General features: G+C 43.0%; 61 protein-coding genes, 1 tRNA gene and 1 other RNA gene (2 of these 63 only partly in view). 28 read left to right on the top strand and 35 right to left on the bottom strand.

Features of this window, described 5'->3' with window-relative positions; all coding sequences use genetic code 11:
• The 7 genes from EMP01_RS07230 to EMP01_RS07260 all read right to left on the bottom strand — a co-directional run.
• Window positions 1-1091 carry the 5' portion of an aspartate kinase gene (locus EMP01_RS07230; RefSeq protein WP_129020840.1) on the bottom strand. Its footprint begins 178 nt before the window's first position, so the window shows 1091 of its 1269 coding nt (coding positions 1-1091); its start codon is at window positions 1089-1091; its stop codon lies beyond the left edge, outside the window.
• Between the two features lie 38 nt (window positions 1092-1129).
• Window positions 1130-2665, bottom strand: coding sequence for a PSP1 domain-containing protein (locus tag EMP01_RS07235; protein WP_129020841.1), 1536 nt, complete (start codon window positions 2663-2665; stop codon window positions 1130-1132).
• A gap of 186 nt (window positions 2666-2851) precedes the next feature.
• Window positions 2852-3922 (bottom strand): NADPH dehydrogenase NamA, encoded by a 1071-nt coding sequence (namA, locus tag EMP01_RS07240; protein WP_129020842.1) that lies wholly within the window; start codon window positions 3920-3922, stop codon window positions 2852-2854.
• Window positions 3923-3985: 63 nt separating this feature from the next.
• Window positions 3986-5341, bottom strand: a complete 1356-nt coding sequence (locus tag EMP01_RS07245; protein ID WP_129020843.1) for a hemolysin family protein — start codon at window positions 5339-5341, stop codon at window positions 3986-3988.
• A 93-nt stretch (window positions 5342-5434) separates the two neighbouring features.
• Window positions 5435-6220, bottom strand: a complete 786-nt coding sequence (locus tag EMP01_RS07250) for a segregation and condensation protein A (protein ID WP_129020844.1) — start codon at window positions 6218-6220, stop codon at window positions 5435-5437.
• 20 nt (window positions 6221-6240) lie between these two features.
• Window positions 6241-6741, bottom strand: a complete 501-nt coding sequence (locus tag EMP01_RS07255; RefSeq protein WP_129020845.1) for a hypothetical protein — start codon at window positions 6739-6741, stop codon at window positions 6241-6243.
• A gap of 3 nt (window positions 6742-6744) precedes the next feature.
• On the bottom strand, window positions 6745-7389 hold the full coding sequence (locus EMP01_RS07260) for a rhodanese-like domain-containing protein (RefSeq protein ID WP_161971250.1): 645 nt from the start codon (window positions 7387-7389) through the stop codon (window positions 6745-6747).
• Between the two features lie 137 nt (window positions 7390-7526).
• On the opposite strand from EMP01_RS07260, the gene EMP01_RS07265 reads away from it, so the two are divergent.
• The gene (locus EMP01_RS07265; protein WP_129020847.1) at window positions 7527-8174 is read left to right on the top strand and encodes a DedA family protein; all 648 of its coding nucleotides are present in this window, start codon (window positions 7527-7529) and stop codon (window positions 8172-8174) included.
• 102 nt (window positions 8175-8276) lie between these two features.
• Complete coding sequence (locus EMP01_RS07270) at window positions 8277-8603, top strand: hypothetical protein (RefSeq protein ID WP_129020848.1); 327 nt, start codon at window positions 8277-8279, stop codon at window positions 8601-8603.
• An 82-nt stretch (window positions 8604-8685) separates the two neighbouring features.
• On the opposite strand, the gene EMP01_RS07275 is transcribed toward EMP01_RS07270, so the two are convergent.
• Window positions 8686-9264 carry a hypothetical protein gene (locus tag EMP01_RS07275; protein WP_129020849.1) on the bottom strand — a complete coding sequence of 193 codons (579 nt, stop codon included), beginning with the start codon at window positions 9262-9264 and terminating at the stop codon, window positions 8686-8688.
• 28 nt (window positions 9265-9292) lie between these two features.
• Window positions 9293-9391, bottom strand: an RNA gene (ffs, locus tag EMP01_RS07280) — signal recognition particle sRNA small type.
• Between the two features lie 184 nt (window positions 9392-9575).
• Between ffs and EMP01_RS07285 the strand changes: the two genes are divergently transcribed.
• The 6 genes from EMP01_RS07285 (at window position 9576) to EMP01_RS07310 (ending at window position 16426) form a co-directional block, all read left to right on the top strand.
• Window positions 9576-11189, top strand: coding sequence for a CTP synthase (locus tag EMP01_RS07285; protein WP_129020850.1), 1614 nt, complete (start codon window positions 9576-9578; stop codon window positions 11187-11189).
• A gap of 81 nt (window positions 11190-11270) precedes the next feature.
• Window positions 11271-12143 carry a succinate--CoA ligase subunit alpha gene (gene sucD / locus EMP01_RS07290; RefSeq protein ID WP_129020851.1) on the top strand — a complete coding sequence of 291 codons (873 nt, stop codon included), beginning with the start codon at window positions 11271-11273 and terminating at the stop codon, window positions 12141-12143.
• A gap of 99 nt (window positions 12144-12242) precedes the next feature.
• Window positions 12243-13352 carry a DNA-processing protein DprA gene (gene dprA, locus EMP01_RS07295; RefSeq protein WP_129020852.1) on the top strand — a complete coding sequence of 370 codons (1110 nt, stop codon included), beginning with the start codon at window positions 12243-12245 and terminating at the stop codon, window positions 13350-13352.
• A gap of 5 nt (window positions 13353-13357) precedes the next feature.
• Entirely contained in the window at window positions 13358-14062 is a 705-nt protein-coding gene (gene radC, locus EMP01_RS07300; RefSeq protein WP_129020853.1) for a RadC family protein, read from the top strand.
• An 85-nt stretch (window positions 14063-14147) separates the two neighbouring features.
• Window positions 14148-14990: a Gfo/Idh/MocA family oxidoreductase gene (locus EMP01_RS07305; RefSeq protein WP_129020854.1), complete on the top strand. Its 843-nt coding sequence runs from the start codon at window positions 14148-14150 to the stop codon at window positions 14988-14990.
• 44 nt (window positions 14991-15034) lie between these two features.
• Window positions 15035-16426: a sugar transferase gene (locus tag EMP01_RS07310; protein WP_237559509.1), complete on the top strand. Its 1392-nt coding sequence runs from the start codon at window positions 15035-15037 to the stop codon at window positions 16424-16426.
• A gap of 120 nt (window positions 16427-16546) precedes the next feature.
• Here the strand turns inward: EMP01_RS07310 and EMP01_RS07315 are convergent, their stop codons facing one another.
• From EMP01_RS07315 to EMP01_RS07325, 3 genes are read right to left on the bottom strand one after another with little or no spacing between them, the layout of a single operon-like run.
• Complete coding sequence (locus EMP01_RS07315) at window positions 16547-16924, bottom strand: hotdog family protein (protein WP_129020856.1); 378 nt, start codon at window positions 16922-16924, stop codon at window positions 16547-16549.
• Window positions 16908-17600: a hypothetical protein gene (locus tag EMP01_RS07320; RefSeq protein ID WP_129020857.1), complete on the bottom strand. Its 693-nt coding sequence runs from the start codon at window positions 17598-17600 to the stop codon at window positions 16908-16910. Before EMP01_RS07320 ends, EMP01_RS07315 begins: the two co-directional genes overlap by 17 nt.
• Window positions 17578-18210: a LolA family protein gene (locus EMP01_RS07325; RefSeq protein ID WP_129020858.1), complete on the bottom strand. Its 633-nt coding sequence runs from the start codon at window positions 18208-18210 to the stop codon at window positions 17578-17580. Before EMP01_RS07325 ends, EMP01_RS07320 begins: the two co-directional genes overlap by 23 nt.
• Window positions 18211-18419: 209 nt before the next feature.
• Between EMP01_RS07325 and EMP01_RS07330 the strand changes: the two genes are divergently transcribed.
• On the top strand, window positions 18420-18626 hold the full coding sequence (locus EMP01_RS07330; protein ID WP_129020859.1) for a hypothetical protein: 207 nt from the start codon (window positions 18420-18422) through the stop codon (window positions 18624-18626).
• Window positions 18627-18706: 80 nt separating this feature from the next.
• A complete protein-coding gene (locus EMP01_RS07335) occupies window positions 18707-19642 on the top strand; it encodes a glycosyltransferase family 2 protein (protein ID WP_129020860.1) in 936 nt (311 codons plus the stop codon).
• Window positions 19643-19918: 276 nt separating this feature from the next.
• On the opposite strand, the gene EMP01_RS07340 is transcribed toward EMP01_RS07335, so the two are convergent.
• Window positions 19919-19992, bottom strand: a tRNA-Arg gene (locus EMP01_RS07340).
• Window positions 19993-20074: 82 nt separating this feature from the next.
• Complete coding sequence (locus EMP01_RS07345; protein WP_129020861.1) at window positions 20075-21172, bottom strand: 2Fe-2S iron-sulfur cluster-binding protein; 1098 nt, start codon at window positions 21170-21172, stop codon at window positions 20075-20077.
• A gap of 203 nt (window positions 21173-21375) precedes the next feature.
• On the opposite strand from EMP01_RS07345, the gene EMP01_RS07350 reads away from it, so the two are divergent.
• Window positions 21376-22911, top strand: coding sequence for a YifB family Mg chelatase-like AAA ATPase (locus EMP01_RS07350; protein WP_129020862.1), 1536 nt, complete (start codon window positions 21376-21378; stop codon window positions 22909-22911).
• 71 nt (window positions 22912-22982) lie between these two features.
• Here EMP01_RS07350 and EMP01_RS07355 read toward each other — a convergent pair whose 3' ends face one another.
• Window positions 22983-23279, bottom strand: coding sequence for a hypothetical protein (locus EMP01_RS07355; RefSeq protein WP_129020863.1), 297 nt, complete (start codon window positions 23277-23279; stop codon window positions 22983-22985).
• Window positions 23280-23443: 164 nt separating this feature from the next.
• Here EMP01_RS07355 and rfbC point away from each other — a divergent pair, with 164 nt between their 5' ends.
• The 7 genes from rfbC to EMP01_RS07390 all read left to right on the top strand — a co-directional run bounded on the left by rfbC (window position 23444) and on the right by EMP01_RS07390 (window position 27466).
• Complete coding sequence (gene rfbC / locus EMP01_RS07360) at window positions 23444-23980, top strand: dTDP-4-dehydrorhamnose 3,5-epimerase (RefSeq protein ID WP_129020864.1); 537 nt, start codon at window positions 23444-23446, stop codon at window positions 23978-23980.
• 19 nt (window positions 23981-23999) lie between these two features.
• Window positions 24000-24461 (top strand): pantetheine-phosphate adenylyltransferase, encoded by a 462-nt coding sequence (coaD, locus tag EMP01_RS07365; RefSeq protein ID WP_129020865.1) that lies wholly within the window; start codon window positions 24000-24002, stop codon window positions 24459-24461.
• 66 nt (window positions 24462-24527) lie between these two features.
• Entirely contained in the window at window positions 24528-24872 is a 345-nt protein-coding gene (yajC, locus tag EMP01_RS07370; RefSeq protein WP_129020866.1) for a preprotein translocase subunit YajC, read from the top strand.
• Between the two features lie 81 nt (window positions 24873-24953).
• Window positions 24954-25541: a dephospho-CoA kinase gene (gene coaE, locus EMP01_RS07375; protein ID WP_129020867.1), complete on the top strand. Its 588-nt coding sequence runs from the start codon at window positions 24954-24956 to the stop codon at window positions 25539-25541.
• 12 nt (window positions 25542-25553) lie between these two features.
• Window positions 25554-26057, top strand: a complete 504-nt coding sequence (ribH, locus tag EMP01_RS07380; protein ID WP_129020868.1) for a 6,7-dimethyl-8-ribityllumazine synthase — start codon at window positions 25554-25556, stop codon at window positions 26055-26057.
• Between the two features lie 134 nt (window positions 26058-26191).
• A complete protein-coding gene (locus EMP01_RS07385) occupies window positions 26192-27061 on the top strand; it encodes a DUF4349 domain-containing protein (protein ID WP_129020869.1) in 870 nt (289 codons plus the stop codon).
• A gap of 12 nt (window positions 27062-27073) precedes the next feature.
• On the top strand, window positions 27074-27466 hold the full coding sequence (locus EMP01_RS07390) for a hypothetical protein (protein ID WP_129020870.1): 393 nt from the start codon (window positions 27074-27076) through the stop codon (window positions 27464-27466).
• Between the two features lie 53 nt (window positions 27467-27519).
• Here the strand turns inward: EMP01_RS07390 and EMP01_RS07395 are convergent, their stop codons facing one another.
• Together EMP01_RS07395 and EMP01_RS07400 are read right to left on the bottom strand one after the other, a co-directional pair.
• Window positions 27520-28749: an NADP-dependent isocitrate dehydrogenase gene (locus EMP01_RS07395; protein ID WP_129020871.1), complete on the bottom strand. Its 1230-nt coding sequence runs from the start codon at window positions 28747-28749 to the stop codon at window positions 27520-27522.
• Between the two features lie 109 nt (window positions 28750-28858).
• Window positions 28859-29746 (bottom strand): TIGR01777 family oxidoreductase, encoded by an 888-nt coding sequence (locus tag EMP01_RS07400; protein ID WP_129020872.1) that lies wholly within the window; start codon window positions 29744-29746, stop codon window positions 28859-28861.
• A 119-nt stretch (window positions 29747-29865) separates the two neighbouring features.
• On the opposite strand from EMP01_RS07400, the gene EMP01_RS07405 reads away from it, so the two are divergent.
• Together EMP01_RS07405 and EMP01_RS07410 are read left to right on the top strand one after the other, a co-directional pair.
• Window positions 29866-31062, top strand: a complete 1197-nt coding sequence (locus EMP01_RS07405; protein ID WP_129020873.1) for a C1 family peptidase — start codon at window positions 29866-29868, stop codon at window positions 31060-31062.
• A gap of 94 nt (window positions 31063-31156) precedes the next feature.
• Window positions 31157-32668, top strand: a complete 1512-nt coding sequence (locus tag EMP01_RS07410) for an NAD(P)H-hydrate dehydratase (protein ID WP_129020874.1) — start codon at window positions 31157-31159, stop codon at window positions 32666-32668.
• Between the two features lie 68 nt (window positions 32669-32736).
• On the opposite strand, the gene trxA is transcribed toward EMP01_RS07410, so the two are convergent.
• The 5 genes from trxA to EMP01_RS07435 form a co-directional block, all read right to left on the bottom strand.
• Window positions 32737-33036 (bottom strand): thioredoxin, encoded by a 300-nt coding sequence (gene trxA / locus EMP01_RS07415; RefSeq protein ID WP_202616022.1) that lies wholly within the window; start codon window positions 33034-33036, stop codon window positions 32737-32739.
• Complete coding sequence (locus tag EMP01_RS07420; RefSeq protein WP_129020875.1) at window positions 33026-33235, bottom strand: hypothetical protein; 210 nt, start codon at window positions 33233-33235, stop codon at window positions 33026-33028. The genes trxA and EMP01_RS07420 overlap by 11 nt, the downstream gene beginning before the upstream one ends.
• A complete protein-coding gene (locus EMP01_RS07425) occupies window positions 33228-33836 on the bottom strand; it encodes a methyltransferase domain-containing protein (RefSeq protein WP_129020876.1) in 609 nt (202 codons plus the stop codon). The genes EMP01_RS07420 and EMP01_RS07425 overlap by 8 nt, the downstream gene beginning before the upstream one ends.
• 2 nt (window positions 33837-33838) lie before the next feature.
• A complete protein-coding gene (locus EMP01_RS07430) occupies window positions 33839-35248 on the bottom strand; it encodes an MBL fold metallo-hydrolase (RefSeq protein WP_129020877.1) in 1410 nt (469 codons plus the stop codon).
• A 219-nt stretch (window positions 35249-35467) separates the two neighbouring features.
• Window positions 35468-36061: a DUF3109 family protein gene (locus tag EMP01_RS07435; protein ID WP_129020878.1), complete on the bottom strand. Its 594-nt coding sequence runs from the start codon at window positions 36059-36061 to the stop codon at window positions 35468-35470.
• 136 nt (window positions 36062-36197) lie between these two features.
• Here EMP01_RS07435 and lepA point away from each other — a divergent pair, with 136 nt between their 5' ends.
• Complete coding sequence (lepA, locus tag EMP01_RS07440) at window positions 36198-37994, top strand: translation elongation factor 4 (protein ID WP_129020879.1); 1797 nt, start codon at window positions 36198-36200, stop codon at window positions 37992-37994.
• A 75-nt stretch (window positions 37995-38069) separates the two neighbouring features.
• On the opposite strand, the gene EMP01_RS07445 is transcribed toward lepA, so the two are convergent.
• The 5 genes from EMP01_RS07445 to EMP01_RS07465 all read right to left on the bottom strand — a co-directional run bounded on the left by EMP01_RS07445 (window position 38070) and on the right by EMP01_RS07465 (window position 43263).
• Window positions 38070-38690, bottom strand: a complete 621-nt coding sequence (locus tag EMP01_RS07445) for an ABC transporter ATP-binding protein (protein ID WP_237559495.1) — start codon at window positions 38688-38690, stop codon at window positions 38070-38072.
• Entirely contained in the window at window positions 38677-39477 is an 801-nt protein-coding gene (gene lpxA / locus EMP01_RS07450) for an acyl-ACP--UDP-N-acetylglucosamine O-acyltransferase (protein WP_129020880.1), read from the bottom strand. The genes EMP01_RS07445 and lpxA overlap by 14 nt, the downstream gene beginning before the upstream one ends.
• A 14-nt stretch (window positions 39478-39491) precedes the next feature.
• Window positions 39492-40901, bottom strand: coding sequence for a bifunctional UDP-3-O-[3-hydroxymyristoyl] N-acetylglucosamine deacetylase/3-hydroxyacyl-ACP dehydratase (locus EMP01_RS07455; protein WP_129020881.1), 1410 nt, complete (start codon window positions 40899-40901; stop codon window positions 39492-39494).
• A 62-nt stretch (window positions 40902-40963) separates the two neighbouring features.
• Window positions 40964-42013: a UDP-3-O-(3-hydroxymyristoyl)glucosamine N-acyltransferase gene (lpxD, locus tag EMP01_RS07460; protein WP_129020882.1), complete on the bottom strand. Its 1050-nt coding sequence runs from the start codon at window positions 42011-42013 to the stop codon at window positions 40964-40966.
• Between the two features lie 23 nt (window positions 42014-42036).
• Complete coding sequence (locus EMP01_RS07465; protein WP_237559496.1) at window positions 42037-43263, bottom strand: HD domain-containing protein; 1227 nt, start codon at window positions 43261-43263, stop codon at window positions 42037-42039.
• A 140-nt stretch (window positions 43264-43403) separates the two neighbouring features.
• On the opposite strand from EMP01_RS07465, the gene EMP01_RS07470 reads away from it, so the two are divergent.
• A complete protein-coding gene (locus tag EMP01_RS07470; RefSeq protein ID WP_129020883.1) occupies window positions 43404-43664 on the top strand; it encodes a hypothetical protein in 261 nt (86 codons plus the stop codon).
• A 546-nt stretch (window positions 43665-44210) separates the two neighbouring features.
• On the opposite strand, the gene EMP01_RS07475 is transcribed toward EMP01_RS07470, so the two are convergent.
• Together EMP01_RS07475 and EMP01_RS07480 are read right to left on the bottom strand one after the other, a co-directional pair.
• On the bottom strand, window positions 44211-44987 hold the full coding sequence (locus tag EMP01_RS07475; RefSeq protein WP_129020884.1) for a tetratricopeptide repeat protein: 777 nt from the start codon (window positions 44985-44987) through the stop codon (window positions 44211-44213).
• Between the two features lie 2 nt (window positions 44988-44989).
• Complete coding sequence (locus tag EMP01_RS07480; protein ID WP_237559497.1) at window positions 44990-46024, bottom strand: vWA domain-containing protein; 1035 nt, start codon at window positions 46022-46024, stop codon at window positions 44990-44992.
• Between the two features lie 201 nt (window positions 46025-46225).
• Between EMP01_RS07480 and gcvT the strand changes: the two genes are divergently transcribed.
• From gcvT to EMP01_RS07500, 4 genes are all read left to right on the top strand, one after another.
• Window positions 46226-47314: a glycine cleavage system aminomethyltransferase GcvT gene (gene gcvT / locus EMP01_RS07485; RefSeq protein ID WP_129020886.1), complete on the top strand. Its 1089-nt coding sequence runs from the start codon at window positions 46226-46228 to the stop codon at window positions 47312-47314.
• Between the two features lie 100 nt (window positions 47315-47414).
• The gene (locus tag EMP01_RS07490) at window positions 47415-47621 is read left to right on the top strand and encodes a cold-shock protein (protein ID WP_129020887.1); all 207 of its coding nucleotides are present in this window, start codon (window positions 47415-47417) and stop codon (window positions 47619-47621) included.
• 126 nt (window positions 47622-47747) lie between these two features.
• Window positions 47748-48407 (top strand): protein-L-isoaspartate(D-aspartate) O-methyltransferase, encoded by a 660-nt coding sequence (locus EMP01_RS07495; RefSeq protein ID WP_129020888.1) that lies wholly within the window; start codon window positions 47748-47750, stop codon window positions 48405-48407.
• A 6-nt stretch (window positions 48408-48413) separates the two neighbouring features.
• A complete protein-coding gene (locus EMP01_RS07500; RefSeq protein ID WP_129020889.1) occupies window positions 48414-49532 on the top strand; it encodes a hypothetical protein in 1119 nt (372 codons plus the stop codon).
• Window positions 49533-49612: 80 nt separating this feature from the next.
• Here EMP01_RS07500 and EMP01_RS07505 read toward each other — a convergent pair whose 3' ends face one another.
• The 3 genes from EMP01_RS07505 to EMP01_RS07515 are packed head-to-tail and all read right to left on the bottom strand — an operon-like array spanning window position 49613 to window position 51174.
• Window positions 49613-50311 (bottom strand): CoA transferase subunit A, encoded by a 699-nt coding sequence (locus EMP01_RS07505; RefSeq protein WP_129020890.1) that lies wholly within the window; start codon window positions 50309-50311, stop codon window positions 49613-49615.
• A gap of 56 nt (window positions 50312-50367) precedes the next feature.
• Entirely contained in the window at window positions 50368-50781 is a 414-nt protein-coding gene (locus EMP01_RS07510; protein ID WP_129020891.1) for a DUF4258 domain-containing protein, read from the bottom strand.
• Window positions 50782-50793: 12 nt separating this feature from the next.
• Window positions 50794-51174: a DUF4359 domain-containing protein gene (locus EMP01_RS07515; RefSeq protein WP_129020892.1), complete on the bottom strand. Its 381-nt coding sequence runs from the start codon at window positions 51172-51174 to the stop codon at window positions 50794-50796.
• A 111-nt stretch (window positions 51175-51285) separates the two neighbouring features.
• Here EMP01_RS07515 and EMP01_RS07520 point away from each other — a divergent pair, with 111 nt between their 5' ends.
• Both EMP01_RS07520 and EMP01_RS07525 read left to right on the top strand, forming a co-directional pair.
• Window positions 51286-52410, top strand: a complete 1125-nt coding sequence (locus tag EMP01_RS07520; RefSeq protein WP_129020893.1) for a DUF4421 family protein — start codon at window positions 51286-51288, stop codon at window positions 52408-52410.
• Window positions 52411-53013: a ribonuclease HII gene (locus EMP01_RS07525; protein ID WP_129020894.1), complete on the top strand. Its 603-nt coding sequence runs from the start codon at window positions 52411-52413 to the stop codon at window positions 53011-53013.
• A 30-nt stretch (window positions 53014-53043) separates the two neighbouring features.
• On the opposite strand, the gene EMP01_RS07530 is transcribed toward EMP01_RS07525, so the two are convergent.
• From EMP01_RS07530 to EMP01_RS07540, 3 genes are all read right to left on the bottom strand, one after another.
• Window positions 53044-53736, bottom strand: coding sequence for an SIR2 family NAD-dependent protein deacylase (locus EMP01_RS07530; protein ID WP_129020895.1), 693 nt, complete (start codon window positions 53734-53736; stop codon window positions 53044-53046).
• 4 nt (window positions 53737-53740) lie between these two features.
• On the bottom strand, window positions 53741-56887 hold the full coding sequence (locus tag EMP01_RS07535) for an efflux RND transporter permease subunit (protein WP_129020896.1): 3147 nt from the start codon (window positions 56885-56887) through the stop codon (window positions 53741-53743).
• 66 nt (window positions 56888-56953) lie between these two features.
• Window positions 56954-57671 carry the 3' portion of an efflux RND transporter periplasmic adaptor subunit gene (locus EMP01_RS07540; protein WP_129020897.1) on the bottom strand. Its footprint extends 344 nt past the window's final position, so 718 of the gene's 1062 nt are visible here — the last part of the coding sequence; its start codon lies off the right edge, out of view; it ends in the stop codon at window positions 56954-56956.

Consider the following 57671-nt stretch of genomic DNA (forward strand, 5'->3'; position numbering starts at 1 on the left):
ATCTTAGCCGGATTGTTATCTACGCAGGCAATCAGACTGATCGCAGCATTCTGTAAAAGGTTGATCTTTACTTTATGCTGGTGGAATATTGTATATAATTCACTCAGCTTATCTTCTGTAACGAAGGAGTAGTCTTTACTGGTTACTTTCAGTAAGATCTGGTTTTTCTTCAAAACAATGATCGGTGGATAAGCCGTTTCTACTTCATTTTTGATCACAGTGCCTTGCAGACTTCTGTCCAGGAAACATTTTACATATAATGGTATACCATTATTATGCAGTGGCTTAATGGTTTTAGGGTGAATAACCTGTGCACCATAATAGGCCATTTCAATCACTTCATAGAAGCTGATCTGCTGGATCTTCTCTGTATTGGCAAATAATTTAGGATCGGCATTTAATAAACCTTCTACATCTTTCCAGATGGTCACGCTGTTGGCCGGTAACATGCTGGCAAATAATGCCGCTGAATAGTCAGAACCTTCACGACCCAGGGTAGTAGAGTAGTTCTCATCTGTACAACCGATAAAGCCCTGTGTAACGACTACCTGGTATTGCTGAAACAGGGGCAGTACTTTCTCCTTTACCTGTTTTGTAGTATACGCTTCATCAACCTGTGCATCACGGTACGTATTGTCTGTGCGTACAATATCACGGGCATCTACCCAGGCACTTGGCACCTGACGGCTATTAAGGAAGCTGTTGAAGATAGTGGTAGACAATAACTCTCCCAGGCATACGATCTGGTCATATACATAATCGAATGCGTACTGAGTTGCCGTATCGGCCGCCCATTGCATTTCGGTAAAGATCAGGTGCAGTTCTGCCTTTACTGTGTCCAGAGCTTCGCCTTGCAGTAAGGCTGCACAGTACTCATCATGTTGATCCTCTAACTGCTTTATCAACTCGCTGGTCTTTCGTTTATCTCCCTTGAATGCGGCCTTGACAACGTCTTCTAAAGCGTTAGTGGTCTTACCTAAGGCAGACACAACTACTAAAAGTGGTTTGTTGGCTTCCGCGATAATAGGAAGCAATTCGGTCATTCTCTCGGGAGTGGCAATGGATGCGCCACCAAATTTGTAAACTAGCAAGTTTTTAATGTTTGTTTAAAGGTTATAAAAATTAATGATTAAGATGATTTATTACTGTTATCCTGGTTAGGATTAGGGTTTGATCCAGGGTTAGGATTCGGTTTAGGCCTATTGGGCTTATGTTGCTTTTTAGGTTGTCCGCCTTCTCTTTTCTGCTGGGCATCGGCATTCCTGTTTTTCTGTCCCTCCGGATTCTGATTAGGCTTCTGCTGCTGTGGGGCAGTTTGCTGTTTTGGAGGAGCAGGTTTTGGGCTGCCTTGCTCGGTATTATTAGTATTATTATTGCCCTGGGCCTGTTTCTGATTAGGTTTGTTGCCTTTGGGTTTATTATTATTCCTATTCGGATTCTGGTTCTGATTTGGTCCGGCTTTCGCTTCTCCTTTCGGATTATTGCGGTTATTTTGCTCGCCGGCTTTGTTTTTCTGCTCAGATCCTTGTCCGCCTTTCTTGCGTTTTTTATTGTTGCTATTGCCTTTTAATGAAGACAGTTTGATCTGTCCTACATCATTAACAAAGCCCATATCTACACTCTTCTCCGGATCTTTGCTCTTCACCTGTATTTCTACCGCTTCCAGCTCTTCTGGCTTTTCGCCTTTGGCATTCAGGGTCAAAATTTCCTGTACACGCTCAATCGTCAGCGGATATTGTTTATTGCTGCCGGAGAAGCTGTACCACATCAGGTTTTTGAAAATGTCTTTCTTCTGCAGGAATGCTCTGCCTTGCTGTAATTCAATGCTTTCTGCATTTGGAGGGAAGCCTTTCAGGGCATCCATATAGGTATCCAGCTCGTAGTTGAGGCAACACTTCAGGCGGCCACACTGTCCGGATAATTTGGTCTGATTGATAGAAAGATTCTGATAACGGGCAGCAGTCGTATTGACCGTTTTGAAATCTGATAGCCATGAACTACAACATAATTCGCGTCCACAGGAACCGATACCACCAACTTTGGCGCTTTCCTGACGGGCACCGATCTGGCGCATTTCAATTTTGGCTTTGAATTCACTCGCGTATACCTTGATGAGCTCACGGAAATCGACACGGGCATCGGCAGTGTAGAAAAAAGTTACTTTTTTTCCGTCTGCCTGCCACTCTGCTTCAGCGATTTTCATCTCCAGGTTTACCTGTTTGGCAATAGCGCGGGAGCGGATCAGTGTTTCTTTTTCTGCTGCTTTCTGATGATGATGAGCATCCAGATCAGAAGGAGTTGCAGCTCTGAGGACTTTCTTTTCGACAGCCTCTTCTGTTACGGAGTATTTTTTTAATTGCAGCTTGACCAATTCTCCTGTCAGACTGATTTCGCCAACATCATAACCACCAACCCCTTCTACAGTGACCATTTCCCCTTTATGGAAAATAGTATTGGTGTTATTTTTGAAATAGTCTTTACGGCTTCCCTGGTTAAAGCTGACTTCTATTATGTTATATGGCTTTCCGAAATCGCTTAATGGAATTTCTGCCAGCCAATTAAATACATTTAAACGGTTACATCCACCCGAACTGCATCCGCCATTACTTTGGCAGCCAGAGGGTTTTCCGTTGTCGGTGGATACACCACAACTTCCACATCCCATATATGATATTTATAGAGACACCTTATTTTCTTAAAATAAGATGGTGAATTAATAATAATGAATAACCTACAAAAATAGCCAATTTGTGCCAGATTATAGCTATGCCGCTACATATTTAGCCATAAATAGAGTATTGTTGCTGCTATTCAGATGTTTATAATTGAAATACTTGATATTTCAGGCTACTTAAACAGGTCTGGCCCGTTCATATTGCTTCTGCCATTCTACAGAGGCGCCAAGTTCCGTAGCAGCGCGCAATGGGAAATAGGGATCTCTCAGTAGTACCCTGGCCAGGAAAATGAGATCGGCCTTACCAGCCTGGAGAATCTCTTCTGCCTGGGAGGCTTCTGTGATCAGCCCCACCGCTCCGGTCATAATGCCCGCCTGGTTACGTATAGCATCAGCAAATGGAACCTGGTAGTTAGGACCCACAGGGATCTCTGCATGGCGTACATTGGCGGCAGTAGAGCAATCGATCAGGTCGACGCCTTTTTCTTTCAGGATTTTGCCTAATGCTATAGAATCAGGAGTATCCCAGCCTTCGGTGCCCATCCAGTCCGTTGCTGATATGCGAACGAACAGTGGCAGATCAGCAGGCCAGACTTCCTGAACCCCGGCAATGATTTCCAAGAGAAAACGGATGCGGTTCTCAAAGCTACCACCATACTCATCCGTACGCTGATTAGATAAGGGAGAGTAGAATTCATGGATCAGGTAGCCATGGGCAGCATGAATCTCAACGACTTCATAACCTGCCTCTAGGGCTCTTTGTGCAGCAGCTTTAAAATCCTGAACCAGTGCCTTGATTTCTGTTATAGTCAATTCATGAGGAATAATATCTCTCTCATGAAAAGGAATAGGAGAGGGGGCTACAGTTTGCCAGCTATCTGGGCCTTCCTGTATCTGCCATCCTTTATTCCAGGATACTTCGCAACTGGCTTTTCTGCCGGCATGTGCCAGCTGGATACCCGGTACACATCCGTATTTTTTTATTGCAGAAACGATTGGTTTATATTGCTCTGTATGTGCATCGCTCCATATACCCAGGTCTGCATAGCTAATGCGCCCTTCGGGGGTCACAGCAGTAGCCTCCTGGATGATGAGGCCGGCACCACCAATAGCGCGGCTCGTATAATGGACATAGTGCCAGTCGTTGGGCAGACCGTCTATGGCACTATACATACACATAGGCGACATCACCAGCCTGTTTTTAAGGGTAATGGATTTTATAGTAAGAGGGGTGAATAATAAGGACATAATTATATATTATAATGTATCAGTAATAAAAAAGGATGGTTACGATACCATCCTTTTAGTTTTTTAGTTTTCGTCATCGTTTAGCAGGCGTAATTCTACTGTTTCTGCAGAGTTACGGTACATTTTCAGGATAATTACCTCATATTCATTAATATTGAGGCGATCTCCTTCTTTACACTCATTTCCTTCCATGAATTCGGAAATCAGTCCGGCAAGTGTTTCAAAGTGTTCACTTTCTTCGAATTTGTACGGAATGTATTTATTGATATCTATAATAGACTGGTGTGCATCAACAATATAAGTACCTTGCGGGGTTTTTTCCACAATAGGCTTTTCGTTGTCATACTCATCCTGGATTTCTCCCACGAGTTCTTCAAGAATGTCTTCCATTGTTACAATACCCGATAGTTCACCTGTTTCGTTGGTAACGATGGCCATATGGATATGTTTTTTCTGGAAATCTTTCAGCAGATTCTTGATCTTGGTTGTTTCGGCAATAAAAGTAGCTTTTCTTAAGAATGGAGCAATATTGGCGTCCTCTTCACCGGCAAGTAGTCTTTTGACCAAGTCTTTGGTATATACGACTCCTTTAATATTATCCATAGTCTCCTGGTATACAGGGAAACGGGTATAGCCTTCATTAATTGCGAAATCCAATGCCTCTTTTACACTCATGTCCACATCTATTGCGGAAATGTTTTTGCGTAGTGTCTGGATATGGAAAACTCTTCTGTCGTCAAAATCAAATACATTCTGGATAAGATCTCTTTCTGTCTGTTCGATAGCGCCACCTTCCTGGCTTTCTGAAATGATCATTTTCAGCTCTTCTTCCGAGTGGATTTCTGAGCCATGCATTGGTTTTATACCAATCAGCCTCAGAATACTATTCGCCAAACCATTCATCATCCAGATGATCGGACGGAAAATAAAATAGAATATTTTCAATGGCCAGGAAACGTAAATGGTTGTATTTGTCGGATACCTGATCGCCAGTGATTTAGGAGCTAATTCTCCAAAGACAATATGTAAAACAGTAATAATTGCAAAGGCAACAGGTACGGCAGCTTTGTTTGCAGCGGCTTCAGAAATGTCAAGGCTTAATGCATCAAATAGATTTTTGATGAGTGCTGTCATAACTTCTTCACCAACCCAACCCAGACCAAGTGAGGCTAGGGTAATACCTAATTGTGTTGCTGCAAGGTAAGAGTCAAGATTGTTTACGATGGATTTGGCAACGCCGGCCATGCTTTTACTCAGGTCAGTACGCACTTCGATCTGGGATACGCGCACCTTAACAATAGCAAACTCGGCTGCTACAAAAAAGCCATTAAGTAAAACAAGGAATAGGGTTACAAGAATTTCCCAAGAGTGTACCGGGGTTGTAGTTAAAAATACCGAGGGAGGTATATCTGTGTTCATTTAAAATAATGATATGGTAAGTTTACGAAATTATGATTATTAATTTTATATCCCAAAAATCTGAGGACATGTACATATATTATAACATAAATATTACATTTCTGTCGCTTCAGGCACTATAATTTCCGAGGTTCCGCCTTCATCATTCCGTTCGAAGATGAAATTGTTTCGACCTTCTCCCACCAGGAGATTGATCATCTTTTGCTGTACCATTTCCAGTAAGGCCAGGAAGGTGAAAATAGCTTGTATACGGTCATTCATCTGTGCAAAAAGCTCTTCAAAAGACGATTTTTCGCTCTGTAACAAGTATTCGCTCAGGTAGGCCCTTTGGCTTTCCATAGAATAATTATATTTCACTACCACATGTTGCGGTTTGTTATGTCTTTCCAGAAAGCGTTTCATAACCCGCTCAAAAGTATTGACGAGTTTGTAGAGTGTAACGGTCTGAATCTCTGTGCCTTCTGCATGCTGATGTCCAAGTGCATCCAGCTCCTGTTTGATATTACCGCGTTTTTGTCTCAGCAGGCGCTCTGCTTCCAGTGCTGCCATTTGCTCAGAAGCCTCTTTAAATCTCTTATACTCCAATAGCTTGTTTACCAGTTCTTGCCTCGGATCTATTTCATTACCCGAAGCATCCAGTTCTCTGCGTGGCAGAAGCATTTTGGCTTTGATACGCATCAGGGTGGAAATAAACAGGATGAACTCACTGGCCATCTCAATATTTAAGGTTTCCATTTGGTGAATAAATGCCAGGAAATCCTTAGTGATCTGGTTTATCGGAATATTATAAATATCCAGCTCATCCCGCTCAATGAAGAACAGTAATAAGTCGAAAGGGCCTTCGAATTGGGGTAATTTGATAAAATAGGCTTCAGACATTGATCAAAACTACATTTTTTTTAATTACCATAATGCATAAGTTGCATCAGGTAAACTTTGGCCAAAGGTGCATACAAAGCAAGGGCAAAAAGCAGGGCACAGATCATTAAATGCTTGATCCACACTGAGTAATTACCGATCCTGTTATCTCCGGGTTTAGAAGCCGGTTGTTTGCTCAGCCTTGCTGTACGTACCCAGGCAATTCCTATCGAGATGGTAGCGGTAAATGCTCCCCAGAAGGAAAATGCCGTTCCTCCCGGACTTTCTTCCGTCAGATTGAGCGGAAGAACGATGGCAAAGGTTCCAAAAACAGCAAGAACTAACAATATCATCAGTATTTTGCGATATACATTAAGATAGGTGCGCATAAAGCGGTATTCCCGATCTGTTTCTTTCCGTTTCGCCAGCTTGCGCACCAGAAAGTAGAGCAAGATAATAATGCATAGCAGTAGCGATAAGGCAATGACCTTCATGGTTAGTGCAAAAAGATACAATACAGCTAAGAGTATTATCCAGCCCATGAATTACTTCTTCTTTTTAGGCACTTCGATGACCAGGTTAGGAGTGTCTTTGATCGCCGTAAAGCCCCCAAGGACATTACGTACATTATGAAACCCTTCTTTTTTCATAATAGAACAGGCGATAACACTTCTGTATCCGCCACCACAATATACATACATATTGGCTTCATCATCCAATTGAGCAATCTGGAAGGTATCGGTCAGCTTTGCCAGAGGGAAGTTCTCTGCATCCTTAACGTGAGCCGCATCAAATTCGTCTTCTTTACGTACGTCTATAATAGATAACTTATCATCGAAAGGGATATCCAGCGCCAGCTCATCACTTGTAATATCAATGATCATGTCTATAGGCTTTCCGGCCTCCTGCCAGGCGTCATATCCTCCCTTCAGGTAGCCATCTATATGGATGTATTCCAATGCTTTCCATGCTTTCACTGTTGCGGCTTCCTCACCTTTAGGCGTAATGAACAGGATGTGTTTGTCTTTAGAGATCAATTGTTCTGCCCATTGTGCCCATTGACCGTTGTTGCCGATATTTACCGAGCCTGGAACGAAACCTAAAGTAAAGGTTGTTGACGGGCGGGTATCAATTATAATTATATCTTCTTTTTTTGCTTGTTCGAATTCGGTAACGCTTAACGCTTTCATAAATATTAAATGTAATTGAAGGTGCGGATTTAATTTCGATGCAAAGTTACTTTTTTCCTTACAAAACATTTTCTGCCATTTGTATCCCCATTCGTGGAAATAAAAACTATTTTTGCCCCGTTTAATTATAGCAAGACATGGGTTTAATAGACTTTATTATGCATATCGATCAGCATCTGCTGACGCTGATCCGGGATTATAACCAGTGGATATACCTGATCCTGTTTCTGATCATTTTTGTGGAAACGGGTTTGGTTATCATGCCCTTTCTTCCGGGCGACTCTTTATTGTTTGCGGTAGGCATGTTCTCTGCAATGGGGTCCCTGGATATTTATACCAGTATTGGTATAATGCTTGTGGCTGCTATTTTGGGAGATGCCTGTAATTATTTTATTGGTAAATATTTAGGGGAGCGTTTTGTACAGATGCGCCTGTTCGGAAGGCAATTGGTCAAACCGGAATACATCAATAAAACCCATGCGTTCTATGAGAAGCATGGCCCCCAAACAATTATCATAGCCCGCTTTGTACCTATTGTGCGTACTTTTGCACCATTTGTGGCAGGCGTAGGTAAGATGCGATATGTGACTTTCCTGACTTATAACATTATCGGAGGCACAGTCTGGGTGCTGGGTATTGTGCTTGCAGGATACTTTCTGGGTAATATTCCGGTGATTAAAAACAATTTTGAAAAGGTAGTTTTAGGAATCATCCTGCTTTCGGTGCTGCCGATTATTATCGGAATGTTGAAAAACAAGAAAGCCAAACCAGTTGCAGAGCAATAATGATAATACATTTTAATGTTAATTATTGTGAACAGGAAAGCATAATTCATGTGAATGATTTATAATTGTGTTTCAATTGATAACATTTTAAAAACAATCTTCATGAAAAAAATGATCCTGGCTTTGAGCACGATTTTAATTTGTGCCCAGGCGGCATCTGCAAATGCAGGTGATGATAAAAGAGCTGCAGCTGCAACAAAATTTAAAGAAGAGTGTAGTGCTGATATGGTTAAAGAAGGCTTGACTAAAGAAATTGCCACTAAATTCTGCGACTGTTATGTTGATAATATTATGAAAGTATTGACGGATAAAGAGGTAGAAACACTGGAAAAGTTAGGTGAAAATGACCAGCCGGAAAAAGAACTGGGAGATAAGATGGAGAAAGCTGGAATGTCCTGTGTAGAGATTTTATCTGGTGGGGCACAATAATAATTGTTATAATAAATTACATAAAACAGATAAGGTGACCGGATTTCCGGTCACCTTATCTGTTTTATGTAATTAGTATTTATTAGCGACTGCTTTTTGAGCTTTTGATGGCGAAGTTAAAACCGAAGTTGAAACCAACTGGTATAGGCTCGTTGTAGGGTTCGATGCCAGGGTCCTGCTTTACCGCCTCCCAGTCTTTTTTGAAGTCCGGATGCCAGATCCCGTATTGTATACCAAAGAATAATTTGTTGCCGCCGCGGCCAACTTTCAAGTCTGCTCCGATTCCCGCACTGGGACCAGCATATATTTTATTATACTGACGGACACCGTCAACGTAGATTGCAGCATTGCTGCCGTACATTGCGTATATCAATGGGCTGAATCTGCGGGTGGGCAATAATTTAGCGGTGGCACCGAAAGTGTACCCAAGTCCACTCATATAATATCCGGCTCCGGCAAATGCGCTGAAATGCTTAACAAAAACATATTCTGCTTTAATTCCGGCAATACCACCATATGTGATACCGATACCGGGTCCGATGTAGAGTTTTGGAGATGCTGGAGGGGTTGGGGTTGGGGTTGGGGTTTGTTCTTGCGCGGTTGCTGTACCGGCAATCAGGCATATCAAGCCTGCAGTGATGAAACAGGTGATTTTATTCATGAGATTTTCAAAATGTCAGGGCATAAAAAAAAGGCAAGTTACTTACATCGCACCGCTCAACCATCTATCCTTGCTGCATTCCTGCCCTGGGGAAGTTCAATAGGAGCTGGTCGTATAAGACTTGCCGGCTGCAAATGTAGGGCTTTTTTTTTATTCAGAAAAATCTTTTGTGCATTGTTTTTTTTGATGTGGAAAACTAAAAAACTGATTCTTTCTGGTTTCTTAAAAATCTTTATCTTTGCACGACCGATTTTCGAAACGCTTTCTCTTCTTCGTTTCTTTTTTATTTGCCGGTTGATATAACATATATTATGAATACTAAATATATATTTGTAACCGGTGGGGTTACTTCTTCTTTAGGTAAAGGTATCATTGCCGCATCATTAGCCAAATTGTTACAGGCGCGTGGTTACAGAGCCACCATTCAAAAGTTCGATCCGTATATTAACGTAGATCCGGGTACTTTGAATCCTTACGAGCATGGCGAATGTTATGTTACAGATGATGGTGCCGAAACCGATCTTGATCTGGGTCACTATGAGCGCTTTTTAGGAGTGCCTACATCTCAGGCCAACAATGTTACTACCGGACGTGTATATCAGTATGTCATCAATCGCGAGCGTGAAGGTGCTTATTTAGGTAAGACAGTACAGGTTATTCCTCATATCACCGATGAGATCAAACGCAGAATGCGTCTGTTGGGTGAGAATGGCGAATATGATGTAGTGATCACCGAATTGGGTGGTACTGCCGGTGATATCGAGTCCTTACCTTATATCGAGGCTGTACGTCAGCTGAAATGGGAGTTAGGCGACGAGAATTGTATTGTGGTACACCTTACCTTAATTCCTTACTTAAGCGCTGCTAAAGAGCTGAAAACAAAGCCTACCCAGCACTCTGTTAAGTTATTGAGTGAGAATGGTGTGCATCCTGATGTTTTGGTTTGTCGTACAGAGCATCCTTTGTATAAAGATCTGAAACGCAAGATCGCTTTGTTCTGTAATGTTACTACCGATGCAGTAATTGAAGCTATGGATGCAGATAGTATCTATAGTGTACCATTGGAAATGATGAAGGAAAAACTGGATGAGATCTGTTTGAAAAAACTGAATTTATCTTTAGGTAATGATCCTGATTTGACCAACTGGAAAGAGTTCCTGAATAAATTAAGATACCCTAAATCGACTGTTACCATCGGTTTGATCGGTAAGTACGTTGAATTACAGGATGCTTATAAATCTATCCTGGAAGGATTCATTCATGCAGGAGCCATGAATGAATGTAAGGTAATCGTGAAAAATATTCACTCCGAATTACTTACTGACGAGAATGTTAGTGATAAACTGCAGGAACTGGATGGTGTTCTGGTGGCACCAGGGTTTGGTAGCCGTGGTATCGAAGGTAAGATCACTGCCATTCAATATGCAAGAGAAAATAACATTCCATTCTTTGGTATTTGTTTAGGTATGCAATGTGCTGCAATTGAATTTGCCAGAAATGTACTGGGCCATAAAGATGCACATTCTACAGAGATGGACGAGCATACTGCTCATCCTGTAATTCACCTGATGGATGACCAGAAAAATGTATCTCAGAAAGGTGGTACGATGCGTCTGGGTGCTTACAATTGTGATGTAATGCCGGGAACTAAGCTTGCTGCTGCATATGGAGCAACGCAAATCAAAGAACGTCACCGTCATCGTTACGAATTTAATAATGCCTATTTACAGGCATTTGAAGAGGCTGGTATGATTGCTTCTGGTAAGAATCCGGAAAGCGGGCTGGTAGAAACAATCGAGTTGAAAGATCATCCATTCTACATTGGCGCACAATTCCATCCTGAATATAAGAGCACTGTGCTGAATCCGCATCCATTATTTGTGGCATTCGTTAAAGCAGCAAAGGAAAAGAAAGGAGAAGCCTAATTTTTAGGTTTGTCAATCTTTTTGTACTTTCGCCAAGCAAAAAAAGAAAAAATAATATTTTAAAATCAAAAAATAATCGCAATGGCTGTATTAGTCAACAAAGACTCTAAAGTAATTGTACAGGGATTTACCGGTACAGAGGGTACTTTCCACGCAACACAAATGATTGAATATGGTACAAACGTTGTAGGCGGTGTAACACCAAATAAAGGTGGCACGACGCATTTAGATCGTCCTGTATTCAATACCGTAAAAGATGCTGTAGTTTCTACCGGAGCTGATACATCTATCATTTTTGTACCACCTGCATTTGCTGCAGATGCGGTAATGGAAGCTTCTGATGCTGGCATCAAAACAATTATCTGTATTACAGAAGGTATTCCAGTGCAAGATATGGTTAAGGCCCGCGAATATATTAAAGGAAAAGATTCTCGCCTGATCGGACCTAACTGCCCTGGTGTTATTACTGCCGGTGAAGCAAAAGTTGGTATCATGCCAGGTTTCGTATTTGAAAAAGGTAAAATCGGTATCGTATCTAAATCTGGTACTTTAACTTATGAAGCTGCTGACCAAGTCGTTAAAGCTGGTTTAGGTGTTTCTACTGCTATCGGTATCGGTGGTGATCCTATTATCGGTACTACTACCAAAGAGGCTGTTGAACTGTTAATGAATGATCCTGAAACTGAGGGTATTATCATGATCGGTGAGATCGGTGGTAACATGGAAGCAGAAGCAGCTACATGGCTGAAAGATAATATGCGTAAACCTGTAGTAGGTTTCATCGCTGGCCAAACTGCGCCTCCGGGTCGCCGTATGGGCCACGCCGGTGCAATCATTGGTGGTGCTGATGATACAGCAGAAGCTAAAATGAAAATTATGGGTGAGTGTGGTATTCACGTAGTAGCGAGCCCTGCTGATATTGGTAAAACAATGGCTTCAGTATTGAACAAATAAAAAGTTTATTGATAATCATACAGAAAAAAATGCACTCTCGATGAGAGTGCATTTTTTTCTGTATGAACTACGTAAATTTATTGGTGAAAACTAAAACCAATGAATACCGAAACCTATTCCCTGTTACAATTGGGTATGATAGAAGGTATAGGGGATGCCTATGCCACCCAATTATTAAATCATTTCCTCAACGCGCAAGCAATTTTTGGTGCATCCTTTAAGGAGCTTAGTACACTACTCGGTACAACCAAGGCTCGTAATATTCTCTCCTGTTCTGAAAATGATGCCAGTATTGAAAATGAACTGGACTTTATGCTCAGAAATGAAATTATTCCGATTTCGATTTTGGATGAGCGCTATCCACAAAAGTTGCGTAGTATTCCAGATGCCCCCTATTTGATATTTTTTAAAGGAAATGAAGCCGCGCTGAACAGTCAACGGCAACTCGCCATAGTCGGATCGCGGATGCTGACCGCGTATGGAAAAGAATGGACACAATACATAGTTGATGCACTTAAACCATATAATGTAACCATTGTTAGTGGAATGGCTTATGGAATAGATAGTGTGGCTCATAATCAGGCACTGAAAAACGAGATGCCAACTATAGGTGTACTCGCTCATGGTTTAGATCGCATTTATCCTAATGTACATGAGCGTATGGCTTCTGAAATGATTGAGAAGGGAGGACTGATCACTGAGTTTAAGTCACAAACAATTCCGGAACGCCAGCATTTTCCTATGCGTAATCGTATTGTTGCCGGTATGACAGATGCGACGATTGTTGTAGAAACTGATGTAAAAGGTGGTGCTATGATCACTGCTAAACTTGCGGTGGGATATAACAGAGATGTGATGGCTATCCCAGGCAGGGCCCAGGATGCACGATCTTCAGGGTGCAATTACCTGATTAAAACACAAATGGCTCACCTGGTAACAGAACTGGAAGATGTATTGCAGTTAATGAACTGGAATGATGAGCATATTACTTCAGCCAGGAGTATACAGCAACGATTATTTAATCATTGTAATGAGACGGAGCATAAAATAATCGACTTGATTGGATACAAGAATACAATGCATATTGATGAACTGCAATTAAAAAGCGGAATAGATGATAGCCAGCTGGCTAATTTATTACTTCAGTTGGAATTTCAGGATATCGTAACCGTCTTGCCAGGAAAACGCTACAAACTAAACTGTGCATAGTTCTTATGGAAGATACATCTAAGGCGAAAAGTATATCCATTAAAGATTGGAAAAATGATGATAAGCCCAGGGAAAAACTGATCTCAAAAGGTGCAGCGGCTTTATCTGATGCAGAATTGATTGCCATACTATTAGGAAGTGGGCATCAGGCATTTTCTGCTGTAGATCTTGCTCGTGCGATTCTGAGAAAGGCAGAGGATAATTTACACTTACTTGGAAAATTGCAGGTTAAACAATTAGAAGAATTCAAAGGTATTGGACCAGCGAAGGCTGTAACCCTAGTTGCAGCCCTGGAATTAGGCAAAAGGAGGCAATATAATGATGTATTGGCACGAAAAATTATTCAATCCAGTAGTGAGGCTGCAGTGTTTTTAGTGCCCTTACTTAAAGACCTGGAGCAGGAAAAAATGTTTGTGTTATACCTCAATCATGCCAACTCGATTGTTTGCCAGGAATTTCTCAGTTCAGGTGGCCTGACATCGACTATTGTTGATATAAGGATTATTATGCGTAATGCGCTGCAACACCTGGCTACCAAGATAATTATTGCGCATAACCATCCTTCAGGTAATCTGAAACCATCTGTTTCTGATAAGAATACCACTCAGAAAGTCAAAGCTGCCTGTCAGTTATTTGATATCCAATTGATTGATCATTTGATTATATCTGATCAGGGGTATTTTAGTTTTGCCGATCAGGGATTATTATAAGTTGTGGATTTTCGGGGGATAACTTTTATGCCTAAAACTAAGAATAAATTTTACTATGCTGTATTTTGCATAAAGTCTTGGTATTATGCTAAAGGTTGGAATAGTTGGAAATAAGGAAAACGTTTTGTCCCGTATTAAACAATGGGGGATGGTTGGCTGTGTGCAAGTGGTTGGATATCATCTTGCTATTAATCATAGCTCTGATACTATTCCTGGTTTCTACAACTTTATTGAATTTTCCAAGCTTGCCCAGGCTGTTGATATAATTGATATTGTTTCTGAAGAAGCTCAGCAAATTGAGCACATTTATGAGGCTATTCATTTTCAGAAGCATTTGTTCCTGCACAATCCTTTTGTTTTAGATGCACCTTCTCTGCAGCATATAGCAAAGCTTATTCAGGAGGCAAAGATTAAATGTCAGGTTGGATTATACCTGAGATTCTTAAAAGAATTGCAACCTGATTTGCACTCAGCTCCATTGAAATTTATTGATATCAAATGTGCCTATCAGGCGGGAGATCTGATGCTGGAGTGGCAGAAACTGGTCAATAATCACATTGATATAGTATTGAAATTACTTAAATCACATGTGCGCAAAATATTTGCAAACAGCGTTGCTGTAGAAGATAATATCAAGGACCTGGTAAATATCCGTATGCAATTTGATAATGGAGCAATCGGAGATATATTATTTAACAGTAGTGCAATACGATTGGAGCATATTTTGTCGTTATATGGTATAGGCTATGTTTCTGAAATAGAAGTTATACAGGATAAACATCATTATATCCCGGAAGAAGCAGTAAATGCGGCATTAAATTCATTTATTTCTGATATTCAGCAGGATAACGTTACGAAAGTGACTATATTTGATGCCATAAATTCTGTAGAGCTGGCCTCAGAAATTGTAAAACAAATAGAATCTTAAGATTGGATCTCAATAAGAAAAGAATAACTGCATTGAGGGTGTTAGTGGTATTAGATTATTTTACCGCTGTATTGGCGTGGATAGTCTTCTGGTTTCACAGACATAGAATATTAAAAAAAGATTTCCCTGATATTTATTACAGTGATATATTCTCTCCAAGAGATTATTTACTCACTATCCTTATTATACCCGTCTTTTGGCTTATTATATATTGGCTTTCCGGTACTTACTTTGATGTCTTTAAGAAATCAAGGCTGCAGGAGATGTTTCGTAGTGTAATTAGCGCCTTTATTGGAGTTACCCTTATCGGGCTGTATATATTTGCAGATGATACAGGTAGTTTTAAATACTTTTTTGAAATAACGGCATGGTATTTCCTTGTACACTTATTGGTATTATTGTTTGTACGCACCTATTATTTTGGCCGTACCAAACAACAATTGGTTGATCAGAAGGTTTGGGTAAATACCATCATAATAGGTAGTAATGGAAAGGCTAACTCAGTATACCGCCAGCTTATTGATAATCCCAAGATTATAGGGCACAAAATCGTAGGCCTGGTGAGTGCTGATGGACATGAGTTAAATGATGAAAAGATTATTCCTAACCTACCTTACCTGGGCGTCATAAATGATATTGAACGTATTATTGATGAGCATAAGGTGGAAGAAGCAGTCGTTGCATTAGAAGCCTCGGAGCGCAGATTAATTGAAAACATCCTGGTAAAACTGAGTTATAGACCTATAGAAGTAAAGGTAATGCCGGAGCTGTATGATATTATTTCTGGTTCTGTACGTACGTCTAACGTTTTTGATAATGTTATGCTCAGTATATCGCCTGAGCTGATTCCCAACTGGCAGAAAGTACTCAAAAGAACGATTGATGTAATTGCTGCAGTTTTTGCCATTTTCATTCTGAGCCCGCTGTATATGCTTAATATTATTATGGTACGTCGTTCCTCACAAGGACCGATATTGTATAAGCAGGAGCGTATCGGACTTAATGGAGCTCCATTTTATATCCTTAAGTTCCGTTCCATGTATACCGATTCAGAGGTGAACGGACCTGCACTATCCAGTGATAATGATAAACGTATTACTCCCTGGGGTAAGATTATGCGCAAATGGCGTTTTGATGAATTACCTCAGTTCTTTAATGTATTGAAAGGAGACATGTCGCTGGTAGGACCAAGACCAGAACGAAAGCATTTTATTGATATCATTACCCAGACTCATCCGCACTATCGTTTTCTGCATCGTGTGAAACCTGGTATTACCTCCTGGGGCATGGTGAAATTTGGTTATGCTGAGAATGTGAGCCAGATGATTGAGCGCATGAAATATGACCTGCTTTATGTAGAGAACTGCTCTTTGATGCTGGATTTTAAGATTATGATTTTTACCCTTATTGTACTGTTTCAGGGTAGGGGAAAATAGAAAGGGCTTTTGCAAAAGACAATTGCATAAATGCTAAAATGAATTTTGCTATAAATATAATAGGGACACGATCATGATCGTGTCCCTATTATATTTATAGCCGGTTCAAGAAAACATTTCTTATTGTATTGCAGTAGAGAACCGTCCATTCATTTTCATAATGGCTTTGCCGGATTGTAATAAACTTGCAGCAATGCTGTATTCTCCTTCCTCCGCATTTTTGATGCTGATCTGTACCTGAATGTCTTGATCTGCCTCCGGAACCAATAGCTGCAAAAATTTCACCTGTGAGGCCGAATTAAGTTTAAGTGTTGCCGTTAAATGTTGCCCGGTCAACTCCTTAATGATCTGTATCATACATACTCCAGGTACTACCGGTTGCCCCGGAAAGTGCCCTTCGAAGATGCCATGTGCGGGATTAATATTGATAATGGCCTGTATATCCTGTTCTTCAACAGCAAAGGATTTTATAGTATAAAACTTACTCTGTAATAACATCTTCTGTTGTTTGTAAATTATTAGTGTTCAATTGCTGTAACTGGATAGTGAAATTAGCCTTAAGATGATTGATATGAATCGTTTCCGGCAGATTCCCTGTTTTTGTAGGGCTAGTCTTCATAATAGTTACTTTTTTGCGATCATCGGCATTCTCTATGCGATTCAGCAGCTGCTGCTGATCAAAGATATAATAGACAAAACCTTTACTCAAATCAAATTTAAGATAATGATCTTCAGGATATTTTGGTAATACATATACACCACTGCTTTTTTGTGGCAGGTTATAAAAGAGCAGCAACTCAAAATCCTTTTTCAGCGTTTTGATCAGTGGGGCTTTATCCATCTGTGGCATAATATTATGCACAGAGAAATTGCCATTATTGTCCCAGCCAAAATCGAAATAGGTAATACCCATCTGGTTTTGAAATACAACTCTTTTCCCTTCTTCCAGTTGCTTGATAAAAAGCAGCCCGCTCAGATGATAGCGCTTGCCCAAAGGCGTCTTGCCATCTACTACACAGTTGTATAATACCTTATCGAATACTGGTTGGTATGATTTTGACTGGTCCGAAAACATATTTTGGACCACTTCCGGAGCTTTTACAGCCTTCTGGTACTCTCTTACCCTGCAGGATGAAAGCAAGCAGAGCAGACTAACGTACAGAAAATAACGCATCAGAAAGAGCTGTGTTTAATTTCTTATTAGAAAAGACCATTTCGGTATAATCACCATTGTTTTCAGTCATCACAAGCTTACTTACATTATTGTCCGCTTTATTGATATAGACATCAATTTGTTTAAACAGGCTTTTCATAGAAGCATTTACCGGACTCAATTTCAATAAATATTGAGAGGTAGAAGCTAATGCTTTTACCGAAAAATCCTTATTACTGAATACCGTCCCCCGCATACAATCCATCATAACCCGATTTACCGATTGCATGGTAAGGCTATTGCGCGTATTGATTTTAGATACCTTGCCATTCTCTTTAACCGTAATCATTCCGCCACTCATCACCAGCAGGTACTGAAATGGTTGTGTATACTCAATGCGCACTTTATCCTGCTGTTTGAAATAGAATTTGCCTTTGGAACTGACCTTGTCATTCAGCATTTTCATATTCTTGATCTGAGTAAAATCACTGCTGATGGTCTGTGTTTTGGCCGCATTACCTGCCAGTACCTGTTGCACACTGGCCGGATTGGCCACGGGGCTGAACTGTGCATGGCTGATATGTATACTCAAAACTGCTGCAAGCGTTAATAATACTTTGGAAATCTTCATATCTGTGTATAAATGAATTGCAAAAATAAAGGAAATGATACAGGAATAGTTGTTAGATATTTAATAAACGTTCCATCGTATACTTTGATTGAATTGAAGGCACATCGTTTAAGTGCTGGTTGAGGTATTGTGATATTAACATAATGATTATATTAACTTTTAGTTATTGAATTGTTATTATAAATTTGTTAGTACTAAAACGATGTGATATGGAAAGGTTTATAAAACTCAATCTCGAAAATGGAATGACATATGCTTTGAATATTCAGAATATAATGTCTTTCTGGTTGATCAATGCAAACCCGCTTGCGGCTATAAAAACATGCATCATAAACCACCTCGGAGACAGAATTCATGTACGGCAGACACCCGCAATGATTATGCTGATGCTGAACCATATGGCCAGCTTTGAATAAAACTATGTTCTTTGAATGTATCTGAATAATGATTGAACGGTATAATACTATTACCTTTGCCCTTCAAAAAATATTCTTTTATGAAGATCAGCGGATTCACAATAATTCGCAATGCAACAATATATGACTTTCCGATAATCGAGAGTCTCAGTTCGGTATTACCGCTTGTGGATGAGTTTATTGTTGTAATGGGAGACAGTCAGGACAACACTGCAGACCTGGTAAAGTCAATCAATTCTCCCAAGCTAAAGATTATTAATACAGAATGGGATACAAAAACGTTTAATGCAGATGGAAATATCTATGCACAGCAAACGGATCTGGCATTAAAAGCCTGCAGCGGAGACTGGTGCATATATATACAGGCAGATGAAGTACTGCATGAAAATGGCTATGAGGCAATCAGGAATGCCTGTGCGCAGTATCTGAATGATAGCAGGGTAGAGGGTTTTGTGTTTAAGTACGTTCATTTCTACGGTAACTATGACCATTATATAGATGCGCTGCACTTTGCCTATCCGAAAGAAGTGCGGATTGTCCGCAATCTGCCGGAGATACATTCCTGGAAAGATGCACAGTCATTTCGTAGTATAACAGATTTTGACGGAATCAGTTACGGAAAGAAAGAAGGTACACGCAAACTTAATTGCTTACAGATTGATGCATATATGTATCATTATGGATGGAGCAGGGATCCCCGGAAAATAGGAAAGAAAATTGTAGAGCAGAAAACCATGCATGATGGAACAGTAGCCGAACATTTTAAAACGGAGCTATATGAGTATGGTAACCTGAGTTACTTCCCCTTATTTAAAGGCCAGCATCCCAAATTGATGGAATCCCGCATCAAGAATATGGATTGGGGAGATATACTGCAGTATACCGGAGCCCCCACTTCAAATATGAGGAAGAAATTTAAACTGAAATACAGAATAATTAATTTCATAGAAAATAGCATTTTGGGAGGCAGAACCCTGGGAGGGTTTAAAAATTATAAATTAATCGGCAAAGCATAAGCTGTGAAAATAAACGTACGAGGCACTCTAAATGAGTGCCTCGTGTAGTTGTGGGGTATTATCTTCATCTGCCATCAGTAACTGTTTAAGTAAGCAGGGAATTTACATTGAGATTGTGTAGATGAAAACAGTAGGCTGTCTGGAAGGGGACAGCTTTCTTTATTACATTATTATAGTTTGGAATGCATCGAAGCTTTACTTTGACGCTTTTGAAAAGAAGCCTTTTCAAAATTGATCTGAAAAAGAAAAGCCTTCCACTATGTGGAAGGCTTTTTGTGAACCGGATTGGATTCGAACCAATGACCCTCAGCTTAGAAGGCTGATGCTCTATCCAGCTGAGCTACCGGTCCATCCTGTACTAACAAACACTGTGTTAGTGACGGGTTGCAAAAATAAGGATTGTTTATGAAATAAACAAAATGAATTTCTAAATTATTTAATGTCGAAATCGACTACTACACGCTCACTTCTCGGATGCGCCTGGCAGGTAAGGATAAAGTTGTTTGCAATTTCATCAGGCTCCAGACCATAATTCACTTCCATGTCTACCTCACCTTCTATCAGCTTCGCTTTACAGGTACAGCACACACCACCTTTACAGGCATATGGCAAGTCCCCACCATGTTGTAACGCAGCATCCAGTATATTTTCACCACCATATGGCAGATCCATATCAAATGCAGAACCATCGAGGCGTACCGTAACACGGCTCAGTTTGCTTCTGTCGATTTGTTGCTGCTTCGCTTCCCATTCTTTATTAACCGTTTTAGGCTGGTCAGGAGAAGAGAACAATTCAAAATAAACACTGTCTTCAGGCTTCTTCATCTCATTGAGGAAATAATCCTTCAGCGCAATGATCATTGGCTCCGGCCCACAGATGAAAATATCATCAATCGTATTAAAGTTAATAAGCTTATTACTGAAAGATCTCACCTTCTCAACCGTAATCATACCGTTGAACATCTCAGCTTCCTGCAGTTCACGATCAAATACGTGGAACAGGCGCAGACGGTTCATGAAGCGGTTTTTCAGTGCTTCCAGCTCTTCTTTAAAAATAATGGAACTACGATTGTAGTTACCGAATATTAACGTGAAGGTACTTTCCGGCTCGTTATATAATACATCCTTCATGATACTCATGATAGGCGTAATACCACTACCCGCTGCAAAAGCAAGATAGTTTCTGTTTGTTTTATCAGAAGATTTTGGTGTGAATTTTCCAAGCGGCGGCATAGTCGCCAGTGTGTCTCCTACCTTAAGCACATTGTTAGCCCAGGAACTGAATTTCCCTTCCGGCACTACGCGCTTTACGGCTACACGCAGCTCGTTATCACATTTTCCGGAGCAGATAGAGTAAGAGCGTCTTACTTCCTGTCCGTCAATAATAGTCTTGAATGTCAGGTATTGGCCAGGCAGATAGTCAAATGCAGATTGTATAGATTCAGGAACTTCCAGTGCAATGGATACGCAATCCGGGGTTTCCTGGCGGATATCTTTTACGACTAAATCGTGGAATTGTAATGTAGACATAATGGCGCAAATTTAAGCAAAAGCAACTGAATTTTACATATTTTTTACAGAGACAGGATTGGATAGATTTTACAGAACAAAGCAAGCATATTGCAGTTTACTTTGTCGGGAAAAAAATAGTTGCCTGATACACAATATAGATTTTTTTGCCCAGGAGCAGAATTGTCCGGAATAGTGATAAATTGCGACCAAGTAATCAAGATATGTTAGTAAAGCTATTTGGCAGCGCCGTCTATGGCGTATCTGCAATGACCATAACTATAGAAGTCGACACTATTCCCGGCAGCGGGTATTTTATTGTCGGATTGCCGGACAATGCTGTAAAAGAAAGTGTAGATCGCATCCTCTCTGCTTTTAAAAATAATGATTACAAAAGTCCACGTTATAAAATGGTCATCAATATGGCCCCGGCAGATATCAGAAAAGCCGGTTCTGCCTACGATCTTCCGATTGCCATCGGCATGCTGGCCGCTACAGAGCAATTGACTTCCTCTTTGTTAGCTTCATATGTGATCATGGGAGAGTTACAGCTGGATGGTACACTCCGACCGGTTAAAGGGACTTTGCCCATGGCAATACAGGCCCGGCAGGAAGGGTTTAAAGGAATGATCGTACCAGTACAGAATGCCCGTGAAGCAGCCATGGTCAATAACCTGGAAGTGTATGGAGCAAGTACTTTAAAAGAAGTGATTGAGATCCTGGAGCAGCGTTCAACCTTAAAACCAACCGTGGTGGATACCCGAGCGGAATTTGCAAAGGCTCAGGAAGACTTTATCTATGATTTTAATGAAGTCAAAGGGCAGGAGAATATTAAAAGAGCAATGGAGATCGCCGCAGCCGGCGGACATAATGTAATCCTCATAGGTCCTCCCGGTGCGGGAAAGACTATGCTTGCCAGGAGGTTGCCCTCTATTTTGCCCCCAATCACTTTGCATGAAGCACTGGAGACAACCAAGATTCATTCCGTTGCTGGTAAATTACCCGAGCATGCCTCGCTTATAGCCCACAGGCCGTTCAGAAGTCCGCACCATACCATATCAGATGCGGGCCTTATCGGGGGAGGAGGCAATCCGCAACCAGGTGAGATTTCGCTTGCACATAATGGCGTATTATTCCTGGACGAATTGCCGGAGTTCAAACGGTCAGTACTGGAAGTTATGCGGCAACCGATGGAGGAACGTAGGGTAACTATTGCCCGGGCAAAGGTAAGCATCGACTATCCGGCAAGCTTTATGCTGGTGGCCTCTATGAATCCCTGCCCCTGCGGGTATTATAACCATCCTGATAAAGAATGTACCTGTCCACCGCAAATGGTACAGAAATACCTGAATAAAATTTCCGGACCATTACTGGATCGTATAGACCTGCATGTAGAGGTTACGCCGGTGCCTTACGAAGAACTATCTGCAGATCGTATGGCCGTATCCAGCGATACCATCCGGGAACGAGTGATTCGTGCCAGGGAGGTACAGACCGCGAGATTTGAAGGCACTGATGTGTATTGCAATGCGCAGATGAGCAATAAACAGTTGCAGGAATATTGTGTACTGGATATGGTTAGTGCCAATCTCCTGAAAGTGGCTATGAAAAAGTTAAGCCTTTCTGCAAGAGCCTACGATCGTATCCTGAAAGTAGCCCGTACCATCGCCGATCTGGAAGGTACCCAGAACATAAAGGCCGAGCATATTGCAGAAGCCATACAGTTTCGAAGCCTGGACCGGGAACATTGGGCAGGATAAAAAAATAGCCATTGGAACACCAATGGCTATTTTTTATCTTCTGAATTCTAGTTTTATTGTTCAAATACCGATTAACGGTAGTGGCCATAATATCTTGCACGTTGTGCTTCTCTTCTATGATGCATTGCGGCTCTTCTGTGTCTCTCAGCCATACGTCTGTGGTGTATAGCCGCTCTTCTCTGGTGTACCACGACAGGACGTGGATGGTAGCCATGATGGATCACTACACGCGGTGGTGGTGGAGGAGGGGGTAATACACGATGGTGACGATGATGATGTCTGCCTCTGTATTGTGCATTGGCATCAATTGTGCTTAAGCTGAAAATGATCGTTAATAGTGCGATTAATCCTAATACTTTGCCTTTCATAAAATTAAAGTTTAAAATAAGTTAGTAAGCTTTTTCTGGAATATAAGACCCGGTCTGTTTCTAAAGGTTTATTAGCAGAAGTGAAAAAAATCATAAAACCACTGAAATATACATTGGCCGGGCCATGATAAATATTTATTTTTGACAACTCAAAAACAACCGGAATGGAATTTACCCCATTATCATTGGCTGATGTACAGCTGATCACTTTACCCCGCTTTCTGGACAACCGGGGCAGTTTTGTCAAAACATTCCACAATGATTTATTTGAACAGAATGGCATTTCCTTTGAGCTGAAAGAGAGCTACTTCTCCTATTCAGAAAAAGATGTGATCAGGGGTATGCATTTCCAGCTGCCACCGCACCAGCATGCCAAAGTTGTTTTTTGTCCTAAAGGAGCCATACTGGATGTTATTGTTGACCTGCGTAAAGGTTCGGCAACATACGGCCAGTACGAAGCAAGAGTATTGTCCGAAGCCAATCACCAGGCTTTCTATATTCCGGAAGGCTTCGCACACGGATTTAAATCCCTGGAGCAGGATAGCATCACCTATTACCTGGTCTCCTCTGTATATCACCCTCAAAGCGATACCGGTATTCGGTTTGATACCTTAGGTATTGACTGGGACTGCACTCTTCCTATAGTATCAGAGCGTGACCGTTCTTTTGTTGCCTTTAATGAATTTGAAAGCCCATTCTAAATAAATATAAAATAATATTATGCGTATAGCCGTTTTTCCCGGTACATTTGATCCCATTACACTGGGCCATGTGGATGTAATCAAACGCTCCATCCCTTTATTTGATAAAATAGTAATCGGTATCGGGCTTAATTCTACCAAGCAACCCATGTTTTCTGTAGAGCAGCGTGTAAGCTGGATACAGGAGATTTTTAAAGATACCCCCAGTGTATCAGTAGCCCCGTATGAAGGTCTGACCATTGATTTCTGCAAGCAGTTTGATGCTCAGTTTATCCTGAGAGGAATCCGCTATGTAAGCGATTTTGAGTATGAAAAGGGTATTGCAGATATGAACCGTATGCTGAGCAAAAATGTAGAAACCATATTCCTCACCAGCTCTCCAGAGTACTCTACCGTATCCTCTACGCTGGTGCGCGATGTGATCCGACACCACGGAGATGTATCGCAGTTTTTACCCCCTGAAGTGCGTTGGGACAAATAAGAATTTAGCACTTTATTGATGTTATTTTAATTACCTTTGCACTTCGCAAAGAAAAAAATAAGTTTTATGATAACAAACGTTTTGTTACAAGCACAACAACCGGGTGGCGCATTTATGCCGATTTTCATGATCGGTATGATTGTAGTGATGTACTTCTTCATGATCCGCCCTCAACAAAAGAAAGCCAAAGAGCAAAAATTATTTGCTGAAAAATTAGTGGCAGGTGAAAAAGTAGTAATGACTTCCGGTATTCACGGTCGCATTGTCCGCACTAATGATGATGGTACTTTAACGATCGAAATCGACAGAAATACCAATATTACAGTAGAACGCCAGGCAGTATCAATGGAAATGACCAATGCATACCTGAAGAAAACTGGTGCAGATACTACTGCTAAAGTTGTTTCTTAATTAATTCGAAAACAATTTCAGACGCCGGAATCCATAGGGATTCCGGCGTCTTTGTTTGGCGGAAATAAGTAACTTTACCTTATGCTTAAAATAGGAATAACCGGGGGCATCGGCTCCGGGAAAAGTATAGTGGCACGCATCTTTCAGACATTAGGTATACCTGTGCTGGATGCGGATGCTTTTGCAAAGCAACTTATGGCAGAGAATGATAAAGTACGACTGGACCTGATCGAAGCTTTCGGAGAAGAAGTCTTTGATGCTGGTCAGTTAAACCGGGCCTTTCTTTCCCAACTGGTATTTAATGATCCTGCGCACCTGAACCGGCTTAACGGTATCGTGCATCCAGCGGTTAAACAATTTGGAACTGCATGGATGGAGCAGCAACATGCCCCATATGTACTCAAAGAAGCTGCCCTGTTTTTTGAAAGTGGCAGCTATACAGATATGGATTATATGATCGGAGTGTTCAGCCCCTTAGAGCAGCGTATAGAGCGGGCCATGAAGCGCGATGGAGCTACACGTGATGCCATACTGAAGCGTATCGACAAGCAGATGAATGAGGAAGAAAAAATGAGCCGCTGTGATTTTGTAATATACAATGACGGCAGTCATTCTTTAATCGAACAAGTCTTACATTTGCACCATCAATTTTTAGAACAAACAAAATAAGATATTATAGCTATGGCTTTATCATCAGACAGCAATACACTGCTGGATCTATCCGAGATTATGCACCTGAGAAACGGTAAGGTAGGTATCGTATATACCGAATGGAACGATGCAATCATTAATGAGCAGATTGCCGGGGCAAAGCGCATTGCCGAGCAGACGGGAAATACTATTTCTAACCTGGTGAAAGTGCCGGGCTGTTTCGAGATACCTTATGCCTGTAAAGCATTGTATGAGCAAACGATCAATGATGCTGACGGACCTAATGCGATTATTGCATTCGGAGCGGTGATCCGCGGCGGTACGCCACATTTTGACTATGTGTGCAAAGCCGTAACAGAAGGTATTCTGCAGCTGAACCTTAGCCTGCCGATCCCGGTTATTTTCGGTGTATTAACGCTGGATAATGATGCTCAGGCCTGGGAACGCTTAGGCGGAGTGCATGGTCATAAAGGTGAGGAAGCGATGATCGCGGCATTAAAAATGATTCACATGAAGAATGAGCTGGAGGACTGATCCAGCCTTAAATAGCATCAAAAAAGACCAGCAATTTGCTGGTCTTTTTTGATGTGGTGATTTGTAAATTTTTTGTTAAGCAGGATTACCTTTTCTCGTTTTGGAGCATAAAAAGCATAACCAAGAAATCTGATATGAAAACGATTAAAGTACTGCTGGCCCTGACTATAGCCGGCTCCTGTCTTGCTTCCTGCCGACGTGCTCCTTCTATGGAAAACGAAACCGGAGCACAATCCGAAGTGGCGGCGAATGCTACTTCCGAACCTTCTGTGACATCAGACGGAATTAATAATGATGAGCGCAAAATGGCCAAAAAGGCCGATGTCCGTTCCCGCGTAAAAGATGTGCTGGCTGCTACCACACAACTGGAGCGTGTGACCAAAGAAGTAGGGGGCATAGTGATGAACTCTAAACTGGAAAACAGGGAAGAGGGTACATACACGCAAGCCTTTACAAACGACTCCCTGAAAGAAATACAGACTTACGTACCCACATCTACACTGACCCTGAAAGTACCTGTGCAATACCTGGACACCTTTATGAATGTGCTGGTTGCCCAGTCTGAGTTTATCAACAGCCGCAACCTTTCACTGGAAGACTTTACGTTGCAGTATGTCGGCAATAAATTAAAACAGGATGCTTCTAAAGCAAATAATCTCGCTCCTAAAAATGTCGATAATGTTGACTATATAGATGCAAAAACGGAACAGAATATAAACCGTAAACTGGAGAACCTCAGTATTAATGACCAGGTGCGCTATGCAACACTTACCGTTGACCTGTACCAGCCTAAAAAGGTAACAATAACCCTCATTCCGAATATTGATAATATGGTAAAACCACACTTCGGAGATCAGCTGAAGGGCGCAATGCAGAATGGCTGGTGGCTGATCAAACAGCTGCTGATTGGTATCGCTAACCTGTGGGTCTTTATACTGATCGGTGGAGTAGTATTAGTTGTTGTGAGAAAATACAGAACCGTAAAACCTGCTGTTAAATCTTAAATATATCTGATCATGAAAAATATAATGAAATACCTGGCTATCGTTGCAGGATTGAATATTGTAGCTGCTTCCTGTGTATATGACCCGCCTAAAAGTAAAAATACCCTGTTGGGCGATTGGAAAGTAACTGACCTGAAAACTACAGACAGCAGTGCAGATATGGGTTTGCTGGTAATGGCCCTGGTAGGCGCTTTTCCGGATAGTATGCGCTTTGAACAGGATAGCCTTAAAATGATCCTGCACAGCAAAGACAGTATCACTACAGAGGCGATGAAATATACCCGTAAACAGGACTCTTTATGGATTTTTAATGCAGATGACAAGGCCGAGCCTGTAGTCATACAAAAGCGGGGAGATACCGTATTGCTCGCTGGGAATGGATATACCTATTACCTGGTACGTTAAGCAAAAAAGGCTCGCAATCTGCGAGCCTTTTTTATGATGAAAACCGGATTGAATTAAGCCAGTTTTGCTTTCAGGTTTTGATCCAGAGCATCCAGGAATTCTTCAGTGTACAGGTAGTGCTCACCGTGATTCACTTTGTTGCCATAGATACATACAGCCAGATCTTTAGTCATTTTGCCGCTTTCTACAGTTTCGATACAAACCGCTTCCAGTGCATGACAGAAGTTGATCAGCTCCTGGTTGTTATCCAGTTTACCTCTGAATTCCAGACCTCTGGTCCAAGCGAAGATAGATGCGATCGGGTTAGTAGACGTCGGGTTACCTTTCTGGTGCTCACGATAGTGACGTGTTACAGTACCGTGTGCCGCTTCAGCTTCCATGGTTTTTCCATCAGGAGTAACCAGTGTGGAAGTCATCAGACCCAGAGAACCGAAACCTTGAGCTACGGTATCAGACTGAACGTCACCGTCGTAGTTTTTACAAGCCCAAACAAAGTTACCGTTCCATTTCAGTGCAGAAGCAACCATGTCATCGATCAGGCGATGCTCATAAGTAATACCAGCAGCTTCAAACTGAGTTTTGAATTCATTTTGATAAATCTCTTCAAAGATATCTTTGAAACGACCATCATATTTTTTAAGGATTGTATTTTTAGTAGACAGGTACAGAGGCCATTTTTTGCTTAATGCCTGGTTGAAGCAAGAACGGGCAAAACCCATGATACTTTCGTCAGTGTTGTACATAGTCAGTGCTACGCCATCACCTTTGAAATTGTATACTTCATATTCCTGAACAGTACCATCTTCACCTTCAAATTTAACTGTCAGTTTACCCTTACCTTTAGTTACGAAATCAGTAGCGCGGTACTGATCGCCGAATGCGTGACGACCGATACAGATCGGAGCAGTCCAGTTCGGAACCAGGCGCGGAACGTTTTCACAAACGATAGGCTCACGGAATACAGTACCATCAAGGATGTTACGGATCGTTCCGTTAGGAGACTTCCACATTTGCTTCAGGTTAAACTCCTGTACACGTTGTTCATCCGGAGTAATGGTAGCACATTTAATACCTACACCATATTCTTTAATTGCATTAGCCGCATCAACAGTTACCTGGTCATCGGTAGCATCACGATGCTCCATACCCAGGTCATAATATTTAATATCAACTTCCAGGTAAGGTAAAATCAGTTTATCCTTGATGAACTTCCAGATAATCCGGGTCATTTCATCACCGTCTAATTCCACAACCGGGTTGGCTACTTTAATTTTTGAACTCATTTGTTATTGATTTTATTATGTCGGTTTTAAAAAACTATTGGCGAAAATAGTAAAATCAATTGAAAGGTGTGCACCTTGCCCTATAAATGACCATATGTTCACATAAGTCTTATAAAAGATTATTTAGCGCAGCGGAAAGGCTGGGGTAGTTAAACCGGAATCCGGCATGCTGCAACCGTGCCGAAATAACATTGCTACTGGCCAGCAAGAGTTCCGGCTCGGTGCCGATAATACGTGCACCGATATTTATGGCAAACCCGGGTGCTGGCAGGCCTACAGGCATATGTACCGCCTGGCGCATCGTTTTCATAAATACCCTGTTATTGACGGGCTCCGGAGCCGCAAAGTTGATAGGACCTTCAATATCACCCTTATTCGCAAGAAAACGGATGATCTGGTAGTAGTCCTCAATATGAATCCAGCTCACCATCTGCCGGCCGCTCCCCTGGGTGCCACCCAGACCCAGTCTTGCCAGGGTACTTAAGGGCTTCAGCGGGCCACCACCTTTACCCATAACTACTGCCGTGCGCATCGCAATACGTTTGGTATGATACATTTCATGTGCAAATAAGGCCTGCTCCCACTGCTCACTGACCTCAGCCATAAAAGATGTGCCCGGTTCATAATCTGTTTCCGTCATCATCTTCTCTTCTGAATCCTTGTAATAGGCTGCACCACTGGCATTGAACCAGAATTGAGGTGGTTGCTTACACTGGCGTACCAGCTCATTGAGCGTCGCCGTTGTGCGGGTACGACTTTCTAGAATAGCCTTTTTGTTGGCTTCAGTATGCCTGCAGTTGACCGATTTTCCGGCAAGATTTATCAGCAGCCAGCTCTGCTCCAGCGCCTCCAGCAAAGCTTTATGGTCAGACCAGGCGGTATGCCCTTCCGAGGAGTTACGCGATATAATCAATACCTGGTGGCCTTCCGAGGTAAATTTCTTTTTGAGGTAGTGGCCTATAAATCCGGATCCGCCGGCCAGTATAACTTTTGCCATAGTTTATGGGAGATTAGTCATGAAAAATAAAGTTATTCAATGATGTGGATACCCGCAACTATATTGTTTTTATATTAACTATATTTGTTGGCTAAAATTGCAATTATTTAATTTTTATAATGAAAAAAATCACATTAAGCATTGTAGCTATTGCTTGCATGATGCAAGCGGCACAGGCACAGGACAATCTGGTAAAAACAGCTAGCGGTACAAAGATCGACGCGAAAAAGAAAGCGTATAAATTTACAGATGTTATCAATCTGGATCGTACTCCTGTAGAAAACCAGGGTAGTTCAGGTACTTGCTGGAGTTATTCCACAGGTTCTTTCCTGGAATCAGAAATGATCAAAGCAGGTCGCAAGCCGGTACAATTGTCTAAAATCTTCCACGCCAGGAAACAATATGAAGATAAAGCGGAAACCTATGTACGCATGAGCGGTAACATCGGTTGGGGCGATGGTGGTGAAGCGCATGATGTGATACACCTGTATGGTAAATACGGTGCAATGCCTAAAGAGGCGTACTCTGGTTTACAGAACGGTGCTACCCGCAACAATTTCGGTGAAATGCAAGCGGTAATTGAGGGCATCCTGAAAGGTGTGGTAGCCAATAAAAACGGTACAATCTCTCCGGTTTGGAAAAACGTGGTAAACAGTGCCTTAGACGGTTACCTGGGTGCAGTGCCACAAACATTCACTTACGAGGGCAAATCATATACTCCGAAAACCTTCGCAAACGAAGTAGTAGGACTGAACGCTAATGATTATATCGAATTCATCTCTCAGACCAATACCCCGTACTGGGAAAAAGCAATGATGATGGTTCCGGATAACTGGTCTTTCCAGTGGATCAACAACATTCCTATGACAGACATGACTGCTGTGATCGATAACGCACTGAAAAGCGGTTATACGATTGCATGGGGTGCAGATGTATCTGAGCCTTACTTCAGCTGGCCTAATGGTGTAGCATTCGTTCCGGATAGCGCTCAGTTTATGGATGCTAAGCGTATGAAGAAAGAAGATAAAGAAGCTTTGTTCGCTACCGTGAAAAAAGAAATGAACATCACTCCTGAACTGCGTCAGCAAGGGCTGGACAATCAGGCTACAACTGATGACCATGGTATGCACATCGTAGGTATGTCTAAAGACCAGAACGGTAAGGAGTACTATATCGTGAAAAACTCATGGGGTGAGGATAACGATTATAAAGGATTCCTGCACGTATCCAAAGCATACGTACAGTATAAAACCACAAGCATCCTGCTGAATAAAAAAGGTGTACCTGCATCAATTATGCAAAAAGTACAACCTTAATCAGGTTTTGATAAATTGCTTAAAGCGCGGGGTATATTCCCCGCGCTTTTTTATGCAGTATCTACCGTAAATTTGTAGTAAAAAGGAGGGGCAGATGTTTATCTATACTGCAGCACAAATGAAGAGAGTAGATGAGCATACAGTACAGGTGCAGCAAATCAGTTCCTGGGAATTGATGGAACGGGCCGCACAGGCTGTAGTTAAAAAATTGCTGTTGCGCTTTTCTGAGGAGAAGCCCTTTGTACTCATCTGCGGCAAAGGCAATAACGGTGGAGATGGCCTGGCCATAGCCCGGATATTGTACAAAGCCCAACGTAAAGTATTGGTCTACCTGCTGGAAGACAACAAGTACTCCAAAGATAATTTTCATAACCAGAAGCTGCTCAGCGACCTGGCCATACCCATTCATTTCTTTCGCAAGCAGGATCGCTGGCGCATACCAGATGCTGCCATCCTTATTGATTGTCTCTTTGGCTACGGCTTGCAGCATACACTGGATGCTGACTGGCAACCATTGATCGATATGATCAATACTGCAGCAACTGTAGTCTCTGTAGACCTGCCATCTGGCTTGTTGCCCGATGAGCATACGCCGGAGGCTGCCCCGGTCGTACATGCAGATTATACCTATACATTCCATGCACCTAAAATAGCATTACTGTTTCCCGAAAACCAGGAGCGGGTAGGTGCAATGAAAGTTGTCGATATACAACTTGCTGATGATGTAGTGAATCGCGAAGAATTACCGTACGAGTATATCAGTCCTGCTATGCTGCAACGACACTGGAAATCCAGGGAGCACTTCAGCCATAAAGGGACGTACGGGCATGTGCTGGTTGCGGGGGGAAGCTACGGTAAAATAGGCTCCATTGTATTGAGCAGCAAAGCTGCGCTGCGTGCGGGTTGCGGACTGGTTACTGCCTATACACCGCAATGCGGTTATGCCATTTTGCAGACGGCCTTTCCTGAAGCTATGGTGCTTACCGATCCTGCGCTGGATTGCATTACCGATCTGCCCCGGGCCAAAAAGTATGCGGCCATTGCCATAGGTATGGGCATAGGACAGGAGCATGAAACAGTAGCTGCACTGGCTAAATGGCTGCGAGATGAATATGCGGTAATGCCGCCACTGGTTATTGATGCCGATGGATTGAACATCCTCTCTATGCATCCGGAGCTACTTCGTTCTGTACCGGCTTACAGTATCCTTACCCCGCATCCCAAAGAGCTGGAGCGGCTGATCGGCAGCTGGGACAATGACTTTGATAAATGGTATCGTACCCGGATGTTTGCCCAGCAATATAAACTGATCGTGATGATTAAGGGCGCACATACAGCAATTGTACTGCCTGATGGCCGTACATACTTCAACAGTAGTGGCAATCCTGGTATGGCTACTGCTGGCAGCGGAGATGTGCTTTCAGGCATTATTGCTGGTTTACTGGCCCAGGAGTACAGCCCGGAAGTGGCTGCCATAATGGGCGTATGGGTACATGGACGTGCCGGAGACCTGGCTCGCCGCGATCTGGGTATGGAAAGCCTTATTGCCGGCGATCTGATCGCTTATCTGCCCAAAGCCTTGATGGAGTTGCATCCCAAAGGATAGCTCATTGTTAGTATACACATAAAAAGCGCGCAGTATAACTGCGCGCTTTTATGTGTATAAAATTAAGATCAGGCATTCGCTTGCAACAAGCGCACCAGTTCTGCTTTTGGAGCAGTGCCGCTATGTCTCCATACAGACTGGCCGTTTTTGAAGATCATAAATGTAGGTACGCTACTGATCTGGTATTCCTGCGCAATCTGCGGAAATTTGTCCACGTCAATCTTAACCACACGTGCCCCTTCACCAACCGCATCTTTTACCTGCTCCAGTACCGGAGCCATAGCCTGGCAAGGCCCGCACCAGGTAGCGAAAAAGTCGATCAGTACCGGCTTATTATCATTAATCAATTCTTGAAATTTATCCAGCATAATTATCTTTTTTAGTAGTTTGAACAGAACATTGGTTTCCTGCGCATCCCAGTCTGAATACGGCCATAGCTACGAAATACAGTCCGATACCCATTAACAACCATTGCTGATCCAGCGCGGATTGTATTGCAGCCCAGGCGCCAATAACAAAGTACAGTATCCTTCTCAGGGTCCAGCCGAAAAGCAATGGTTTATTCATGTGTTTTCTTTTGCAGGTTGATGAATAATTCAGTGCCCGCTCTCGGAGGAATGCTGTTGGTGCAGCGCTCCATCGTATGTACCATGTAATATGGTGCAAATAATGCGTCGTACTCCGGTTTAAACCCACCGAAAGGAGGGCCTTGCTTCTCGAACTCCGTATCAAAAAGTAGTCCGATGATCCTTCCTCCAGGTGCAAGCAGGGAATATGTTTTGGTAACATAGTCAGGACGTAATTCAGGATTCAGCGCACAGAAAAAAGTCTGTTCGATGATCAGATCAAACTGCCCATTCAGCGTGAAAAAATCCTGATGCAGGATATTAATCCTTGGCTCATTGCTGTAACGGGAGCGTAACTGCTCCACTGCATGAGGGGCAATGTCGATCAGGGTAATATTGCTAAAACCCATATCCAGTAAAGCTTTTGCTTCATAGGCATTGCCACAGCCCGGGATCAGTATCGCAGCATCCTTGTCAGGATATTGTTGCATATACTCCACAATAGCAGGCGATGCATATCCTATATCCCATCCAGATGTACCTTGCTCCCATCGGTTATTCCAATAGTTTGCATCCAGTTGTTTGTTTTGATCCAGTTCCATAATTATTTCAGCACTTTAGTCTGGCAAACAAAATCCGTTTTAGGTACTTCTGTTTTTGCAATAGCATTGTATCCTCCATCAACTTCACTGAAGTTACGGTAACCGCGGGCCTGTAAAATGCTGGCCGCGATCATGCTGCGGTAACCACCGGCGCAGTGTACAAAGAAGTGCTCCTCAGGGTTTATATCCTTGATCCATTCATTGATCAGCGCCAGCGGACGATGATATGCACCATCCACATGCTCAGCAGCGTATTCGCCATCCTTGCGTACATCAATGATAGTTGATTGTTCATTTATACGTGCTGCAAAATCAGCGGCAGTAATACGATCTACAGTATCCGTTTCTTTACCTTCCTTTTTCCATGCTTCAAATCCGCCATCCAGGTAGCCGATCACATTGTCAAACCCTACCCGGCTCAGGCGGGTAATCGCTTCTTCAATAGTATCGTCTTCTACCACCAGCAATAAAGGTTGTTTTACATCCACGATCATCGCACCAACCCATGGCGCGAAATCGCCTTTCAGGCCTATATTGATTGAGTTCGGGATAAAGCCCTGGCTGAATGCACCGCTGTTGCGGGTATCCAGTATCAGTGCGCCCGTTTCTTCTGCTGCACTTTCAAAAGCATTAGGAGAGAGTGCAGTTTTACCTTTCGCCATAACGGCATCAAAGCTTTCATAACCCAGTTTGTTCATCGCCACATTCATGCCGAAATATCCGGGAGGAGCAGACAGACCTTCTGTTACTGCTTGTATAAAGCTCGCTTTATCGGGTTGATTCAGCGCATAGTTCGTTCTTTTCTGGTTGCCCAAGGTATCTACCGTTTCTTTCTGCATGTTTTTGCCACAGGCAGAGCCAGCACCATGTGCGGGGTATACCGTAACATCATCTGCTAAAGGCATAATCTTTTGTGTAAGGCTATCATAGAGCATTCCGGCCAGGTCTTCCTGTGTCATGCTGGCTGCTTTCTGTGCCAGATCCGGACGGCCTACATCGCCTAAAAACAGCGTATCTCCGCTGAAAATCGCCACATCCTTACCGCTCTCGTCTTTTAAGAGGTAGGTTGTACTCTCCATGGTATGACCAGGAGTATGTAATGCTGTAATCGTTACTTTGCCGATATTAAATACCTGCCCGTCAGTTGCTACAGTAGAATCAAAAGCCGGCTGTGCTGTAGGTCCGTACACGATAGGAGCTCCCGTAGCCTTACTCAGGTCTAGGTGACCCGAAACGAAGTCGGCATGAAAGTGTGTTTCAAAAATATATTTTAAGGCTACACCGTCTTTCGTCAGGCGGTCTGTATAAGGTTTGATCTCTCTCAGCGGGTCGATGATTGCGGCCTCACCTTCAGAAACAATATAATATGCTCCCTGAGCCAGGCAGCCGGTATAAATCTGTTCTATTTTCATTGCTTGTAATTTTTATATTATTGGACAAATGTATAACCCTTATACAAGATAAAAGGTAACATTTGTCACATTTCACTGTTGAGGTATTCATTTTCAATAAACAAATTTCGTGATTTGTACCGGAAAACGAAAGTGTAGCGTGGTATTTTAACTTTTTTGCCCTGCTATAGGCATATAAGGATTATAAATAGAAAGCGCTGCACAATGGCAGCGCTTGTATTAAGCTTGTGGATTATTTTTATTGTTATAGTATTCCTCTGCTGTGTATTCCAGGTCTTCATAGAATTCCTCACCGTATTTCCGAATCAGGGGCTCTTTCAGAAATTTATATACAGGTACTTTTAATGATTCGCCCAAAGTACAGGCCGGACTGCATAATGAGGGTTGCGGCTCGTAATTGAGCGCATGGAAATTTTCGTTTTCCACTACACGGATTGGAAACAGGTGACAGCTGATAGGCTTTTTATAATCGGTTTTTCCGTCATAATAGGCTTGTTCTATAGCGCATTTCACCATGCCATTCTGGTCATAATAACCGTATACGCAGATGCCGCCATTAATGGTAGGGGTAACGATATCAAACTCGTCATCGAAAGTATAAGCACCATCTTCCTCGATCAACTCAATGGCTTCCGGAGTCAGATAGGGTTTCAGAATAGGGTAGAGGTCTTCGATAAGGTTCGCCTCATCGCGGGTAATCGGGGCCCCGGCATCACCTTCTACACAACAGCCACCTTTACATTTGTTCAGGTCGCAGACAAATTTTTTGTCGAAAATGTCATCACTGATCAGGATGTCTTCTATAGATACCAAAGCAAAAATAATTAGATGACAAAGATATGACTATTTTCGGAATGGAATATGTCTGCGATGTTGCGCGGCCGCAGGCCGCGCAACATCTTTTCGCTGTTATTAATATTAATCGTAATTTCGCAGACAGTTTATATATATGAAGAATATTCGCAATTTCTGTATTATTGCCCACATCGACCATGGTAAAAGTACCCTTGCCGATCGTTTGTTGGAACATACCAAGACCATTACCGAGCGCCAGATGCAAAATCAGGTGCTGGATGATATGGATCTGGAACGTGAGAAAGGAATCACTATTAAAAGTAAAGCCATCCAGGCTTCTTATACCAGAGGAAACGAAACGTATACTTTAAACCTGATCGATACTCCCGGCCACGTAGACTTCTCTTATGAGGTATCCCGTGCATTAGCAGCCTGTGAAGGTGCGCTGCTGCTGGTCGATGCATCTCAGGGTATTCAGGCACAAACCATTTCAAACTTATACTTAGCCATCGAAAATGACCTGGAGATCATCCCGGTGATCAATAAGATCGATATGGACGGTGCTATGATACCGGAAGTTACCGATCAGATTGTAGACCTGATTGGTTGTAAGCCGGAAGATATTATCCTGGCCAGCGGTAAGAGCGGTATTGGTATTGAAGAGATCCTGAGTGCAATCGTAGACCGCATTCCTGCTCCTGAAGGGGATCCTGAAGCTCCGCTTCAGGCATTGATCTTTGACTCTGTATTCAACTCTTTCCGTGGTATTATCGTTTATTACCGTGTACTGAACGGTTCTATCAAGAAAGGAGAGAAGGTACGCTTCCTGAACACCGGTAAGGACTATGATGCCGACGAAGTCGGTACACTGGGGCTGGGCCTGCTGCCTAAACCAGAGGTGCTGACCGGCGATGTAGGTTATATCATTACCGGTATTAAAAATGCCCGCGAAGTAAAAGTAGGTGATACGATTACTTCAGTTGCTAATCCGAGCAAGGAATCTATCAATGGTTTTGAGGATGTAAAACCAATGGTATTTGCCGGTATTTTCCCGGTGAACACTGATGAGTTTGAAGAGCTGCGCGACTGTATGGAAAAATTACAGTTGAACGATGCTTCTCTGACCTTCGAGCCGGAAACATCACAGGCACTGGGCTTTGGTTTCCGATGCGGATTCCTGGGTATGCTGCACATGGAGATCATCCAGGAGCGCCTGGAACGTGAGTTCAACCAAACGGTAATTACTACCGTTCCGAACGTAAGTTTCCATGCTTATACTACCCGTGAACCGGAAAAAAGAATTATTGTAAATAACCCTACAGAGATGCCAGACCCTAGTCGTCTGCATCGCGTAGAGGAGCCGTTTATCCGTGCACAGATCATTTCCCTGCCGGAGTATATCGGTAATATTATGACCCTTTGCCTGGGCAAGCGTGGTATCCTGGTTAACCAGAATTACCTGACGCCTACCCGTGTAGAGTTGATCTTTGATATGCCACTGGCCGAGATCGTATTTGACTTCTATGATAAATTGAAATCAAATACACGTGGTTATGCATCATTTGACTATCAGCCATTGGATTACCGTGAGAGCGATATCGCGAAAATGGATATCCTGTTGAATGGGGAGAAAGTCGATGCACTGAGTGCCCTGATTCACCGCAGCCGTGCGCATGATTTCGGTAGAAAGTTGTGTTCTAAACTGAAGGAATTACTGACCAGACACCAGTTTATGATCGCCATTCAGGCAGCCATTGGTGCGAAGATTGTGGCACGTGAGACCATCAGTGCAATGCGTAAGGATGTAACTGCCAAGTGTTATGGTGGTGACATCTCCCGTAAGCGTAAACTGCTGGAAAAACAGAAAGAAGGTAAGAAACGTATGCGTCAGATCGGTAACGTAGAGGTACCACAGGAAGCATTCCTGGCAGTATTGAAACTGGACGATTAAGTTATGTTTTAACGATAAAAAGAATGGCCGGCTGTTTTACAGCCGGCTATTCTTTTTATCGTAATGTTTTCTTTTTTATTTAAATGCCTGAATGTCTAAAGTAGATATGGCACCAGTGTATTCGCGTTCATCATTGGAAGCGATGATCACCAGGCGGTTACCTGCCAGCTCCTGTAACCATTGCTGATAAAGGTTTACCCCTTTCTGGTCTAGGTTACTACAGGGCTCATCCAGTAAGAGGATAGGGGTATCGGAAAAGAAAGCCTGGGCCAGTTTTACCCTTTGCTTCATTCCTGAAGAGAATTCATTAATAAACTGTGTAGCGGCACGTTGCAGTTCCATCGCTTCAATAATACGGGTAACAGTCCAGCCGGGAAGCAGTTTTTTAAACTGAAAATGGAAATCGAGAAATTCTTTTAAGGTCATTTCTTCCACCACTTCCATTGCCGGGGCGCAGTAACTTACATATTTGAAGATTTGCTCAGGATCAACAGTCTTACCGTTTATTTCATAAGTAACCAGTCCTTTACTGATGCTTTGCATCCCTGCGATCATACGGAGCAGGGTAGACTTTCCCGATCCGTTTGCACCCAGTATTGCATATTGATTTGGGCCTTCGTAGACGTTATGTACATCTCTGAAGACCCAATGATTAATGTATCTTTTGCTGATATGATGCAGCTCAATCTTCATCATGAACTTTACTGGTGGTCAGTCCTTTCATGATGCCGTGCTTGGACTCCCGAATGAAGTTAACAATCATTTCGCGATCTTCAGAGAAGGGAACTTCTGCTTCAATAATACTGATTGCTTTTGCCGTATTATAGCCTTTTACATACAGGATACGATAGATATCCATGATATGGTTGATCTGCTCCGGGCTGAAGCCTTTACGGCGCAGTCCGACTGCATTGACACCAACGTAAGATAATGGTTCACGTGCTGCTTTTACATATGGTGGCACATCTTTACGAACCAGGGAACCTCCTGTAACGAAACTGTGCGCTCCGATATTGACAAACTGCTGTACGGCAACCAATCCCGCCAGTACAACATTATTGCCGACAGTGATGTGTCCTGCAAGGGTTGTGCTGTTGGAGAAGATACAGTTATCGCCGATCTCACAGTCATGCGCAATGTGGCAGTAGGCCATGATCAGGCAGTTGTTTCCGATCTTGGTATGCATTTTATCTGTGGTCCCTTTATTGATGGTTACACATTCACGGATGGTAGTACGGTCACCGATAATCGTAAGGGTATCCTCACCATTATATTTCAGATCCTGTGGTATAGCAGAGATTACTGCACCAGGAAAAATACGGCAGTTCTTACCTATTCTGGCACCTTCCATAATCGTTACATTAGAGGCGATCCAGGTTCCGTCTCCGATCTCAACATTTTTGTGGATGGTCGAGAAGGGATCAATTCTTACATCTTTTCCGATTTTGGCTTCCGGATGAACGTATGTTAAAGGATGTATCATTTATACTGTGTAAATTATCTTTTTGAACTTGGAGTCACCTGGGCCATCAGTTCGGCCTCTGCAACCACTTTATTACCTACATAGGCTGTTGCGCGCATTTCGCATAATCCGCGTCTGATCGGGGCCATCAGCTCCATTTTCAGCAGCAGGGTGTCGCCCGGCAATACTTTCTGTTTGAACCTTACTTTGTCGATCTTTAAAAAATAAGTATCGTATCCGCCCTCAACCTCCGGCATATTGCTTAATGCCAGCAGGCCGCCGCATTGGGCCAGTGCTTCCAGCATCAGCACGCCCGGCATAACCGGGTTACCCGGGAAGTGTCCCTGGAAGAATGGCTCGTTCATCGTTACATTCTTTACGCCGATCACATAGTTGTCAGACAGCTCTATGATTTTATCGACCAGCAGGAACGGGTAACGGTGCGGTAATATTTTTTCGATATGGTTGATATCAAAAACAGGAGGCTTGGAAGGGTCGTATTGAGGCGCTTCCAGGGCCGCTTTGTTTTTCTTGATATATTCTTTGATCACTTTGGCAAAGGCTACATTGCCGGCATGTCCCGGACGGTTTGCAATAACATGTGCATTGATATGGTATCCGCTCAGGGCCAGGTCTCCCACGATGTCCAGCAGTTTGTGACGCGCCGGTTCGTTAGGGAAGTGCAGGTCCAGATTGTTCAGGATTCCTTCTTGTTTGGCCTCGATATTATCTTTATTAAATGCTTTTTTCAATTTGGCCAGTGTCTCTTCAGAGATGGGCTTGTCTACTACAACGATTGCGTTGTTCAGATCACCACCCTTGATCAGGTTATTGTCCAGCAGGTATTCCAGTTCGTGCAGAAAGCTGAATGTGCGGCAGGCAGAAATTTCAGTCTTGAAATCTTCCATCTGCTGCAGGGAAATGTGTTGCGTACCCAGTACTTGTGAATTGAAGTCGATCATTGCGGTAATTTTATATTTATCCGCAGGGATGGCGATCATATCCACATTTTTAACCGGGTCGTAATAATGCAGGTTTTCCGGTAAGGTATATACCGTCTTTTTGGCATCCTGCTGTTCGATACCGATTTGCTCGATCAGTTCAATAAACAATTTGGCACTGCCGTCCATAATAGGCACTTCAGGGCCATCGATTTCTATCAGCACATTATCTACACCCAATCCTACAAAAGCAGAAAGCAGGTGCTCAATGGTACTTACTTTAGCTTCTTTGTTTTCAATGGTGGTACCGCGGGAGGTATCAGTAACAAAGTCTACATCAGCTTTTACGACCGGTTGTCCTTCCAGGTCTACGCGCTTAAAACGGTATCCGAAATTTGGGTCAGCAGGATGTAAGGTAATGGTAGTGTTTTTACCGGTGTGCAATCCGATGCCGGAGAGACTGCCCGTTCCTTTAAGTGTGTGTTGATAAAATTCCTGAGTCATTTATAAAATTTTTGAATGCTGTTTGCAGCATTCATCATGCCTGAAAAAATCTAACGGCAAACTTAATCATTTTTTTGTTCCAAGGCCTGAATTTTCGCCTCTAAACTTTTAATACGGTCCAGCATATCGGGCAGATTACGGAAGACAATCTGGCTTTTCATTTCGCTTTTGTAATCAAATGCGGGAGAACCACTGATCGCGATATCTTCTTTGCTGATCGATTTGGACACACCACTCTGGGCATTTATTTTTGTTCCGTTAGCCAGTTGGATATGACCCACCAGGCCAGCCTGCCCGCCGATCAGGCAGCGGTCGCCAACTTTTGTACTGCCGGAAATGCCGGCCTGTGCAGCAATAACGGTGCTGCTGCCGATCTCTACATTATGTGCGATCTGTAACAGGTTGTCCAGTTTGGCTCCTTTGCGGATCAGGGTCGAGCCCATCGTAGCACGGTCGATACAGGTATTGGCTCCGATCTCGACATCATCTTCGATCACCACATTCCCGATCTGGGGTATTTTGTCATAACTGCCGTCGGCTTTTGGTGCAAATCCGAATCCGTCGGCACCGATAACGGTACCGCTATGGATGATCACACGTTCGCCCACCCGGCAATCTTTGTATATTGTTACTGAAGGATATAAAATTGTATTGTCTGCAATATGCACATTACTTCCTACAAAACAGTTTGGATAGATCTGTACATTCTTTCCGATTACAGCGTTTTCAGAAATGTACGCGAAGGCACCGATATAAGCGGTCTCATCAACTGTAGCATTTTCTGCCACAAAAGATTGAGCTTCCCGGCCTTGCTTGCGTTGCCCTTTGGTGATCTCATCATATAGCTGCAGTAATTGTGCAAATGCCGCATAGGCATTGGGTACGCGGATCAGGGTCGCCGTTACCGGAGCGGTAAGGGTGTAATCACTATTGATTACCACCACAGCTGCCGCTGTTTCATAAAGGTATTGTTCGTACTTAGGGTTGGCAATGAAGCAAAGTGATTGTGGTCCCGCTTCTTCGATTTTGGAAAAGGTACTCACAATGGCTTCAGGGTTACCTTCAACGGTACCCTGCAGGAGTTGTGCGACTTGTGATGCCGTAAATTGCATATAAGTGTATTACGTTGTTTATTCTAACGAACCGATTTCAGTTCTGGTATATAGCAAATAAAATGTTTTTTGGTTTCTCCGGATACGGTATTGCCTATCAGACTGTTATTAACAGCAGAAATATCTATTGTTTCGCCATTCTTCAGCATGATATTGATGTTGTCATCATTGATTTTATATGTGCTGTTAGTGGTCGTGCCATGAAACAGATAATATGGCATAGTCTCTTCCGTAATCAATCCATGGCGCAATCCCTTTTCCTTCAGTTCTTCATAAGACGTCAAATCGCTGTCATTACTTAGTTTAACTTTATACAATGCTCTTGAGGTCAGCATGGTACATAATCTGGAGAGGATAGGGTCGCTGTGGTTCATCCATTCTTTAATGCTGCAAACGACATCTGCATCATCGATGGCACAGAATTTCTGCAGAATGTCCAGGTCGTTGACAAAGTCCTCTGCTTTAATCTGCTCATATAAAAAGAAAGAGAAGCTGGGTGTGGCAAAAAGTTGCACACCTTGTTCTGCCAGTTCTTTGGCCCTTTTCAATATATTTACGATCAGGCGTTCTGCGCCCAGTACGGTTTTATGCAGGTATACCTGCCAGTACATGAGCCTGCGGGCTATGATAAATTTCTCAACAGAGTATATCCCTTTTTCTTCTACCGCCAGGTTACCGTTTTGTACCGTGATCATTTGTAAGATACGGTCATAGCCTATAGTACCTTCTGCCACACCGGAAAAGAAACTGTCCCGGTTCAGGTAATCCATACGGTCCATATCCAGCTGACTGCTCACCAGTTGATGCAGGAATGGTTTGTCATATGAGTTATTGAAGATCTGTATTGCGATATCGAGGTTGCCGCGGAATAAATCATTGAGCTGATGCATAATTTGCAGCGATAAGGTCTCATGCGATACAGGAAGCAGGTTGTGCTCCAGGGCATGAGAGAACGGTCCGTGGCCAACATCATGCAGCAGGATGGCAAGTTTTGCGCCTGTTTCTTCTTCGGGGCTGATGCTTACTCCTTTTCGTTTCAGTTCGTGCAGTGCAATACCCATCAGGTGGGTAGCGCCAAGTGAGTGCAGGAAGCGGGAATGTACTGCACCGGGATAAACCAGTTGTGCCATACCCATTTGCTTAATGCGCCTTAAGCGCTGGAACCAGGGGTGTTCTATTACCTGCATCAGTTCCCGCTCCGAAAAGCGAATGAATCCGTAAACCGGATCGTTTATGATTTTGCCGTACAAGGGATCGTATAATTTGGGTGCAAAGCTACATAATAAAACAGTTTTAATGTATGAGTAGCCTGTTAATTTGATCCTTTTGTCGGGAAAAATACATTCCTTTCCGGAAAGCCCTATTTTTGCAGCCTAATATTGATGATAATATGTTTCTGATCCTTATTTTTCCTGTATTTGGTGCTTTGCTGGGTTGGCTGGCCCACAAACTATATATCAATATGCTACGTAGTCATGTGCAGAAGAAGTACAAAGATATTCCGGTAGCGGAATGGGATCGTTATGTAGCTCCGGTAGCCGGAACGCTGCTGGAGAAACTACCTTTCCTGGGCACAATCCTGGGTTTTGCACTCGGTCTGTTCTTTATCGTTGCCATTTTCCTGTACAATTATATCTTTCTGTCATCCTGATAGTCCGTATATAAAACTATCTTACTATCCGCATGTAGGCAACTATTTGATTCATCCTTTTGTCCGGCAACAAAAGGACCAAAAGTGCCTTTGTTTTCATCAAGGCGATTGCAAAGCACCGCCATTTTTGTACCATTGCGTGCATTGATCGTCTGAGCTTAACGTGTGATGCGTTCGGTGCTCAACGATCGCAGCTCCACTCCAAAATGGCTATCGCTGTGATGAAAACAATAAGCGATCCGTACCGTACAGATCGCTCCAAATGGCCTTATAAATCCGGCGTTCATAAAATCATTGGCTCGGTCGATAGAGTTGCAAACCACTGTCTGAGCGCAGCGAGTCTGCGTTTGCGACCGACCGACACATTGATTTTTAGCCAGGGATTTATATAGCCTTGATTTTTTGGCGGTACCTTTTGCATCAAGGCAAAAGGTAGCAAAAGATATATAGGATACTTAAATCATAATACTAAACTTTGTTTCCTTTAAGCGGATACTCAGTTGATACTAACTAAAAAGCCGGAGGCCCATGCCTCCGGCTTTTTAGTTACCAGTCTTTATCCAGTTTTACAGGAGCCACACCCTGTTTATTTTTATTGGATTGTAATTTCTTCTCATTTTGCTGCAGGGCATTCAGAATAGCATCGGCCTGCTTTTGCTCCATAGGTCCCTTATCCTGTCCTCCCTGGGTTTGCTGTTCATCTTTATCTTTCTTGTCCGGGTTTTGTTGATTGGGCTTGTCTTTGTCCTGTCCATCCTTATCCTCTTTGTCTTTTTGAGGTTCTTTTTTATCCTGTTTATCCTTCTTGTCTTCCTTGTCTTTGTCCTTATCCTTATCCTTGTCTTTATTCTTATCCTTGTTTTTGTCCTTGTCCTGTTCGTCTTTCTGCATCATTTTCTGAGCATAGGCCAGATTGTAGCGGGTGTCAGCATCAGCAGGATTCTTGCGCAAGGCCGATTTGTAGGCCTCTACAGCTTCTTTCCATTTTTCTTCTTTACAATAGGTATTGCCGATGTTATGGAGTGCTTTGGCCTGCAACATTTTGTCGTTGGTACGGGCCATCATTTGCTGATAGCTGTTGCGGGCAGCCTCATATTTCTTTTGCTGCATGAGGGTATTGCCATAGTTATAATATCCTATGGGATTATTACTGTTGACCACCAACGCTTTCTGAAATGCGTTTTCAGCGGTAGCAAACTCATTATGCTCATACAGGATATTGCCCATCCGTATAAGAGCATTGTTATTATAGTGCTTCACTTCCTGCGCATATACAGCATGGAAAGAGCAGAGGATCATAAATATAAATACCAGACGCTTCATAACTAGGCTTCTTTCAATGTATCTGTAGTAATCTTTTGGGTTTTAACCGATTTTCCGGCGGCAGGTATTAAGCCATCTACCAGCAGCAGCACAACTGTTATCAGCAGGAAATACTGAAAATAGCTTTTGTATTGGGCAAAAATAACCATGTCGGATTGTTTTGCCTCCATTTTGCTGATGGCTTCAAGCAGCGCATCGGCCTCACGGTTATTATTGTTCAGCAGCCGGTAAGTACCTTTTCCGGCTGAGGCTATGCTTTTCAGTTCCGTTTCATTCAGTTTGGAGATCACCTCATTTCCCTGCTGATCTATTTTATTGCGACCTGTTTCCGGATCAAAGATGGGGGCCCCTGCAACAGAGCCGATACCAATGGTATGGATAATAATTCCTCTTTTAACGGCCTCTTTAGCCATTTCTGCCGCTTTCTCATCATGGTCTTCACCGTCTGATAGCAGTACGACCACTTTGGCACGGTTATTATCCTGGCTCAGGGCCTGGTCAGCCATTTCAATAGCATCTCCCAGCACTGTTCCCTGTGTAGGCACAACATCCGGACCGGCAGTACTCAGCATCATTTTAGTATTGTTATAATCTACAGTGAGCGGCGATTGGAGGTAAGCCCTTCCTGCAAACAGAATGAGGCCGGTACGGTCACCGTTCATTTTATCAATCATGGTCTGGATCAACAGCTTGGCGCGGGACAGCCTGTCCGGGCTAATGTCCTTTGCCAGCATACTTTTGCTGACATCCAGTGCAAACATAACGTCTACACCTTTCCTGCTGATGCGTTCGGTATCCCTACCCATCTGCAGATTGGCCAGTCCGATGATGCTGCATGACAGAGCCGCCGCAACCAGGACCAGTTTGGTCGTGCCGCGACCGGCTACCTTACCCTTTATAAGGCCGGGAACCAACCTGGGGTTACCTATATACTGTATACGCTGTTTGCGCCAGCGGAGAAACCGCAGGTACAGGAATATGATGACCGGGATAAGCAGTAATAACCAGAGAAATGTGCCGTGCTGGAATGTGAACATAATAATACTCGAGCCGAATTATGGATAGCAAATATAATATTTCATTCGTATGAATGAATTTAATCGGTTTTTCAGTCTGGTAAATTTAACAAAAACCAGTCTGGATATGCAATTCAATTAAAGCTTCAATATGAATAAGGAAGGTAAACCCGAAAATATTATCTTTGTCGCATTAAAATTTCTATAAAAAATCAATATAAAATGAAAAACACCCCTTTTACGGCTAAACATATAGCCCTTGGTGCGAAGATGGCAGAATTTGCCGGCTACAACATGCCGATCTCTTATTCCAGTATCAATGATGAACATGCTACCGTGCGCAATGTGGCAGGTGTATTTGATGTAAGCCACATGGGGGAATTTATCATCAGTGGTCCTAACGCCCTGGATCTGATCCAGCGTATTACTACTAATGATGCTGCAAAGCTGACCGAAGGTAAGGCACAATACTCTTGTTTCCCGAACGAACAAGGTGGTATTATTGATGACCTGATCGTGTATTGCTTCGTGCCTAATGAAAAATACATGCTGGTGGTAAATGCATCCAACATTGAAAAAGACTGGAATTGGGTGGTGAAAAATAATACCAATAATGCAACCATCGAAAATATTTCTGAGAAAACCGCTTTATTAGCCATTCAGGGACCAAAAGCTACTGAACTGATGCAGTCTCTGACTGATGTTGAGCTGGCTAACCTGAAATATTACACTTTTGCTGTTGGTACATTTGCCGGCGTTGAAAATGTAATCATCAGTGCAACAGGATATACCGGATCTGGCGGGGTAGAAATCTACTTTGAAGATAAAGGTGATGATGCTGCTAAAATCTGGGATGCTATTATGGAAACCGGCGCTCCTAAAGGATTGAAGCCAATCGGACTGGGAGCACGTGATACCCTGCGCCTGGAAAAAGGATTCTGTCTGTACGGTAATGATATCGACGATACTACTTCTCCTATTGAAGCAGGTCTGGGCTGGATCACCAAATTCACTAAAGATTTTACCGCTAAAGATATCATTGCGGGCGTAAAAGAAGCTGGTGCCAAAAGAAAGCTGGTAGGCTTGGAAATGGTAGATAAAGGTATTCCACGTCACGGATACGATATTAAAGATGCTGCTGGTAATGTGATCGGCGTAGTCACTTCTGGTACACAAGGCCCATCTTTGGGTAAGGCTATCGGTATTGCTTATGTAGCAAAAGAAAATGCTGCAGAAGGTACTGAGGTTTTTGTTGCGGTAAGAGATAAAGCGCTAAAAGCTACAGTGGTAAAAATGCCCTTTTTAAACTAGTATAAAACACCCATTTTGTAATTTAATTTCGACAAATGCGTGAAATGTAATTTTTATATTATACCTTTATCATTATTAACCTCTATTAAATAGTACAAAAGTGGACAATCAAAAATTCCAAGGAACAATTAAGTTCTTTAACTCAGAAAAAGGCTTCGGTTTTATTAAAGCTAACAACGGTGGCGAAGATATCTTCGTTCACGTTAGTGGATTAATTGACGAAGTTAAAGAAAACGACAGCGTTGAATACGAAATGCAACAAGGTCGTAAGGGTATGAATGCAATCAATGTAACATTAGTTCGTTAATTATATTATTACCAGTACCAAGCCGGAAGTGTTAACTTCCGGCTTTTTTATTTCATATAGCGCTTTGTCTCCACGTGAATAACTAATCGGAAGGGAAAAAAAGTGAATAATTATCTTTGCAGGGATATGCACCATTTACCGACAGAAGACACATATTTACACAAAGGACTACGTAAGAAACTAGTAGAAGAACTGCGCAATCTCGGCATTACAGACGAGGGTGTGCTGAGTGCAATTAATACAGTGCCCCGCCATTTTTTTCTGGATTCTGCACTGGAGCGTTATGCTTATGAAAACAGGGCTTTCCCTATAGCGGCTGGACAGACCATTTCTCATCCGTTTACGGTGGCATTACAGACCCAGGTACTGGATATAAAGCCATTTGAAAAAGTACTGGAAGTAGGCACCGGCAGCGGTTATCAGGCGGCCGTACTGGCTATGCTTAAAGCAAAAGTATTCTCTATAGAGCGGCAACAGGAGCTGTTTAAGCAAATGAACCGTTTTGACTACATCAAAAATCTCACCAATATTAAACGCTTCTACGGAGATGGATTTGAAGGGCTTCCTTCTTATGCCCCCTTCGATAAAGTGATTGTCACTGCGGCAGCGCCTTATGTTCCTGAAAAGCTGATACAGCAATTAAAAGTAGGGGGTATTATGGTTATACCTGTCGGTGATGAAGAGCAGCACATGAAGCGTATTGTCAAAACCGATACGGGCTATACCGAAGAAGTGATCGGGAAAGCTTATTTTGTGCCCATGCTTTCTGGTAAACAAAAGCATTAGATTTTCATGAAACACCCTATAAGAACAATTATTATTGTTGCACTCCTGGTTAAATGTTTGTACCTCATTATGGGCGCTATTTTCAGTCCGGAAGGTATACACAACTGGAATGACCTTATTGCTGTTTTTAATCGCAATGATGCCGGCTGGTATGAAAATATTGCTACAAACGGATTTCCGCGTATACATCATATAGACGAGCTGGGCAAGCGATTACCGGATGGCAGCCTGATACAAAGTAGCTGGGCCTTTTTTCCGGCATATCCTATGCTCAACCGGTCCCTGATGCACTTGTTCGGCTGGTCCTTTAATGGTGCAGCATTCTTGACATCTTTGGTGCTTTCTTTAGTGCATTTCGCTTTGTTTTACTCTTTTGCCAAACATTTTCTTAAGGATGGAAATATGGCATTAAAGGCAACGATATTGTATATCGTTTTTCCTTTCCATTACCATTTTTCCATGTATTATACAGAATCACTATTCCTTTCTGCTTTGCTTATGGCCTTTATAGGCATACAGCAGCAGCGATTATGGTGGTCGGCAACAGCATTGATTGTACTGGTATTGACCAGGCCTAACGGGCTTATATGTCTGCTGCCCGTATGGTTGTATCAGTTGGAACAAAAAGGCGTGGCACTACGTCCGGCCAATTTTAAAGCGATGCTGAAAAATAGCTTGTTCCTTGTTCCGGCGGTGATGGTATTTGCTGCTTACCTGGTTTATCAATATGAAATGACGGGCTATTTCAATGCTTATAGTATTGCACAAAAAGGGTGGAATAAGTTTCTTACGTTCCCATTGCTGGCCTTATTCCGCGGAGGGGCCATTGAGCTTCAGTTCAACAGTGTATATGTTATTCTGGTGCTCCTGTTTGCTATTTACAGCATACGCAAATTGCCACTGAGCCTTAATGTATTTATCTGGATCAACCTGATGATGCCTTTGTGTGCAGGCAGTACAACCTCTATGAGCCGTTATATTGCTGCTCTATTCCCATTATTTTTGGTTGGGTGCATGCTGTTCTTACCCAGGATGAAGAAGACCTATATCTTGTCCTGTAGTTTATTGCTACTACAGCTGGCAGTTTTTTATTTCTGGCTGGAATGGCATCCTTTAAGTTATTAAATACTACTATGTATACACTATAAAAAAAGCGTGCTGCAATCATGATTGCAGCACGCTTTTTTTATAGTGTATTGTTTGTATTACTGAGATACCGTTCTTTGCTCAATACGTTTTTCGTAATCAGTACCCTGGAAAATGCGGTGTACATAAATACCCGGTACGTGAATCGCATTTGGATCCAGCTCGCCGAGCGGCACCAGCTCTTCTACTTCAACAATCGTAATCTTACCGGCTTTAGCCATTACTTCATTGAAGTTACGGGCAGTCTTGTTAAAAATAATATTACCTGCGCTGTCACCTTTCCATGCTTTTACGATAGAAAAATCTGCTTCAAAAGCCATCTCCATCAGGTAGTCTTTACCATTGAAGTTGCGCACCTCTTTACCCTCAGCCACTTCAGTACCTACACCTGCAGGAGTAAAGATAGCCGGCATACCATATGCAGCAGCCAGGCAACGGGTCGCTAACGTTCCCTGTGGAATCAGCTCTACTTCCAGTTCTCCGCTCAGTAATTGGCGCTCAAATTCAGCATTTTCGCCTACATAGCTAGACACCATTTTCTTTACCTGTTTGGTTTTTAGCATCAGTCCGATACCGAAATCATCCACACCGGCATTGTTGGAAATGCAGGTCAGGTCCTTTGTGCCTTGTTTTACCAGAGCATTGATACAATTCTCCGGAATACCGCATAATCCGAATCCGCCCAGCATAATCACTGCGCCATCCTGGATGTCTTTTATTGCCTCTTCGGCATTTTGTACAACTTTATTAAAGCCCATTGTTCAAGTTTGAAGTGCTCAAAAATAATGTTTATTTCTGTTCCTGTAAAATTAAATTAGCTGCATGCACAGTCATGCTCTTCGCTCAGGTCAATGCAGGTAATTACCTTTACAGACTGATCGCAGATACCGAATACAATGCGGAGGTCCTGGCCTTCTGCAACGCGATCTTCGATGGCGTACGTAGGGCAGGGTTTATCATTAAGATCCGATTTCTGATAATTAATATGTCCCTCTCTCAATACCTCTCTTACCTCTGCCTCACTGATGCCACGACAATCCATACGGCAACGTGCATGTTTGGTATATTGCAGCGGTGCATCGGGCGCAATTACAGTCTGGCCACTCTGTGCCGGTGTTGGTGCGGGTTGCTCTTGTTTTGTCGTTTTGCGGGTGATCAGTATAAATACAATCGCAAATACAATAACCAGGAGTACCGAAACCATTTTTTTCGATCTTTTATTTTGCATATCAGGAGCAGCTTATTTAAGGTATTGTTGAATGTTGTCTTTAATCGTTGTTTTCAGCTGTGGGGCAATAAATACTTTGCCGAACAGGCCAATGCCTACACGATGGTCTTCAGCACCGAGTTTCAGCCGGGTAAGTGAGTAGACTACATAATCTTCCCGGGTCACCGATTGGTTTACCAGCGGGCTGATCATCATGTCCAGCATATCCTCGTTCAGTTCCTTCAGCATTGGCGGAAGACTACCTGCTTCTGTAAGCCTTACTTTCTCTTCAGAAAGGGCTTCTGTTATGGCTTTAGCCACGGCTTTCTCATGCTTGTCCTGACCAGGATTGGTCAGCCACATGGTGAAACCGGTAAGGATAAAGATGATTAAAAAAGCAAACCACTTTTTCATGATTAAAAACTTGAGGCACAAAAATACGGTTTATTACATAGGGATGAAACTGAATATTGGTTAACATTGAATATTGATTAAATTTGTATTTGATAACTGGCTGGTAATAATATGACTGAGAATAGTAATGTGTGTTTTGTTGTGGGTTTTAAGAGCTGTGTGTACACCCTTTTTTTTCTATTGTCGCCATGCTTTCTTTGGGCACAGGCAGAAGCTTTAAAGCAGGAAGCCGAGGCACCTGAACAATGGTATCAGCCCAATGTTGATACGGCAATGATCAATTTATATGATCGTACTTTCGGGTTGACGCTTTTTCTGCAGCAGAAAAATATCCGGCAGAATTATAAATCATTGTCCGGTAAACCACATTTATCCTATGAGCCTAACCGCGGTACAGACCTGGGATTGGGCTTTATATATCGCTACCTCGCGCTGAGTGCCACTTACGGTGTCATCGGAAATGTACCTAAAGATGCCATCAAGACGAAAAACTTCGATCTCCAGTCTCAGCTCCTGTTCAGAAGAGCAGTCTCCTTTCTGTATGCACAATACTATAAAGGGTTTTTCACCGATCAGCAACCAATAGCGGCGCCTGCCGGAGTATATGCGCGTCCGGATATGAGCCATATTTTCCTGGGCACCTCAACTTATTATGGTTTTAAGAAAGACTTTGCCTTTAACGGGAATATCTCGCCGGTACAATGGCAGCGCCAGTCCGGAGGTACACCATTTGTCAGCCTGGATGCTTATTTCGCTTTAAGCCGGGGAGATAGTGCGATGATACCAAAAGCTGTTGCAGCAGATTATTATAATGCCGGAATGCAGCACCAGCGCACCTGGAGCGTGGGTATTGGTGCCGGTTATGCGCATACTTTTGTGCTCGGGAAACACTTCTTCCTGACCGGTATTGCCGGGGTTAAAGTGCCGGTCAATTTTAGCCGGCAAACGTATGAGGATGGAAGTGTGCAGCAGGAGCGGAGCTCCAGTCTTACTTATGCACTTTGGGGCAGGGCAGGATACAATGCTGAGCGATGGAATATTGCACTGACGGCTACAAACAACCGGAATCCGCTGGGCGGAGATTTTTTTGCACCGGCATTTGCGGCGAATGTCGGATATTTGCGGCTGGGATATACTCAGCGGTTTACCATCGGTAAGAAGACCCGAAAGAAACTAAAACCTGTGGACAATCTGCTGGATATCCCGTATAAATTACTGGAACAAATTATACCTTAAGTGTTAGCCTCATTCTATACAACAGACCTGATCGAAGCCGGATGCGATGAAGCCGGCAGAGGGTGTATTGCCGGTCCGGTTGTGGCAGCGGCCGTTATCCTTCCAAAAGATTTTGAGCACCCTCTGCTGAATGACAGCAAGCAGCTCACCGAGAGGGATCGCTTTACACTAAAACCGATCATAGAAGCAGCCGCACTGGCTTATGCCGTAACGTTTATCGATAATCATGAGATCGATCAGATCAATATTCTTAAAGCCTCTTTTAAAGCCATGCACGGAAGTGTGGACAAGCTTGCTATGCGGCCGGAACTTTTACTGATCGATGGCAACCGCTTCCCGGCTTACGTAGGCATACCACATGTCTGTATCGTAAAGGGAGATGGCAAGTATGCCAGCATTGCAGCAGCCAGTATACTGGCTAAAACATACCGCGATGAATATATGGATCAGTTATCTGATCAGCACCCGGAGTATGACTGGAAAACCAATAAAGGGTATCCTACACCGTCACATAAACGGGTAACCATTAAGATGGGGTTTACCCCGTATCATAGAATAACCTTCAAATTGAATCCTCCAAAAGAAAAAAGCACTTCCGTATAAGAAGTGCTTTTTTTTGTAAAACTATTTTCTTTAAATGAATTCGGCCAGTGCCTTATATAAGTCCTGTATTCCTTCACTGGCGGGCTTTTCGATAGCCTGCACATAAGGAGAGAATTTCATAGCGGGCAACTTTTTATCCAGTACAAATATCGGTTTGCCGTAAGGAACCAGATCTACCAGTCCGGCTGCAGGATATACCAGTAATGAAGTGCCGATTACGACAAATATATCTGCCTGCTGAACGATGGGCATGACCTCATATATTTTAGGAACGGCCTCTCCGAACCATACAATATGTGGCCTGAGCTGATGTCCGTCTGGAGCCAGATCTCCCAGCTGAATTTCGGTGCGGATATCATAAATAGTATCCTCATCGCCCACACTGCGCATTTTAAAGATCTCCCCGTGCAGGTGATGCACATTGGTAGAACCGGCGCGTTCATGCAGATCATCAATATTCTGTGTAATGATCGTTACCTCAAAATCCTTTTCCAGTGCGGCCAGTCCTATATGTCCTGCATTGGGTTGCGCCGCTGCACAGGCCTTCCTGCGAAAATTATAGAAGTTAAGGACCAGTTGCGGATCCCGGGCAAAAGCTTCGGGAGTGGCTACATCCTCAACCCGGTGATCTTCCCAGAGGCCGTCACCATCGCGGAAGGTCTTAAGACCGCTTTCTGCGCTGATACCGGCTCCTGAGAGGATTACTAGTTTTGGTTTATTCATTTGATTAGTGTGCATTTTTAATATCCATCTGGCGTTGCAGTACTTTCTTCACCAGTTTCTTTCTTCTGCGTCCACCAACACGGGTCATCAGTTTATCGATTACATAGTATACACAAGGTACCACGATCAGGGTCAGCAGCAGGGAGCTGGTCAGACCACCGATAATTACCCATGCCATACCATTCTTCACTTCGGCACCACTACCACTCGCCAGGGCGATAGGTAACATACCGGTGATCATCGCGATGGTTGTCATCATGATCGGACGGAAACGTTCTTTACCCGCATCGACCAGGGCTTCTACAAGACCGGCACCTTCAGCCTTACGCTGATTGGTAAAGTCGACCAGGAGGATACCATTCTTGGCCACAAGCCCCATCAGCATGATAAGACCGATCATCGCAAAGATCGTCATCTCATTCATTGTCAATGCCAGTGCCAGGAAGGCTCCGATCATCGCCAGCGGAAGGGCAAATAATACTACGAACGGATAGATCGCATTTTCATATAAGGCCACCATGATCAGGTATACCAGCAGGATACCGATACCCAGCGCTGCTAATAAGCTGGTGAAGGAATCGGCCTGGTTGGCCAGGTTACCGATATACTCCCATGATACGCCGTCGCTGAATTTAAGTTTCTCAAATTTCTTGCTCAGTTCTTGTCCTACAGTACCTACAGAACGACCGTTTACCGCTGCATTGATGGTGATAGAAGACAAACGGTTACTACGTTGTAATACCGATTCTCCCATTACTTCATTGATCGATGCAAACTGGTCCAGGGTGAATGATAATCCCTGCGCATTAACGAAGCTCAGTTTACGTACATTGTCGATATTGTTACGGTCCGATGCATCGTTCTGCACCATGATGTCATACTCATTACCGGCATAGGTAAATTTCGCATTATCATTACCACGGAAGGCATTGGAAACGGCACTGGCTACTTCACTAGGATTAATGCCATAGATCGCCATTTTCTGTCTGTCCAGGCTGATCTCGATCTGGGGTTTCGGATTCTTGGTACTGAACTCTACATATTTGGTACCCGGCGTTTCTTCGATGAGTTTCTTCATCTCCAGTGCCGTTTTCTGTACTGTTGCACGATTAGGCCCTTTAACCAGTACCTGCACATCACTCTGTGCCGCATTACCCATGATATCCACCTCACTCACCGTTACTTTCGCGCCAGGAATAGTGCTTATGGTATCGAACATTTTCTTGGCAAATTCGCTGGTAGAGATCGTACGCTTTTTCTTGTCGATCAGTTTTACGTTGATCTCAGAAAGGTTACTGTTACTGGATGTAGCCATACCATTGCTGGAATAACCCACATTACTGAACAGGTCAATTACTTCCGGCTGGCTCAGCAGTATTTTTTCAGCCTGCTGTGTGCTCATGCTTGTCTGGTACAGAGAGGCCTGCGGCTCCAGTTCCAGCTTGATCACCATTTCCCCTTTATCACCCTTACTGATGAATGATGCACCGATAAATCCGGCACCCATCAGGGAGAATGCACCTACCAGCAGCAGGATAGTGAAGATAAATACATAGCGTTTCTTTTTCAGACACCATTGCAGGAAATCGGTATATGCATCACGGATTTTCGTGATCTGGTTTTCAAACCAGATGTTGAATTTACCCCATGCAGTACGTTTGTCCAGGTGCACGATTTTCGCAAAACGGGAAGCCAGTAATGGTGTTAAGGTGAAACATACCATCAGACTCATCAGGGTAGAACATACAACCACCAATGCGAATTCACGCAGGATGTTACCGATCATACCGGAGGTCAGCGCCATAGGTAAGAACACCACGACATCCACCAGGGTAATGGCCATCGCAGTAAAGCCGATCTCGGAACGACCGTCGATTGTAGCCTGACGCTTGTTTTTACCCATTTCCATATGGCGCATGATGTTCTCCAGGATTACGATAGAGTCATCCACAAGGATACCTACTACCAGGGAGAGGGCCATCAGCGTCATCAGGTTCAGTGACATACCGAATACATACATAAAGATGAATGTAGGGATCATAGAAGCCGGAAGGGCAATGAGTACGAACAGGGAGCTACGGATACTGTGTAAGAACAGCAGCATTACTACAGATACGATGATAATCGCCAGTACCAGGTCAAACATTACGGCATTGGCAGATTCCAATGTGTATGTACTCTGGTCAGATGAAATGTTGAATTTTAATTTATTGGCAGAATATGTTTTTTCCAGTTCTGCAATTTTAACCCGTATCAGTTTACTTACCTCTACCGCATTGGCATCGGTTTGTTTCATTACCTGGATACCAATAGAAGGTATACCATTGATGCGGTTGATCGCAGTTGCATCCTGCTGACCATCCATAACATCGGCAACATCTTTCAGGCGCACATCACCACCGTCTGGGCTGCGCAGGATCACCATGTTTTTCAGCTGCTCAATATCATTAAATTTCGCATCAAATTTGATAGAGAACTGGTTGCTGTTGGTTTCTACCTTACCGGCAGGTGTAGACAGGGAAGCCAGGTTTACAATCTGAGCCAGCTGTGCAATGGTCATGTTATAAGCATTCAGCTTATCTACATTCGCATTAATGTTGATCTGACGCTCGTTACCACCCACCAGGTTGATCTGACCCACACCAGGAATATTACCTAACTGTGGTTTGATCTGCTGGTCTACGATATCGTACAGGGTACGGTCATCAGTATTGGCCGATACACCCATACGGATTACCGGTACGTCATCAGAGGAGAATTTGTTTACAATAGAGCGATCCACATTATCCGGCAGGGTAGCTGCAATCTGGTCTACTTTTCTCTGGGCATCATTCTGTGCTTTGTTTACATCAGCATCAGCATTCAGCTCAATAGTGATCAGAGAAGCACCTTCCTGGCTGGATGAGCTGATACGCTTGATTCCTTCCAGAGAGGATACCGCATCCTCCAGGTGTTTGGTTACCGAAGTTTCGATCTCGTCTGCAGATGCACCGCGGTAAGTAGTCACGATGGATACTACGTTTGCGTCAAACTTAGGAAGCAGGTTGTAATTAAGACTTTTATATGATATGGCTCCAAATAAGACCAGCACCACGAACACCACGGTGATCAGCAAGGGCCGGTTAATGGAGAGTTCCGTTAATTTTTTCATTGACTATTTTTTATACACTGTTTATAATAGGTTAGCCTCTTGAGCGCGATGCGCTCCCTTCTGTGTCTATTTTACGGCTTTTACCAATGAACCGTTCTTGATATTGATCTGTCCGCTTACGATTACCTGTGCACCCTCTTCCAGTCCGCTCATCACCTCAACCTGGTTACCGATCTCTCTTCCGATTAATACATCTTTCAGTACCGCTTTGTTATTTTCAATTACGTATACTTTAGGTGTTTTCAGACCCTGAGTCAGTGCTGTTCTCGGGATCAGCATCATATAACCACTGCCTTTCTTGTTGAAGTTTACGCTTACAGTAGTTCCGGATTTTAAAGGATAGCTGCGGTTGTTTTGCAACAGGATCTCAACAGGGTAGTTATGCGTAGCATCGCCCTGGTTGCTGATGAAGGTAATGGTACCGCTGAAGGTCTGGCCACTGTATATATCCGTAGTGATGGTTACTTTATCACCGATTTTCAAACCATAAGCATCATTTTCGCTCACCATTACATTTACTTTCAGCTGAGAGATGTCAACGATATGGCCTAATGGAGTACCCGGACTTACATATTCACCTGGTTCTTTCAGTTTGCTTACTACTTGTCCGCTGATTGGTGCTTTGATAGAATTGTCCGCAATCTGCTTGTTCAGTAATTCGATCTGAGTAGTTGCATTATCTCTTTGGTATTTAGCATCCTGGTAGTTTACTTCAGTAGCCGCTTCGCCTTCCAGCAGGTTTTTGTAGCGGGTAAAGTCTTTGTCTGCTTTAGCTTTGGTCAGT

This window comes from Edaphocola flava (assembly GCF_004118155.1).
Classification (GTDB): domain Bacteria; phylum Bacteroidota; class Bacteroidia; order Chitinophagales; family Chitinophagaceae; genus Edaphocola; species Edaphocola flava.

Bases quoted from the DNA above. Each gene is read 5' to 3' on its own strand.
- EMP01_RS07315 (WP_129020856.1), bottom strand. From the start codon at position 16,924: ATGTTATTACAGAGTAAGTTTTATACTATAAAATCCTTTGCTGTTGAA.
- EMP01_RS07445 (WP_237559495.1), bottom strand. From the start codon at position 38,690: ATGATGAAGATTGAGCTGCATCATATCAGCAAAAGATACATTAATCAT.
- lpxD (WP_129020882.1), bottom strand. From the start codon at position 42,013: ATGCAATTTACGGCATCACAAGTCGCACAACTCCTGCAGGGTACCGTT.
- EMP01_RS07430 (WP_129020877.1), bottom strand. From the start codon at position 35,248: ATGAAAATAGAACAGATTTATACCGGCTGCCTGGCTCAGGGAGCATAT.
- EMP01_RS07470 (WP_129020883.1), top strand. From the start codon at position 43,404: ATGTTTCTGATCCTTATTTTTCCTGTATTTGGTGCTTTGCTGGGTTGG.
- EMP01_RS07330 (WP_129020859.1), top strand. From the start codon at position 18,420: ATGGAAAGGTTTATAAAACTCAATCTCGAAAATGGAATGACATATGCT.
- EMP01_RS07425 (WP_129020876.1), bottom strand. From the start codon at position 33,836: ATGGAACTGGATCAAAACAAACAACTGGATGCAAACTATTGGAATAAC.
- EMP01_RS07245 (WP_129020843.1), bottom strand. From the start codon at position 5,341: ATGAACACAGATATACCTCCCTCGGTATTTTTAACTACAACCCCGGTA.
- EMP01_RS07405 (WP_129020873.1), top strand. From the start codon at position 29,866: ATGAAAAAAATCACATTAAGCATTGTAGCTATTGCTTGCATGATGCAA.
- EMP01_RS07275 (WP_129020849.1), bottom strand. From the start codon at position 9,264: ATGAATAAAATCACCTGTTTCATCACTGCAGGCTTGATATGCCTGATT.
- EMP01_RS07500 (WP_129020889.1), top strand. From the start codon at position 48,414: ATGAAACACCCTATAAGAACAATTATTATTGTTGCACTCCTGGTTAAA.
- EMP01_RS07530 (WP_129020895.1), bottom strand. From the start codon at position 53,736: ATGAATAAACCAAAACTAGTAATCCTCTCAGGAGCCGGTATCAGCGCA.
- EMP01_RS07305 (WP_129020854.1), top strand. From the start codon at position 14,148: ATGCTAAAGGTTGGAATAGTTGGAAATAAGGAAAACGTTTTGTCCCGT.
- gcvT (WP_129020886.1), top strand. From the start codon at position 46,226: ATGAAAAACACCCCTTTTACGGCTAAACATATAGCCCTTGGTGCGAAG.
- coaE (WP_129020867.1), top strand. From the start codon at position 24,954: ATGCTTAAAATAGGAATAACCGGGGGCATCGGCTCCGGGAAAAGTATA.
- EMP01_RS07410 (WP_129020874.1), top strand. From the start codon at position 31,157: ATGTTTATCTATACTGCAGCACAAATGAAGAGAGTAGATGAGCATACA.
- EMP01_RS07345 (WP_129020861.1), bottom strand. From the start codon at position 21,172: ATGTCTACATTACAATTCCACGATTTAGTCGTAAAAGATATCCGCCAG.
- EMP01_RS07265 (WP_129020847.1), top strand. From the start codon at position 7,527: ATGGGTTTAATAGACTTTATTATGCATATCGATCAGCATCTGCTGACG.
- EMP01_RS07270 (WP_129020848.1), top strand. From the start codon at position 8,277: ATGAAAAAAATGATCCTGGCTTTGAGCACGATTTTAATTTGTGCCCAG.
- lpxA (WP_129020880.1), bottom strand. From the start codon at position 39,477: ATGATACATCCTTTAACATACGTTCATCCGGAAGCCAAAATCGGAAAA.
- EMP01_RS07335 (WP_129020860.1), top strand. From the start codon at position 18,707: ATGAAGATCAGCGGATTCACAATAATTCGCAATGCAACAATATATGAC.
- EMP01_RS07390 (WP_129020870.1), top strand. From the start codon at position 27,074: ATGAAAAATATAATGAAATACCTGGCTATCGTTGCAGGATTGAATATT.
- EMP01_RS07515 (WP_129020892.1), bottom strand. From the start codon at position 51,174: ATGAAAAAGTGGTTTGCTTTTTTAATCATCTTTATCCTTACCGGTTTC.
- EMP01_RS07420 (WP_129020875.1), bottom strand. From the start codon at position 33,235: ATGAATAAACCATTGCTTTTCGGCTGGACCCTGAGAAGGATACTGTAC.
- dprA (WP_129020852.1), top strand. From the start codon at position 12,243: ATGAATACCGAAACCTATTCCCTGTTACAATTGGGTATGATAGAAGGT.
- ribH (WP_129020868.1), top strand. From the start codon at position 25,554: ATGGCTTTATCATCAGACAGCAATACACTGCTGGATCTATCCGAGATT.
- EMP01_RS07480 (WP_237559497.1), bottom strand. From the start codon at position 46,024: ATGTTCACATTCCAGCACGGCACATTTCTCTGGTTATTACTGCTTATC.
- EMP01_RS07255 (WP_129020845.1), bottom strand. From the start codon at position 6,741: ATGGGCTGGATAATACTCTTAGCTGTATTGTATCTTTTTGCACTAACC.
- namA (WP_129020842.1), bottom strand. From the start codon at position 3,922: ATGTCCTTATTATTCACCCCTCTTACTATAAAATCCATTACCCTTAAA.
- trxA (WP_202616022.1), bottom strand. From the start codon at position 33,036: ATGCTGGATAAATTTCAAGAATTGATTAATGATAATAAGCCGGTACTG.
- yajC (WP_129020866.1), top strand. From the start codon at position 24,528: ATGATAACAAACGTTTTGTTACAAGCACAACAACCGGGTGGCGCATTT.
- EMP01_RS07350 (WP_129020862.1), top strand. From the start codon at position 21,376: ATGTTAGTAAAGCTATTTGGCAGCGCCGTCTATGGCGTATCTGCAATG.
- EMP01_RS07250 (WP_129020844.1), bottom strand. From the start codon at position 6,220: ATGTCTGAAGCCTATTTTATCAAATTACCCCAATTCGAAGGCCCTTTC.
- EMP01_RS07285 (WP_129020850.1), top strand. From the start codon at position 9,576: ATGAATACTAAATATATATTTGTAACCGGTGGGGTTACTTCTTCTTTA.
- EMP01_RS07325 (WP_129020858.1), bottom strand. From the start codon at position 18,210: ATGAAGATTTCCAAAGTATTATTAACGCTTGCAGCAGTTTTGAGTATA.
- EMP01_RS07475 (WP_129020884.1), bottom strand. From the start codon at position 44,987: ATGAAGCGTCTGGTATTTATATTTATGATCCTCTGCTCTTTCCATGCT.
- EMP01_RS07495 (WP_129020888.1), top strand. From the start codon at position 47,748: ATGCACCATTTACCGACAGAAGACACATATTTACACAAAGGACTACGT.
- EMP01_RS07385 (WP_129020869.1), top strand. From the start codon at position 26,192: ATGAAAACGATTAAAGTACTGCTGGCCCTGACTATAGCCGGCTCCTGT.
- EMP01_RS07400 (WP_129020872.1), bottom strand. From the start codon at position 29,746: ATGGCAAAAGTTATACTGGCCGGCGGATCCGGATTTATAGGCCACTAC.
- EMP01_RS07510 (WP_129020891.1), bottom strand. From the start codon at position 50,781: ATGCAAAATAAAAGATCGAAAAAAATGGTTTCGGTACTCCTGGTTATT.
- EMP01_RS07505 (WP_129020890.1), bottom strand. From the start codon at position 50,311: ATGGGCTTTAATAAAGTTGTACAAAATGCCGAAGAGGCAATAAAAGAC.
- radC (WP_129020853.1), top strand. From the start codon at position 13,358: ATGGAAGATACATCTAAGGCGAAAAGTATATCCATTAAAGATTGGAAA.
- EMP01_RS07395 (WP_129020871.1), bottom strand. From the start codon at position 28,749: ATGAGTTCAAAAATTAAAGTAGCCAACCCGGTTGTGGAATTAGACGGT.
- coaD (WP_129020865.1), top strand. From the start codon at position 24,000: ATGCGTATAGCCGTTTTTCCCGGTACATTTGATCCCATTACACTGGGC.
- EMP01_RS07535 (WP_129020896.1), bottom strand. From the start codon at position 56,887: ATGAAAAAATTAACGGAACTCTCCATTAACCGGCCCTTGCTGATCACC.
- EMP01_RS07455 (WP_129020881.1), bottom strand. From the start codon at position 40,901: ATGACTCAGGAATTTTATCAACACACACTTAAAGGAACGGGCAGTCTC.
- rfbC (WP_129020864.1), top strand. From the start codon at position 23,444: ATGGAATTTACCCCATTATCATTGGCTGATGTACAGCTGATCACTTTA.
- EMP01_RS07260 (WP_161971250.1), bottom strand. From the start codon at position 7,389: ATGAAAGCGTTAAGCGTTACCGAATTCGAACAAGCAAAAAAAGAAGAT.
- EMP01_RS07520 (WP_129020893.1), top strand. From the start codon at position 51,286: ATGACTGAGAATAGTAATGTGTGTTTTGTTGTGGGTTTTAAGAGCTGT.
- EMP01_RS07355 (WP_129020863.1), bottom strand. From the start codon at position 23,279: ATGAAAGGCAAAGTATTAGGATTAATCGCACTATTAACGATCATTTTC.
- sucD (WP_129020851.1), top strand. From the start codon at position 11,271: ATGGCTGTATTAGTCAACAAAGACTCTAAAGTAATTGTACAGGGATTT.
- EMP01_RS07320 (WP_129020857.1), bottom strand. From the start codon at position 17,600: ATGCGTTATTTTCTGTACGTTAGTCTGCTCTGCTTGCTTTCATCCTGC.
- EMP01_RS07235 (WP_129020841.1), bottom strand. From the start codon at position 2,665: ATGGGATGTGGAAGTTGTGGTGTATCCACCGACAACGGAAAACCCTCT.
- lepA (WP_129020879.1), top strand. From the start codon at position 36,198: ATGAAGAATATTCGCAATTTCTGTATTATTGCCCACATCGACCATGGT.